The 55962-nt window shown below is 66.3% G+C and carries 56 protein-coding genes (1 of these 56 cut by a window edge); 29 read left to right on the forward strand and 27 right to left on the reverse strand.

Annotation, left to right across the window (positions count from 1 at the left end):
- On the reverse strand, positions 1 to 1290 hold the start of the coding sequence (locus F7O44_RS23325; RefSeq protein WP_162452707.1) for an FAD-binding and (Fe-S)-binding domain-containing protein. Its footprint begins 1548 nt before the window's first position; 1290 of the gene's 2838 nt are visible here — the first part of the coding sequence; the start codon lies at positions 1288 to 1290; its stop codon lies beyond the left edge, outside the window.
- A 357-nt stretch (positions 1291 to 1647) separates the two neighbouring features.
- Between F7O44_RS23325 and F7O44_RS23330 the strand changes: the two genes are divergently transcribed.
- Both F7O44_RS23330 and F7O44_RS23335 read left to right on the forward strand, forming a co-directional pair.
- Entirely contained in the window at positions 1648 to 2730 is a 1083-nt protein-coding gene (locus F7O44_RS23330; protein ID WP_162452708.1) for a trans-sulfuration enzyme family protein, read from the forward strand.
- Between the two features lie 2 nt (positions 2731 to 2732).
- Positions 2733 to 3482, forward strand: a complete 750-nt coding sequence (locus F7O44_RS23335; RefSeq protein WP_162452709.1) for a GNAT family N-acetyltransferase — start codon at positions 2733 to 2735, stop codon at positions 3480 to 3482.
- A gap of 124 nt (positions 3483 to 3606) precedes the next feature.
- Here the strand turns inward: F7O44_RS23335 and F7O44_RS23340 are convergent, their stop codons facing one another.
- The 5 genes from F7O44_RS23340 to cydD are packed head-to-tail and all read right to left on the reverse strand — an operon-like array spanning position 3607 to position 10352.
- Positions 3607 to 4767, reverse strand: coding sequence for an ABC transporter permease (locus tag F7O44_RS23340; protein ID WP_162452710.1), 1161 nt, complete (start codon positions 4765 to 4767; stop codon positions 3607 to 3609).
- A complete protein-coding gene (locus F7O44_RS23345) occupies positions 4764 to 5918 on the reverse strand; it encodes an ABC transporter permease (RefSeq protein WP_162452711.1) in 1155 nt (384 codons plus the stop codon). Before F7O44_RS23345 ends, F7O44_RS23340 begins: the two co-directional genes overlap by 4 nt.
- The gene (locus F7O44_RS23350) at positions 5915 to 6874 is read right to left on the reverse strand and encodes an ABC transporter ATP-binding protein (protein ID WP_222851626.1); all 960 of its coding nucleotides are present in this window, start codon (positions 6872 to 6874) and stop codon (positions 5915 to 5917) included. Before F7O44_RS23350 ends, F7O44_RS23345 begins: the two co-directional genes overlap by 4 nt.
- An 11-nt stretch (positions 6875 to 6885) precedes the next feature.
- The gene (gene cydC, locus F7O44_RS23355) at positions 6886 to 8643 is read right to left on the reverse strand and encodes a thiol reductant ABC exporter subunit CydC (protein ID WP_162452712.1); all 1758 of its coding nucleotides are present in this window, start codon (positions 8641 to 8643) and stop codon (positions 6886 to 6888) included.
- Positions 8643 to 10352 carry a thiol reductant ABC exporter subunit CydD gene (cydD, locus tag F7O44_RS23360; RefSeq protein ID WP_162452793.1) on the reverse strand — a complete coding sequence of 570 codons (1710 nt, stop codon included), beginning with the start codon at positions 10350 to 10352 and terminating at the stop codon, positions 8643 to 8645. Before cydD ends, cydC begins: the two co-directional genes overlap by 1 nt.
- Positions 10353 to 10808: 456 nt before the next feature.
- On the opposite strand from cydD, the gene F7O44_RS23365 reads away from it, so the two are divergent.
- The 3 genes from F7O44_RS23365 (at position 10809) to F7O44_RS23375 (ending at position 15534) form a co-directional block, all read left to right on the forward strand.
- Positions 10809 to 14525: a multifunctional oxoglutarate decarboxylase/oxoglutarate dehydrogenase thiamine pyrophosphate-binding subunit/dihydrolipoyllysine-residue succinyltransferase subunit gene (locus F7O44_RS23365; protein ID WP_222851628.1), complete on the forward strand. Its 3717-nt coding sequence runs from the start codon at positions 10809 to 10811 to the stop codon at positions 14523 to 14525.
- 21 nt (positions 14526 to 14546) lie between these two features.
- Positions 14547 to 14732, forward strand: a complete 186-nt coding sequence (locus F7O44_RS23370) for a DUF6104 family protein (protein ID WP_162452713.1) — start codon at positions 14547 to 14549, stop codon at positions 14730 to 14732.
- A gap of 190 nt (positions 14733 to 14922) precedes the next feature.
- On the forward strand, positions 14923 to 15534 hold the full coding sequence (locus F7O44_RS23375) for a GDSL-type esterase/lipase family protein (protein WP_162452714.1): 612 nt from the start codon (positions 14923 to 14925) through the stop codon (positions 15532 to 15534).
- A gap of 106 nt (positions 15535 to 15640) precedes the next feature.
- Here the strand turns inward: F7O44_RS23375 and F7O44_RS23380 are convergent, their stop codons facing one another.
- Both F7O44_RS23380 and F7O44_RS23385 read right to left on the reverse strand, forming a co-directional pair.
- Entirely contained in the window at positions 15641 to 16606 is a 966-nt protein-coding gene (locus F7O44_RS23380; protein ID WP_162452715.1) for a zinc-binding dehydrogenase, read from the reverse strand.
- A gap of 98 nt (positions 16607 to 16704) precedes the next feature.
- Complete coding sequence (locus F7O44_RS23385; RefSeq protein WP_162452716.1) at positions 16705 to 17928, reverse strand: NAD(P)-dependent malic enzyme; 1224 nt, start codon at positions 17926 to 17928, stop codon at positions 16705 to 16707.
- Positions 17929 to 18202: 274 nt separating this feature from the next.
- Here F7O44_RS23385 and F7O44_RS23390 point away from each other — a divergent pair, with 274 nt between their 5' ends.
- The 8 genes from F7O44_RS23390 to F7O44_RS23425 all read left to right on the forward strand — a co-directional run bounded on the left by F7O44_RS23390 (position 18203) and on the right by F7O44_RS23425 (position 24547).
- Entirely contained in the window at positions 18203 to 18997 is a 795-nt protein-coding gene (locus tag F7O44_RS23390) for an ABC transporter substrate-binding protein (RefSeq protein WP_162452717.1), read from the forward strand.
- Positions 18998 to 19201: 204 nt separating this feature from the next.
- Positions 19202 to 20011: a transporter substrate-binding domain-containing protein gene (locus F7O44_RS23395; RefSeq protein WP_162452718.1), complete on the forward strand. Its 810-nt coding sequence runs from the start codon at positions 19202 to 19204 to the stop codon at positions 20009 to 20011.
- An 18-nt stretch (positions 20012 to 20029) separates the two neighbouring features.
- Positions 20030 to 20815, forward strand: a complete 786-nt coding sequence (locus F7O44_RS23400; protein ID WP_162452719.1) for an ABC transporter permease subunit — start codon at positions 20030 to 20032, stop codon at positions 20813 to 20815.
- Positions 20812 to 21570 (forward strand): amino acid ABC transporter ATP-binding protein, encoded by a 759-nt coding sequence (locus F7O44_RS23405; protein ID WP_162452720.1) that lies wholly within the window; start codon positions 20812 to 20814, stop codon positions 21568 to 21570. The genes F7O44_RS23400 and F7O44_RS23405 overlap by 4 nt, the downstream gene beginning before the upstream one ends.
- A gap of 135 nt (positions 21571 to 21705) precedes the next feature.
- Entirely contained in the window at positions 21706 to 22092 is a 387-nt protein-coding gene (locus F7O44_RS23410; protein ID WP_162452721.1) for an ATP-binding protein, read from the forward strand.
- Positions 22058 to 22885 (forward strand): RNA polymerase sigma factor SigF, encoded by an 828-nt coding sequence (locus tag F7O44_RS23415; RefSeq protein ID WP_425501421.1) that lies wholly within the window; start codon positions 22058 to 22060, stop codon positions 22883 to 22885. The genes F7O44_RS23410 and F7O44_RS23415 overlap by 35 nt, the downstream gene beginning before the upstream one ends.
- A 62-nt stretch (positions 22886 to 22947) precedes the next feature.
- Positions 22948 to 23874, forward strand: a complete 927-nt coding sequence (locus tag F7O44_RS23420) for a diacylglycerol/lipid kinase family protein (protein WP_162452722.1) — start codon at positions 22948 to 22950, stop codon at positions 23872 to 23874.
- A 421-nt stretch (positions 23875 to 24295) separates the two neighbouring features.
- Positions 24296 to 24547, forward strand: coding sequence for a WhiB family transcriptional regulator (locus tag F7O44_RS23425; RefSeq protein WP_162452723.1), 252 nt, complete (start codon positions 24296 to 24298; stop codon positions 24545 to 24547).
- 80 nt (positions 24548 to 24627) lie between these two features.
- Here the strand turns inward: F7O44_RS23425 and F7O44_RS23430 are convergent, their stop codons facing one another.
- A complete protein-coding gene (locus F7O44_RS23430; RefSeq protein ID WP_174255976.1) occupies positions 24628 to 26091 on the reverse strand; it encodes a histidine kinase N-terminal domain-containing protein in 1464 nt (487 codons plus the stop codon).
- 122 nt (positions 26092 to 26213) lie between these two features.
- Between F7O44_RS23430 and F7O44_RS23435 the strand changes: the two genes are divergently transcribed.
- On the forward strand, positions 26214 to 27125 hold the full coding sequence (locus tag F7O44_RS23435; protein ID WP_222851630.1) for a DUF2785 domain-containing protein: 912 nt from the start codon (positions 26214 to 26216) through the stop codon (positions 27123 to 27125).
- Positions 27126 to 27176: 51 nt separating this feature from the next.
- Here F7O44_RS23435 and F7O44_RS23440 read toward each other — a convergent pair whose 3' ends face one another.
- Complete coding sequence (locus tag F7O44_RS23440; RefSeq protein WP_162452725.1) at positions 27177 to 28148, reverse strand: GlxA family transcriptional regulator; 972 nt, start codon at positions 28146 to 28148, stop codon at positions 27177 to 27179.
- 93 nt (positions 28149 to 28241) lie between these two features.
- Here F7O44_RS23440 and F7O44_RS23445 point away from each other — a divergent pair, with 93 nt between their 5' ends.
- Entirely contained in the window at positions 28242 to 28412 is a 171-nt protein-coding gene (locus F7O44_RS23445; RefSeq protein WP_162452726.1) for a hypothetical protein, read from the forward strand.
- Positions 28413 to 28429: 17 nt separating this feature from the next.
- On the opposite strand, the gene F7O44_RS23450 is transcribed toward F7O44_RS23445, so the two are convergent.
- Positions 28430 to 28645 carry a biotin/lipoyl-binding carrier protein gene (locus tag F7O44_RS23450; RefSeq protein WP_162452727.1) on the reverse strand — a complete coding sequence of 72 codons (216 nt, stop codon included), beginning with the start codon at positions 28643 to 28645 and terminating at the stop codon, positions 28430 to 28432.
- 150 nt (positions 28646 to 28795) lie between these two features.
- Here F7O44_RS23450 and F7O44_RS23455 point away from each other — a divergent pair, with 150 nt between their 5' ends.
- The gene (locus F7O44_RS23455; RefSeq protein WP_162452728.1) at positions 28796 to 29590 is read left to right on the forward strand and encodes a DUF5317 family protein; all 795 of its coding nucleotides are present in this window, start codon (positions 28796 to 28798) and stop codon (positions 29588 to 29590) included.
- 20 nt (positions 29591 to 29610) lie between these two features.
- Positions 29611 to 29688, forward strand: coding sequence for a 50S ribosomal protein bL37 (locus F7O44_RS32360; RefSeq protein ID WP_369299114.1), 78 nt, complete (start codon positions 29611 to 29613; stop codon positions 29686 to 29688).
- Between the two features lie 58 nt (positions 29689 to 29746).
- Here the strand turns inward: F7O44_RS32360 and F7O44_RS23460 are convergent, their stop codons facing one another.
- Genes F7O44_RS23460 through F7O44_RS23470 form a run of 3 tightly spaced genes read right to left on the reverse strand, consistent with a single transcriptional unit; the run spans position 29747 to position 31132 of the window.
- The gene (locus tag F7O44_RS23460; RefSeq protein ID WP_162452729.1) at positions 29747 to 30298 is read right to left on the reverse strand and encodes a dihydrofolate reductase family protein; all 552 of its coding nucleotides are present in this window, start codon (positions 30296 to 30298) and stop codon (positions 29747 to 29749) included.
- Between the two features lie 5 nt (positions 30299 to 30303).
- Positions 30304 to 30780: an SRPBCC family protein gene (locus tag F7O44_RS23465; RefSeq protein WP_162452730.1), complete on the reverse strand. Its 477-nt coding sequence runs from the start codon at positions 30778 to 30780 to the stop codon at positions 30304 to 30306.
- Between the two features lie 10 nt (positions 30781 to 30790).
- Positions 30791 to 31132, reverse strand: a complete 342-nt coding sequence (locus tag F7O44_RS23470; RefSeq protein WP_162452731.1) for an ArsR/SmtB family transcription factor — start codon at positions 31130 to 31132, stop codon at positions 30791 to 30793.
- A gap of 156 nt (positions 31133 to 31288) precedes the next feature.
- Between F7O44_RS23470 and F7O44_RS23475 the strand changes: the two genes are divergently transcribed.
- Both F7O44_RS23475 and F7O44_RS23480 read left to right on the forward strand, forming a co-directional pair.
- Complete coding sequence (locus tag F7O44_RS23475; protein ID WP_162452732.1) at positions 31289 to 33511, forward strand: MMPL family transporter; 2223 nt, start codon at positions 31289 to 31291, stop codon at positions 33509 to 33511.
- Between the two features lie 15 nt (positions 33512 to 33526).
- On the forward strand, positions 33527 to 34168 hold the full coding sequence (locus F7O44_RS23480; RefSeq protein WP_162452733.1) for a TetR/AcrR family transcriptional regulator: 642 nt from the start codon (positions 33527 to 33529) through the stop codon (positions 34166 to 34168).
- Between the two features lie 65 nt (positions 34169 to 34233).
- Here the strand turns inward: F7O44_RS23480 and F7O44_RS23485 are convergent, their stop codons facing one another.
- The gene (locus F7O44_RS23485; protein WP_162452734.1) at positions 34234 to 35883 is read right to left on the reverse strand and encodes an ABC transporter permease; all 1650 of its coding nucleotides are present in this window, start codon (positions 35881 to 35883) and stop codon (positions 34234 to 34236) included.
- Positions 35880 to 36800, reverse strand: a complete 921-nt coding sequence (locus tag F7O44_RS23490) for an ABC transporter ATP-binding protein (protein ID WP_162452735.1) — start codon at positions 36798 to 36800, stop codon at positions 35880 to 35882. Before F7O44_RS23490 ends, F7O44_RS23485 begins: the two co-directional genes overlap by 4 nt.
- Before the next feature lie 174 nt (positions 36801 to 36974).
- On the opposite strand from F7O44_RS23490, the gene F7O44_RS23495 reads away from it, so the two are divergent.
- The gene (locus F7O44_RS23495) at positions 36975 to 37571 is read left to right on the forward strand and encodes a TetR family transcriptional regulator (RefSeq protein ID WP_162452736.1); all 597 of its coding nucleotides are present in this window, start codon (positions 36975 to 36977) and stop codon (positions 37569 to 37571) included.
- A 177-nt stretch (positions 37572 to 37748) separates the two neighbouring features.
- Here F7O44_RS23495 and F7O44_RS23500 read toward each other — a convergent pair whose 3' ends face one another.
- Positions 37749 to 38345 (reverse strand): DUF1707 SHOCT-like domain-containing protein, encoded by a 597-nt coding sequence (locus F7O44_RS23500; RefSeq protein ID WP_187361581.1) that lies wholly within the window; start codon positions 38343 to 38345, stop codon positions 37749 to 37751.
- A gap of 97 nt (positions 38346 to 38442) precedes the next feature.
- Positions 38443 to 38667: a WhiB family transcriptional regulator gene (locus tag F7O44_RS23505; RefSeq protein ID WP_162452737.1), complete on the reverse strand. Its 225-nt coding sequence runs from the start codon at positions 38665 to 38667 to the stop codon at positions 38443 to 38445.
- Between the two features lie 266 nt (positions 38668 to 38933).
- On the opposite strand from F7O44_RS23505, the gene F7O44_RS23510 reads away from it, so the two are divergent.
- Complete coding sequence (locus F7O44_RS23510) at positions 38934 to 39542, forward strand: MarC family protein (protein ID WP_162452738.1); 609 nt, start codon at positions 38934 to 38936, stop codon at positions 39540 to 39542.
- Positions 39543 to 39614: 72 nt separating this feature from the next.
- Here F7O44_RS23510 and F7O44_RS23515 read toward each other — a convergent pair whose 3' ends face one another.
- The 6 genes from F7O44_RS23515 to F7O44_RS23540 all read right to left on the reverse strand — a co-directional run bounded on the left by F7O44_RS23515 (position 39615) and on the right by F7O44_RS23540 (position 42757).
- Positions 39615 to 39977: a hypothetical protein gene (locus tag F7O44_RS23515; RefSeq protein ID WP_162452739.1), complete on the reverse strand. Its 363-nt coding sequence runs from the start codon at positions 39975 to 39977 to the stop codon at positions 39615 to 39617.
- Positions 39978 to 40098: 121 nt separating this feature from the next.
- Positions 40099 to 40251, reverse strand: coding sequence for a hypothetical protein (locus F7O44_RS23520; protein ID WP_162452740.1), 153 nt, complete (start codon positions 40249 to 40251; stop codon positions 40099 to 40101).
- Between the two features lie 96 nt (positions 40252 to 40347).
- Entirely contained in the window at positions 40348 to 40944 is a 597-nt protein-coding gene (locus F7O44_RS23525; protein WP_162452741.1) for a hypothetical protein, read from the reverse strand.
- 92 nt (positions 40945 to 41036) lie between these two features.
- The gene (gene rsrA, locus F7O44_RS23530; protein ID WP_162452742.1) at positions 41037 to 41327 is read right to left on the reverse strand and encodes a mycothiol system anti-sigma-R factor; all 291 of its coding nucleotides are present in this window, start codon (positions 41325 to 41327) and stop codon (positions 41037 to 41039) included.
- The gene (locus F7O44_RS23535; protein WP_162452743.1) at positions 41324 to 41935 is read right to left on the reverse strand and encodes a sigma-70 family RNA polymerase sigma factor; all 612 of its coding nucleotides are present in this window, start codon (positions 41933 to 41935) and stop codon (positions 41324 to 41326) included. Before F7O44_RS23535 ends, rsrA begins: the two co-directional genes overlap by 4 nt.
- 195 nt (positions 41936 to 42130) lie before the next feature.
- Positions 42131 to 42757 (reverse strand): alpha/beta hydrolase family protein, encoded by a 627-nt coding sequence (locus F7O44_RS23540; protein ID WP_162452744.1) that lies wholly within the window; start codon positions 42755 to 42757, stop codon positions 42131 to 42133.
- Between the two features lie 95 nt (positions 42758 to 42852).
- Between F7O44_RS23540 and F7O44_RS23545 the strand changes: the two genes are divergently transcribed.
- Positions 42853 to 43596 (forward strand): SOS response-associated peptidase, encoded by a 744-nt coding sequence (locus F7O44_RS23545; RefSeq protein ID WP_162452745.1) that lies wholly within the window; start codon positions 42853 to 42855, stop codon positions 43594 to 43596.
- A 90-nt stretch (positions 43597 to 43686) separates the two neighbouring features.
- Positions 43687 to 44202 carry a DoxX family protein gene (locus tag F7O44_RS23550; RefSeq protein WP_162452746.1) on the forward strand — a complete coding sequence of 172 codons (516 nt, stop codon included), beginning with the start codon at positions 43687 to 43689 and terminating at the stop codon, positions 44200 to 44202.
- A gap of 24 nt (positions 44203 to 44226) precedes the next feature.
- On the opposite strand, the gene F7O44_RS23555 is transcribed toward F7O44_RS23550, so the two are convergent.
- On the reverse strand, positions 44227 to 44901 hold the full coding sequence (locus F7O44_RS23555; protein WP_162452747.1) for a TetR/AcrR family transcriptional regulator: 675 nt from the start codon (positions 44899 to 44901) through the stop codon (positions 44227 to 44229).
- Positions 44902 to 45054: 153 nt separating this feature from the next.
- Positions 45055 to 46833 carry a glycerol-3-phosphate dehydrogenase/oxidase gene (locus F7O44_RS23560; protein WP_162452748.1) on the reverse strand — a complete coding sequence of 593 codons (1779 nt, stop codon included), beginning with the start codon at positions 46831 to 46833 and terminating at the stop codon, positions 45055 to 45057.
- A 170-nt stretch (positions 46834 to 47003) separates the two neighbouring features.
- Between F7O44_RS23560 and F7O44_RS23565 the strand changes: the two genes are divergently transcribed.
- The 5 genes from F7O44_RS23565 to hisN all read left to right on the forward strand — a co-directional run bounded on the left by F7O44_RS23565 (position 47004) and on the right by hisN (position 52545).
- The gene (locus tag F7O44_RS23565) at positions 47004 to 47732 is read left to right on the forward strand and encodes an MIP/aquaporin family protein (protein WP_162452749.1); all 729 of its coding nucleotides are present in this window, start codon (positions 47004 to 47006) and stop codon (positions 47730 to 47732) included.
- 55 nt (positions 47733 to 47787) lie between these two features.
- Positions 47788 to 49305 carry a glycerol kinase GlpK gene (gene glpK, locus F7O44_RS23570; RefSeq protein WP_162452750.1) on the forward strand — a complete coding sequence of 506 codons (1518 nt, stop codon included), beginning with the start codon at positions 47788 to 47790 and terminating at the stop codon, positions 49303 to 49305.
- 108 nt (positions 49306 to 49413) lie between these two features.
- Positions 49414 to 50694: a 3-phosphoshikimate 1-carboxyvinyltransferase gene (aroA, locus tag F7O44_RS23575; protein ID WP_162452798.1), complete on the forward strand. Its 1281-nt coding sequence runs from the start codon at positions 49414 to 49416 to the stop codon at positions 50692 to 50694.
- Complete coding sequence (gene rsgA, locus F7O44_RS23580) at positions 50691 to 51701, forward strand: ribosome small subunit-dependent GTPase A (protein WP_162452751.1); 1011 nt, start codon at positions 50691 to 50693, stop codon at positions 51699 to 51701. Before aroA ends, rsgA begins: the two co-directional genes overlap by 4 nt.
- A 61-nt stretch (positions 51702 to 51762) precedes the next feature.
- Positions 51763 to 52545 carry a histidinol-phosphatase gene (hisN, locus tag F7O44_RS23585; RefSeq protein ID WP_162452752.1) on the forward strand — a complete coding sequence of 261 codons (783 nt, stop codon included), beginning with the start codon at positions 51763 to 51765 and terminating at the stop codon, positions 52543 to 52545.
- Positions 52546 to 52600: 55 nt separating this feature from the next.
- On the opposite strand, the gene F7O44_RS23590 is transcribed toward hisN, so the two are convergent.
- The gene (locus tag F7O44_RS23590; protein ID WP_162452753.1) at positions 52601 to 54148 is read right to left on the reverse strand and encodes an MFS transporter; all 1548 of its coding nucleotides are present in this window, start codon (positions 54146 to 54148) and stop codon (positions 52601 to 52603) included.
- A 66-nt stretch (positions 54149 to 54214) separates the two neighbouring features.
- On the opposite strand from F7O44_RS23590, the gene F7O44_RS23595 reads away from it, so the two are divergent.
- The gene (locus F7O44_RS23595) at positions 54215 to 54841 is read left to right on the forward strand and encodes a TetR/AcrR family transcriptional regulator (protein ID WP_162452754.1); all 627 of its coding nucleotides are present in this window, start codon (positions 54215 to 54217) and stop codon (positions 54839 to 54841) included.
- The last annotated feature ends 1121 nt before the right edge of the window (positions 54842 to 55962 follow it).

Genomic DNA, 55962 nt, shown 5'->3' on the forward strand with positions numbered 1-55962 from the left:
GACGGCGTCGTCGTACCCATACTGGCCGAACAACCCGATCAGCTCACTCACCGTAGCCGTGAGGACCGGGACCGGAACGACGACGTCCTCCAGCAGCGCGGTCGAGCCGACTGGCCGGGCCCCGGCCACCGCCGCATACAAACCCTTGCGCACCCGCCACAGCTGGTTACGCACCGCGGCGTCCTTGGTCAACGTTGCCGGCGCGGCCAAACTCAACGCGTCGAGGGTGCCGCCCGCGGCGGCCACCAGGTCACTCAGCTCGGCCGCGTTCTCCGCCTGATACTCGACCAGCAAGGCGGTGTGGGCGACGACGTCGACACCGGCGATCGACTCCGGCACCGCCGGATCGGACTGGGCCACCCGCAACGACGCCGCGTCCAGCAGCTCGATGGCACGGGCGCCGGAGGCGATCAACGGCTCCAGCGCGTCGGTGGCGCCTGGCAGAGAATCGAAAACGAGCAGCGTGGTGGCCGCATGGGCCAGCAGCGGGACCGTGCGCAGCGTCACCTCCGCGACGAAGCCCAGCGTGCCCTCGCTCCCCACCAGCAGATGGGCGAGGATGTCCACCGGGTCGTCGAAGTCCAGCAGGGCGTTGACGCCGTAGCCCATCGTGTTCTTCATCGAGAACTGATGCTCGATGACGGCGCGCATCGCGGTGCTGCCGCGAACATGATCACGTAGCCGGAGCAGACCTGCGTGCAGCTCTGGCTCAAGTGCCCGCAGGCGTTCCGTCGCGTCCGCAGCGCCGGTGTCGAGGATGGTGCCGCTGGCCAGAACCAGCACCATCGACTCGACCGTGCGATAGGCGGTGTCAACCGTGCCGCAGGACATTCCGCTGGAGTTGTTCGCGACGACCCCGCCGATGGTGCAGGCGGACTCGCTGGCCGGGTCGGGCCCCAACCTCCGTCCGTACGGGGCCAGCCGGGCGTTGACCTGGCGCAGCGTCAGCCCTGGTTGGACCCGCACGCGGGCGCCGCCGTCGAGAATCTCGATGTCGCTGAACTGCCGCCTGGTGTCTACCAGCAAACCGGCCGAGGACGCCTGACCGGACAGGCTGGTGCCGGCCGAGCGGAACGTGACCGGCAGCTGATGCCTCCGCGCGGTATGCATCGCTTCGGCGACGTCCGAAGCACCGCGTGCGACCAGAACGGCGCGCGGGTGCAGCAGGTAGTGCGAGGCGTCGTGCGCCATCGCGGCCAGGTCCGAGACCGAGGTGCGGACCGCCTCGGCACCCGCGATATGGCGAAGATCGGCGAGGACAGCATCTTCTCGGGCGAGGGCACCGGTCATGGTCCAACCGTATCGCCCGCCGCCGGGGCAACCCCGCCCCGATCAGCCCCGCCGGCCCTGCCCCGTTCAGCCCCGCCGGCCCTGCCCCGTTCAGCCCCGCCGGCCCTGCCCCGTGATCGACAGTACGTTGTGGTTGCTAACCCGCAGCCACGACGTACTGTCGATCACCTCTGCGCGACCACAACCCACTGACGATCACCCGGAGGTGTGGTGGGTGTATCGGTCGTGGCCCGTGGTTCCGTGACCCGTGGTTCCGTGACCCGTGGTTCCGTGACCCGTGGTTCCGGTTCCGTGGGCCGTGGTCGCGCCCGCGGACCCTCCTCGGAGCATCGCGCCGCCGGGTCAGATACTGGTTTCATGGCAGTTTCGCGCTCTTCGTCTCTCAGCCCGCATACCCGCCTCGTCACCGGCGGGCGCCCCGATGCCGAGGCCGACGCACCGCTGAACCACCCGGTCACATTCGCCTCGACCTACCATGCCGGCGGTGAGCGCGGGTACGGCCGCTACGGAAACCCCACGTGGGAAGCGTTCGAAGACGTGCTCGGCGAGCTCGAAGGCGGGCAGGCGCTGGCCTTCGCCTCCGGCCTGGCCGCTTCGAGTGCGGTGCTGTCCCTGCTGCCGGAGGGCGCGGTGGTCGTCGCCCCCGAAACTGCCTATCTGGGCGTGCTCGACCAATTGCGCGAACGGCTCAGCACCGAACGCATACAACTACGGCAGGTAGACATCTCGGACACCGCAGCGCTCGAAGCGGCGACCGACGGCGCCACGATGGTGTGGCTGGAGACCCCGGCCAATCCGAAGCTCGACGTGGCCGATATCGCGGCCGCGGCGTCCGCTGCCCGCAGAGCCGGAGCCGTCAGCGTCGTCGACAACACTTTCGCCACGCCCCTGCTGCAGCGGCCGCTTGAGCTCGGCGCCGACGTGGTGATCCACAGCGCGACCAAGCTGATCGCGGGACATTCCGACGTCCTCCTCGGCGCCACGGTGTCCAACGACGACGACCTCGTGTCCAGACTCGAGCGCCACCGCAAACTCCACGGCGCGATCCCCGGTCCGATGGACGTCTTCCTCGCCCTGCGCGGCATGCGCACCCTGGGCGTACGTCTGGACCGGGCCCAGGCCAGCGCGGCCGAACTGGTCGGCCGCCTGGGCACGCATCCAGCGGTGGACGTGGTTCGCTACCCCGGGTTCGGGACCATGTGCTCCATCGAGGTGACCGGCGGCGCCGCCGGCGCGGACCGCGTCGTCCAGGCGGTCGAGCTCTGGGTCAACACCACAAGTCTGGGCGGTGTCGAATCCACCCTGGAACGCCGCCGGCGCTGGCCGTCGGAGAGCGAACTGGTAGACCCGTCACTGATCCGGCTCTCCGTCGGCATCGAGGACGTGGAAGATCTGTGGGCCGACCTCGCGCGCGCTCTCGATGCCGCGGTCATGGGCTGACCATGCGAGAACTCACGACCCTCGCCGATGACGCGGCCGCGAGCGGCGACGACGCACTGATGTGCTGGGCTGCTCAGCGGCTGGGCCGGTCCGGCGCCGCGTTCGCGCACGGTGACGCCGTGGCCGTGACCGTTCCAGCCTTGAACCGCCACGACCGGTTCGTGTTCCGTGGTGCGGTAGCTGACGCCGAAGTGCTCATCCGGCAGCTGTTACCCGCGTTGCCGGATTCATACCGGGCACTCACCGGCGCCGAACTGGCGCACCCGGTTCTGGATCGGGTGCCCGAACTCCAACTCGTCGCCGAGTTCGGCTGGATGGAGACGAAGTCGATCAATGCGACGGCGTCCGAGACGGTCAGCTGGCTCGGCCCGGATGCCCTGCCGGAGGCGACCGCCCTCATCGAACGCGTCTATCCGGGTGCCTACGTCCACCCCGGGGAATCACCGGAACATCGCTGGGCCGGCATGCGCGATGAGACAGGCCGGCTGGTGGCAGTTGTCTCCGACGCCTGCACTGGCGGTGGTGTCGGATTTATCTCCGGCCTGGTCACCGATCCGGAATTCCGCGGCCGCGGATATGGCCGTGCGGTGACGTCGTTCGTCGCGAATGAGCTGCTCAACACCTACGGCCGAGTGGCATTGATGGTCGACAACAACAACGACGACGCACTCCGGCTCTACCGGGCCATGGGATTCGTGGGTGAGACCGTCGCCGCCACGATGTGGGCTCCTGACCCGGCCACTGGCCGCTGATCCACACGACTTCAATACCGCCAGGTAGCCCTGACCGTCGAGTGAATCGGTTCACTGCCACCTGGCGGTATCGAAGTCACCGTCACTCGGACATCCCGTCTACCACCGCACGACGACGCTCCGGTCAGGCGCGCGTCAGCGTCAGCCGGAGGCGCCACGACGCGAGCCCGATGAGGACCACCGCGAAGGCGGCCAGCACCCCGAGCTGCGGCAAGATGTCCAACAGCGTGCCGTCCCGCCGGCTCAGCTCGGCGAATGCATCGTTCGCCCAGGCGTGCGGCGTGACGTGCGCGACAGTTCGCATCGTCGCGCCGAACAGGTCCAGCGGCAGCATGCTGCCACCCAGCGCGCCCAGCCCGAGCCCGACCATCACCGTCACGCCGGAGGCTTGCTCGTCGTTGTGCATGACGGCACCGACGAGCATCGCGGCGCCAGCGGCGACGGCCGCGAACAGCGCCAGCACCACGATCGCGCCAGGGATGTTCCCCCAGGACACACCGAAGATCACCGCCGTGGCGACCATGATGTAGACGGCCTGGAACATGCCGACGCTCCATCGGCCGGCCCCCTCGCCCACCACGATGGCCCGCAGGCTCGTCGGCGTCGAGAGCATTCGCCTGCTGATCCCGTACTTGCGACTCTGGATCAGCGCCGCCGCACCGGTGAGGGAGTTCAGGAAGGTCATCAACAGGAGCATGCCGACGGCGATCTGGTCGATGCCGAAGGGCTCGTCGTCCGGATCTCCGCCGCCGGCAACCGCCCGGTTGATCTCCACCGAGGGCATCTCCGCGGCCACCTGCGCGACGATGCTCATCACCTCGTCAGCCGGCGCTTCCACCTCCGGCACCAGCCGGCCCGCGACGTCGGGAACCACCGCTTCGGCCTCGAAAGCCCGGACGACGACCCCTTCCAGCTGCGCCGCGGCATCGCCCGCGCCCAGCAGCACAGTCAACTCCAAGGGCTCTCCCGTGCCGAGCACCGCCCCGGCGTCGTCCGGAACCACGACGCCCAACGACACCGTGCCGTCCTCGACCAGGTCACGGAGCTGCGATGCGGTGTCCACCCGGCGAACATCGGCGGCCCCGGTGTCTTCCAGCCGTTCGATGCTCTGGTCGACGAGCTCGCCGGTGCCGCTGACACCGACGTCGGGTGTGTCGTCACCGGCGAACTGTGTACCGATGACGAAGATGATCAGCAGCGGGAAAACGAGCACGAAGAAGAGGTTCGCTCGTTCGCGGAACATCCGGACCAGGTTGTACCTGGCGATCGACAGCACCTTCGTCACGGCCGCAACCTCCCGCGCAACAGAATCGCCGCGGGCACACCCGCCACCACCGCGATGATCACCATCGCCGCGGCCGGGCCGCCGACGACGGTCCACGTCGTCGCGTCGGTCAGATCCTCCAAGCCGTTGATGAACCAGTAGTGCGGCGTCATTCTGGCCAGCACGCCCATCGCGCCCTCACCGGACACCGGGAACCACGAACCGCCCAGCATCGCCAGGCCCACAGCGATGATCGCCTGGGCAGCGCTGGCCCCTTCGGACGTCTTCGCGATTCCGGCGACAATGGCCATCAACGCGACGGCGGTCAGCACAGCGCACCCCACCAGAACGGACACGCCCAGCCAGGAACCCCATTCCGCGCCCATTAGCAGGGCCCCGGTGACCATCAAGATCATGGTGGCGATCACGCCGAGCAGAAAGCTCACCGTCCCCTTGGCAGCCGTGATCGCATCACGGGGAATCGGGGCGGCCAAGAGTCTGGTCAGCGTCCCAGTCTCCTTCTCGCTGAGCAGTGTTGTCACGCCGAACTGCACGGTGAAGAAGACGAACATGACGGCCATCCCGGCCAGCATCCGGGCGCCGGTGTCGAGTCCCTCGCCGCCCGGCCACTCACGAGTCACCTCGATGCTGGATTCCAGCGCGACCGGTGGCGTCTCGACACCGAGCTGGCCGCCGGCACCGGCCAGCAACCGGGAGCGCTCGATGTTGGTCACGAACCCGTCCGCGATCGACTCGGCGACGCCGGCCTGGACTGGACGATCCGGGTTCTCGATCAGGTCGAGCTGGGTCGCGCCTCCTCCTTGACCCGCGACGCTCGGGCCGAAACCTTCCGGAATGATAATCACGGCGTCGTGCCCGTCAGCGTCGATCGCCGCCTCTGGGTCAGCGCCGGTCTCCAGAGCCGTCACCTCGATGCCGCCCTGGCCGTCCAGCGCCAGGATGCCCTGCTGCAGCTGGCCCGACATCTCGGACTGGTCGACGTCCACCACAGCGATGTCGACCTCGAGCTGGCCCTCGCCCAGGTCTCCCATGACAAGATCGAGCACGAACGCGAGGACCAGCGGGGTGAGGACGCCGAGCAGGAAGAACGACTTGTCCCGCAGCCGCTCTTTGAGGTCCTTGGCCGTGATGGTGCGAACGGCGGAAATCACTCGCGCAGCGCCTTCCCGGTCAGATGGAGGAACACCGCTTCCAGGTCCGGGCGCGCCAGGTCAATGGAGCCGATCTGGATGCCGGCGCGGGCGAGCTCGGCGAGGATCGAAGGCAGCCGGGCCGACCCCGAGTCGACGAGTACGACCACCGCGTGGTCCTCCACAGCGACGTCGGTGACGCCTTCGACGCCGCCGAGGCGATCAGCAGCGTTCTGAGCTGGGCCCGTCACCTCGATCCGGACCCGTTCCTGCTCACCGATTCCGGCGGTGAGTTCGGCCGGTGTTCCTTCCGCGATGACCCGGCCAGAGTCGATGATGCCGATCCGGTCACACAGCCGCTCGGCTTCCTCCATGTAGTGGGTCGTATAGAGCACGGCCATGCCTTCACCCGAGAGCGACTCCACGGATTCGAGGATGGCGTTACGCGACTGCGGATCCACGCCCACTGTCGGCTCGTCGAGGATCAACAGGCGAGGCGAGTGCAGCAGCCCGATCCCGATGTTCAACCGGCGCTTCATCCCACCGGAGTACTTGCTGCTCCGGTCTTTCCGGCGCTCTGTCAGCCCGATCACTTCGAGGATCTCGTCCACCCGGGCCGCAGTGTCTCGCTTGGACATCCCGTAGAGCGCGGCGAAGAACTTGAGGTTCTCCTCCCCCGTCAGGTCCGGGTAGATGGCCAGGTCCTGGGGCACCAGGCCGATCGCTTCCCGGCCCTGAGTCGACCGCGGGCGAATCCGCGACCCGGCCACGGCGACCGAACCTTCGTCGGCTTCCAGCAGTCCAGCGAGGATCGAGATGGTGGTGGTCTTGCCCGCACCGTTCGGGCCCAGAAGTCCGTAGGTCTCCCCGGCGTCTATGTGCAACGAGACGTCGTTGACGGCATGGATCGACCCGAAACTCTTGTGCAGCCCTTCGGCCTCGGCAACGCGAGAATCAGCAGTGGTGGCGACGGTCACGGACGACAACCCTAACGTCCGGAAACCGAGTCAAGACCATCCGGAAGTCGTAGCTCGGTAGCCCACCACAAGTCGTAATACGGCCCTGAGGCGGCGACGAGGTCCTGGTGCCGCCCCCGCTGCACTACTCGCCCCGCGTCGAGCACAACGATCTCGTCCACCTCGTCCAATCCGGTCAGCCGGTGAGTGATGAGCAATGTGGTGCGCCCGCGGGTGGATGCCACGAGATCGGCGACGAGCTCGTCCGCGGTCTCGGGGTCAAGTCCTTCGGTCGGCTCGTCGAGCACCAGGACGGGCGGATCGGCCAGGAGCGCACGCGCGAGCGCCAGCCGCTGCCGCTGCCCGCCCGAGACCTGCCCTCCGGACTCCCCGACCATGGTGTCCAGTCCGTCCGGCAACGTGTCGATCCAGGTCAGGAGCCGAGCTTCGGCCAAAGCCGCGCGTATCTGCTCGTCGTCGGCCGAGGGCGCGGCGAGCCGGAGGTTCTCCCTGATGGTGGTGTGGAACAGGTGCGAGTCCTGGGTGACGCCGGTGATCAGGGCACGGATGTCGTCACCGCTGTACTCGGTGATGGGATGCCCGTCGACGACGATTTCACCGGACTCGGGCTCGACGAATCGCATCATGGCGGCGAGCAGTGTGCTCTTGCCGGATCCGCTGGCCCCCACAACGGCCACCCGGCGTCCCGGCTCCAGGCGGAGGTTCACGCCCGCGAGTGCGGGTTCCCGATCGCTGGCATGGCGCACAGTCAGGTCCCGGACCGCGATCACGGCGTCACGGCGCGGTGCCGGCAACGGCGTCGGCGGCTCAGCGACCGGCGCCGCGGTGTCCAGGACCGCAATCACCCGGGCCGCCGCCGCCCTGGACTCGAGGAAGTGCCGGACGACGCTGACGAGGGGCAACACCGGCTCGAAGGAGATCAGCGCGACCAATGCCAGCACCGGGACCATGACCGGGGCCAGCGACCCGTCGGCCGCCGCGGCCAGCGCTATCAGCGTGACACCAACGGTGGTCGCCCCCTGCACCAGCATCGCGGCGGCACCGGCGCTCGCCGTGGTCAAGGCGGTCCGCCGCTCGATGCGTGCGAGATCCGTGCCCGCGCGCTCCGCATCGGCCAGGGCTTGGCGAGTGGCGCCGAAGACGGCGAGGTCGGCACTGCCCCGGAGGAGATCGACAGTGCGTGCGGCCAGTTCAGCGCGGGCCGGGGCGAGCCGCTTCGCATGGCGGCGGCTGGCCGCCGCGGTGAGCATCGGAACGACGAGCCCCGCGACCAGCAGTCCCGCTGCCAAGGCCAGCCCCGCGGTGGGTAGGACGGCGAAGCCGAAGCCAACGGCTAGTGCGGCGACGACGGCGGCCGTCGCCGCCGGAACCAGCACCCGGACGATGAAGTCCTGGACCGCCTCAACGTCGGCCACCATCCGGCTGAGCAAGTCTGAGCTGCGAAACGACGGCAGTCCGGCCGGCGCCAGCGGGACCAGCGCGTCGTACACCCGCCCGCGCAACGTGGCCAGGGCGCGCAGGGCGGCGTCGTGACTGGCCAATCGCTCGGCGTAACGGAACAGGCCACGTGAGGTGGCGAAGGCGCGCACCCCGACGATCGCCAGGCTGAGCGCCGCCAGCGGCGGCTGCTGAGCCGCTCGCGCGATCATCCATGCCGCAGTAGCCATCAGGGCGAGAGTCGCGAGTTCGGCGACGACGCTCGCCGCCACCGCGAGGCCGAGCCGGCCCGAGTGGGGCCGCATCAACGCCAGCAGCCGCCGGGTCACCATCAGCCCAGCACCTCCTGAGGCGAAATAGATACCGGACCGGCAACCCTGCCGTGCTCGACGCGCACGACCCGATGAGCGTCGGCGAGCATCGCCGGACGATGCGCCACCACCAGCACCGTGCGCCCCGCCATCAGCTGCCTGGTCGCATCGATCACGGCGGCCTCGCTGCCCGCGTCCAGGCCGGCGGTCGGTTCGTCGAGAATCAGCAGCGGCGCCTCCCGCAGAAATGCCCGCGCCAGGGCGATACGCTGCCGCTGCCCGGCGGAGAGCCCGAATCCGCGCTCGCCGAGTTCGGTGTCGTAGCCACGCGGCAGTTCAGTGATGAACCCGTGTGCGTATGCCAGTCCGGCCGCGCGACGCACATCGTCATCGCTGGCCGAGGGGCGCCCAAGGCGAATATTGTCCGCGACCGTACGGGCGAACAGGTGTGGGCTCTGCGGTACCCAGGCAAGCTGCTCCCGCCATGCCTCGACATCCACCTCCGCCATGTCCACCGTGCCGTCCTCACCTGTGACGAGAACCCGCCCCGACGTCGGCCGCACCAGCCCGAGCAGCACGTTCAGCAACGTGCTCTTTCCCGCCCCGCTCGGACCTATCAACGCCACTCGCTCCCCAGCAGCGATGCTCAGCGACACGTGATCCAGCGCCGGTTCCTGCCTACCCTCGTACTGGACCGTGACGTCCTCAAAGCGCAACCCCCGCATCGAGAGGAGGTTGGTCCGGCGGATGCCGGCCTCGGTGCGGATGGGCATCGACGAGCGAGGCACGAGCGAGCCGCGGGCGTGGCCGGCATTAGCCGGCCCGGCCTTCTCCCCGGCGCTCCCCTCGTCCAGGATGGCGAACGCCCGACCTGCGACCTCAAGCCCTTCCGTACTCGAGTGGAACTGAGAGCCGAGAGCCCGCAAGGGGAGGTATGCCTCAGGGGCCAGCAGCAGCACGAGCAGCGCGGTGTGCAGGTCAAGGCCGCCGTCGAGCAACCGGAGCCCGACGGGCACGGCGACGAGCGCCACGGAGAGCGTCGCCACGAGTTCCAGAACAAGAGCGGACAGGAAGGCAATCCGCAGTGTGCGCATGGTGGCTTGGCGGTGCTGGTCGGCGCTGTCGCGCACCGCCTGGGCCTGCGCTTTGGCCCGGCCGAACGCCCGTAGTGTCGGCAGCCCGGCGACGAGGTCGAGGAAGCGCCCGCCTAGTCGCTCGAGTGCCCGCCACTGCCGCGCAGTCGCCTTCTTGGTCTGCAGCCCGACAAGGACACCGAAGATCGGGATCAGCGGCAGTGTCACACAGATAATCAGCGCCGAGGCGAGGTCGGCGACGGCGAGGCGGATCACCACGGCGATGGGCACGACGGCCGCGATGAACAGCTGGGGGAAGTAGCCGGTGAAATAGGGGTCCAGCGCGTCCAGCCCGCGGCCGAGCGTGGTGGTGATGCGGCCGGTGTGCTGCCCGGACACCCAGGCCGGACCTAGTTCCTGGATGTGGTCGTGGACCTGTTTGCGCAGCGACGCCTTGACCGCCGCGGCGGCGCGCTGAGCGGTTGCCTGCTGGATCCACGACAGTCCGGCCCGGACGGCGAGTACCCCGCCCAGCAGGCCGATGACCCCGGCTACCTCCGCGATCGCTGGCTGGCCCAGAACGCCGTCGGCGAGCACCCGCGCTAATAGTTCCGCCTGCAGAATGATCAGCACCGCGCCCGCCGCGGCCATCAGCATGAACGCGGCGGTGAAGACACGGGCGGCGGGAAGGCTGCCGCTCAGGCGGCGGGCGAGTTGATTCAGGGGAATACCGCCGATCTGGTGCTCACTCGGTGCGGGGACGTCCGCCACGCCCGCGAACCCGGCGACTCCCTGCTCGCGCGGGCTCTGAGGCGATGACAAAGCGTCCGCAGGGCGGTGGACACCGCACCGTGCGTCCTGGGCAAGGCGGCCACGGTGACTCCCCAAAGCAAAGCGAACAGGGTCTAAGCAGTGTCCCAAATCGGAGGTCGCCTGCGCACAGCGGCCCCCTTGGGAAACCGTCTGCAAGATCCCTTTAACAGTGGTCTCACCTCATTGTTGAGACCAAGCGTGACCTAGACCACAATGGCTGCCATGCGAGCACTTCAAGAGGGCGGCTAACCTGTAATGGAGCAGCGGCGGACTCTGACTCGAAAGTAGGCGATCGACACCGTGGCCCCCACCGGCCCGCCAGCGGGTTTCGGACCAAACGACTGGCTTGTCGAAGAACTTTACGCAAGCTGGCTCGAAGACCCCTCAAGCGTTGATCCGCAATGGGCTGACTACTTCGCGGCACATGCGAAGCAGCCGAGCGCGAGTTCCGCTACCACGTCCAAGACTTCTTCCACGCCTTCCAACTCCACCAGTCCGTCCAGCACGAGGACCACCGTGACATCTCAGGCTGCGCCAGCGTCCACTGCCACGTCCCGGCCATCCGGTTCTGCCCCCGTCGAGGGCTCCGGCGGCAGAGAGCCAGAAGCCCCTGCGCGCAAGTCCGCGGCAGCTTCGCCGGACAAGTCTGCTGAGGCTCCCGAGCCCACCGAGGAGAAGGTCCAGCTGCGCGGAGCTCCGGCGCGCACCGCGACCAACATGGAGTCCAGCCTCGAGGTTCCCACCGCCACCAGTGTGCGAGCGGTGCCGGCCAAGCTGCTGGTAGACAACCGCATCGTCATCAACAATCATCTGGCGCGCTCGCGCGGCGGCAAGGTCTCGTTCACCCACATCATCGGCTTCGCCCTGATCAAGGCACTCGGCCGGATGCCCGACATGAACTACTCGTACGGCGAGACCGAGAACGGCAAGCCCGCGCTGGTCAAGCCGGCCCATGTCAACCTCGGCCTGGCCATTGACATGAAGAAGTCCGACGGCACCCGCCAGCTGCTGGTTCCCAGCATCAAGAAGGCCGAGACACTCGACTTCGCCGAGTTCTGGTCGGCGTACGAGGACCTGGTGCGCCGGGCCCGCGACGGCAAACTGGCCGTCGAGGACTTCGTCGGCACCACCATCAGCCTCACCAACCCGGGCACCATCGGCACAGTGCATTCAGTGCCGCGCCTGATGAAGGGCCAGGGCACCATCGTCGGCGTCGGCGCCATGGAGTACCCGGCCGAATACCAGGGCGCGGCGCCGGAGACGCTGGCCCGTATAGGCGTCTCCAAGACCATGACGCTGACCAGCACCTACGACCACCGGATCATCCAGGGGGCGCAGAGCGGGGAGTTCCTCCGCATTGTGCATCAGCTGCTCCTCGGTGAGCACGAGTTCTACGACGAGATCTTCCGTGCGCTGCGAATCCCGTACGAGCCGATCCGCTGGGCCACCGACGTCACCACTGACCATGCCGACGAGGTCAGCAAACAAGCCCGGGTGCTGGAACTCATCCATGCCTACCGGGTGCGTGGCCATCTCATGGCCGACACCGATCCGCTCGAATACCAGCAGCGCACGCACCCAGACCTCGACGTCACCACGCACGGCCTCACCCTCTGGGACCTCGACCGCGAGTTCGCCACCGGCTCGTTCGGCGGCAGCAAACGATTCATGCTCCTACGCGACATCCTCGGGGTGCTGCGCAACGCTTACTGCCGCACCGTCGGCATCGAGTACATGCACATCCAGGAGCCCGACCAACGGCGCTGGATCCAGGAGCGGGTCGAGAAACCCGTCGACCTCACCGCCCGTGAAGACCAGCTGCGCATCCTGCTCAAGCTCAACCAGGCCGAGGCTTTCGAGTCCTTCTTGCAGACCAAGTACGTCGGGCAGAAGCGTTTCTCCCTCGAGGGAGGCGAATCACTCATCCCGCTGCTGGACGAAGTCGTCGCCTCCGCCGCCGAGGAGGGCCTCGTCGAGGTCACGGTCGGTATGGCGCACCGCGGAAGACTCAACGTGCTGGCCAACATCGCCGGGAAGAGCTACTCCCAGATTTTCGGCGAGTTTCAGGGCAACATCGACCCCCGCACCGTGCAGGGCTCGGGTGACGTCAAGTACCACCTGGGTGCCGAAGGCGAGTACACGACGCTCGACGGTTCGAAGATCAAAGTGTCACTCAGCGCCAACCCAAGCCACCTCGAGGCGGTGAACCCCGTACTCGAAGGCATCGCGCGAGCCAAGCAAGACATCTTGGACCGCGGTCAGGACTTCCCTGTGCTGCCCATCCTGGTGCACGGTGACGCCGCCTTCGCCGGGCAGGGCGTCGTCGCCGAGACGCTCAATCTCTCGCAGCTTCGCGGGTATCGCACAGGTGGCACCGTGCACGTCGTCGTCAACAACCAGGTCGGCTACACCACCTCGCCGGAACAGTCGCGCTCGTCGATGTACAGCACCGACGTCGCCCGGATGGTGCAGGCGCCGATCTTCCACGTCAACGGCGACGACCCCGAGGCATGCGCACGAGTAGCCCGGATGGCCTTCGAATTCCGGCAGGCGTTCAACAAAGACGTCGTCATCGACATGATCTGTTACCGCCTGCGCGGTCACAACGAAGGCGACGACCCCAGCTACACCCAGCCGCTGATGTACGACCTCATCCGCGCCAAGCGTCCGGTCCGCAAGCTCTACACCGAGGCGCTGATCGGCCGCGGCGACATCACCATCGAAGAAGCCGAACAGGTGATGGCCGACTACCAGCAACAGCTGGAGCGGGTGTTCGCCGAGACCAGGCAGGCCGAGATCGCCGCCGCGGCCAGCGTGCCGCGCTACCCGGACAAGCCCGAGCCCGAGGGCGAGGTCACAACCGCCGTCAGCCAGGAGATCCTGAAGCGGATCGCCGACGCACACGTCAACGTTCCGGACGGCTTCACGGTTCATCCCAAGGTGCTACCTCAGCTGCAACGCCGCGCGGCGATGTTGGCCGACGGCGGCATCGACTGGGCCACGGCCGAGATCACCGCCTTCGGTTCACTGCTGATCGACGGCCGTCCCGTGCGGCTGGCCGGGCAGGACAGCCGCCGTGGAACATTCGTGCAGCGCTTCGCCGCCGTCGTCGACCGCCACAACGGCGACGCCTGGGTTCCGCTACAGCACCTCGACGAGAACCAGGCCAAGTTCTACGTACATGACTCGCTGCTGTCGGAGTTCGCGGCGATGGGCTTCGAGTACGGCTACTCAGTGGCCAGGCCGGAGGCTTTGGTGCTCTGGGAGGCGCAGTTCGGCGACTTCGTCAACGGCGCCCAGACCATCATCGACGAGTTCCTGACAGCGGGCGAGACCAAGTGGGGTCAGCGCTCGGGCCTGGTGCTGCTGCTCCCGCACGGCTACGAAGGCCAGGGCCCGGACCACTCGTCGGCGCGGATCGAACGGTTCCTGCTCATGGGGGCCGAGGAAGCCTTCCGGGTGGCCCAGCCGTCCACGCCGGCCTCGTACTTCCACCTGTTGCGTCTGCACGCGCTGAGCCCGCACCACCGGCCGCTCATCGTGTTCACCCCGAAGTCGATGCTGCGCAACAAGCGCGCGGTCTCTGAACCTGAGGACTTCACCGGAACCACCACGTTCCAGGCGGTTCTGGGCGACCCGGGCGGCATAGACCCCGCCAAAGTGGAACGCGTGCTGCTCTGCAGTGGGAAGATCACCTGGGATCTGCTCAACAGCCGCGAGAAGAGGTCGGATGAGCGCACGGCCATCATCCGCCTCGAACAGCTCTACCCGCTGGCTGCCGAGCAGATCAGGAACGAGCTCGCCGCATTCCCGGCGTTGCGCGAGGTCCGCTGGGTACAGGACGAACCGGAGAACATGGGCCCGTGGCCCTTCCTTGCCATGCATCTGCCCTCGAAGCTGCCCGATGGCGTGTCGTTGACGCATATCACCCGTCCGGCCAGCACGTCGCCAGCGGTCGGTTCCCCGGCTCGGCACATCGAGGAGCAGAACGAGCTACACGACACCGCCTTCGCCTGAGCCACATTTTCGGGAGTTGATTTGTACTTCACCGACCGAGGAATCGAGGAACTCGAGCATCGCCGCGGCGATGACCAAATCAGTCTCGGCTGGCTGGCCGAACAACTACGCGAGTTCGTCGACGAGAACCCGGAGTTCGAGACCGCCATCGAACGCCTGGCCACGCACCTTGCCCGGCTCGACGACGAAGACGAGGACGACGAGTAACTGCGGCGTTCCGGTGGAGGGAGGCGCAGGGGAGGACCCGTCTCGCCCGCGGACTCGCTCGTACCTCGCTCCCCGCTGCCCGGCCCCACCCCGCCCGGGCCACCCCGGCCCCTCCCACCACCTCGGCGTATCTGCAGCACTGCCGGCCGGCCTTGTCGCCTCGCGAGGCTGGTGATGCGAGGATGGGGCGGTGCGTGACGTCAGAGTATGTGTGTTCGGGGACTCCTTCGTGGCCGGCGTCGGCGATCCCAAAGCGCTCGGCTGGGTCGGGCGGGTGGCCGCGCGGACACCGCCGTCCACCGGAGTTGATCTGACGGCCTATCCGCTGGGTGTGCGCGGTGAAACCACCGAGCAGACCGTCGTTCGGATGCCGATGGAGTGCGCGCCGCGCTTCAGCGGTGGTGACGAGCAGCGCATCGTCGTCGCCACTGGTGTCGCCGACGCCTACCACCATGTCGATCCGGCCCGTTCCGCGGCGGCGCTGGAGTTCGGGCTCGGGTCGTTAGACGTCCCCACGCTGGTCATCGGCCCGCCACCGGTCGGCGACGACGCCATGCTCGGACGTGTGCATGAGCTCGACGCAGCCTTCGGTGAGCTGTGCCGGCGTCGCGGTGTTCCATACATATGCACGTTCCAGCCGCTCTCCAGGCGCAAGCCTTGGCACGACGCCCGCGCCGACGACGGTATCCATCCCAACCAGTCCGGGTACGGCATGCTCGCCTACGTGATCCTGCACGAGGGCTGGTACCAGTGGCTCGACGTGCCGCCACCGGCTGCTCCGGTCAAGGGACGGCATTCGTGAGTACCGTCCTTGCCCGCGGCTCGCTCGTTCCTCGCTCGCCGATGCCCACCGCACCATGGACGGCACTCGCGAATGCCGCCTCACGGGTCAACCTGGCCGGCTTGTTTTAAAGCATGAGGACGATCTTGCCGAAGACGTCGCCTTCTGTCATCGCGGCGAATCCATCGCGTGCCTCGGCCAACGGCAATGTGCGATCGACCACGGGCCGCACCCCCGTATGCTCGCAGAAGGCGAGCAGACGGCGCAGCTCTTCACGAGTACCCATGGTCGAGCCGAGAATGCGCAACTGAAGGAAGAAGACCCGGTTCAGTTCCGTCTCCGCTGCCCAGCCTGACGTGGCACCCGAGGCCACCACTACCCCGCCGGGGCGCAGGGACCGCAGCGAGTGTTTCCAGGTGGCCGCGCCGACGGTCTCCATCACCGCGTCGACTCGTCCGGGTAGCCGGGCGCCGGTCTCGAAGACGTCGGCCGCTCCCAAGGACCGGGTTCGCTCGGCCTTGTCCGGGTCGCGCGAGGTGACCCAGACCTGCACCCCGGCCGCGGCGGCCAAGGTGATCAGCGCTGTCGCCACACCGCCGCCGGCGCCTTGGACCAGCACTGTCTGTCCGGGCGCCACCTGTGCCTGGGTGAAAAGCATGCGATACGCCGTCAGCCAGGCAGTGGGCAGGCATGCCGCGTCGGTGAAAGAGATTCCGGCCGGCTTCGGGAGCAGGTTGCGCCGGGGAACAGCCACCCGCTCGGCGAACGTGCCCGGGTAACGCTCGGACAGCAGCGAACGGCCCGGGTCGAGGGTCTCGTCACCCATCCAGAACGGGTCGGAGATCACGGAGTGCACGACGACCTCGTTGCCATCTTGGTCGATGCCTGCGGCGTCGCCGCCGAGGATCATCGGCAATTGCTCCTCCTTCAGGCCCACTCCACGTAGCGACCACACGTCGTGATGGTTCAGCGATGCCGCCTTGACATCGACCACGGTCCATCCATCGGGGACCTCGGGTTCCGGCCGCTCACCCGTGGCCAGTGCGTTCAGCGGCTCGTCAGCGTCGAAGCTCTCTGCGTAAACGGCGAACATTCCCCGACCCTATCCCGTGATCGTGAGCGGATCCGCTCACGATCACCGGGAAAGGTGGCACGCCAAAACGCCGACGGGGCCGGAGGTGCCGGATGCGGCTACAGGCGGGCGATGCCCTCGCTCCTGGCGGCGTCCGCGACGGCAGCAGCCACGGCAGGAGCCACCCGCGGGTCAAACGGTCCCGGAACGATGTAGTCGGCGGCCAGGTCTTCGCCCACGATTCCGGCCAGCGCCTCGGCAGCAGCGCGCTTCATGCCTTCGGACACGTTCGTCGCCCGTACGTCGAGCGCGCCCCGGAATATGCCCGGAAAAGCCAGGACGTTGTTGATCTGATTCGGGAAGTCGCTTCGGCCGGTAGCGACGACGGCCGCGTGCCGGTGCGCGACGTCGGGATGCACCTCGGGGTCGGGATTGGCGAGCGCGAAGATCACCGCATCCGGCGCCATTGTGGCCACCGCGCTCTCCGGTATCACCCCGCCGGAGACGCCGATCAGGACGTCAGCATCCGGGAGGATGTCGTGCGCTCCACCACGCCGGAGGTCCTGATTAGTGGTGGCGGCCAGCTCGCTCTTGACCGGCGTCAAGCCGTCCCTGCCGGCGTGGATGGCGCCGTGCCGGTCCATGACGACGATGTGCCGGACCCCCATCGACTGCAGGATCTTCGTGACCGCCACACCAGCGGCGCCGGCGCCGGAGACGACGACCCGCACCTCATCGAGCCGGCGCCCGGTGAGGCGCAGAGCGTTGACAAGCGAAGCGGCGACCACAACGGCCGTGCCGTGCTGATCGTCGTGGAACACCGGGATGTCCAGGCGTTCCTGCAGCCGTCGTTCCACTTCGAAGCATCGGGGCGCGGAGATGTCCTCAAGATTGATGCCGCCGAACGTCGGTGCCATCCGGGCGACGGTTTCCACAAGGTCATCGACGTCACGGCAATCAAGGCAGACGGGCACGGCATCCACCCCCGCGAACTCCTTGAACAGCAGCGCTTTGCCTTCCATGACCGGCAACGAGGCCTCCGGGCCGATGTCGCCGAGACCGAGGACGGCCGATCCGTCGGTGACGACGGCGACGGTGTTGCCCTTCCACGTCAGGTCATGGACCCGGGCCGGGGTGTCGGCAATGGTGGTGCACACCCGCGCCACGCCGGGTGTGTATGCGAGCGAGAGATCGTTCGCGTTGCGCACCGGCACTGTGGAACGGACCTCGAGCTTGCCCCCACGGTGCAGGCGGACTGCCCGATCGGTGAGCGTTTCAGCCGCCGAGGCCTCAGCGGCGGGTGCCTCGGCAAGCGGTTCAGAAGGGACGATTTCGGCAACCATGTGGTGACCCCTGACAACACGAAATGAGGCGGCAAAGTAGGCAAAATAGCCGGTGACATCTGCTCCACGTGATGCCGTGGCGGCAGGAACCGGAGACGGGGGTCACCCGTGAGCTGTCATTGTGCCACGCCGCGACAGGGCTCGAAACCGGTTTTCGGAGAACTTCTTTATTCGATCGTGGCCGGATGATGACCCGAATGCGTCTCGGCGCTGGCAGGATTCAGCGCACCGAGAGCATCAACTGGCAGACCACCCGAACCCGGGAGAGCCGCGCATGATCGTAACACGCCGCATACGAACAATCACTCTCGCGTTCGCCGGTTTCTTTCTGCTCGCCGCGTGCGGAGATGACAACAGAGAGCACGAGGCATATCTCCTCGTCGAAGAAGGCCAGCTCACGGTCTGTTCAGAGGTTCCGTATCCGCCGTTCGAGTTCGAGGATCCCGAGGCTCCCAGTGGCTACAGCGGGTTCGACATGGACTTGATGCAGGAGATCGCCGACCGCCTAGAACTGCCCATGGAGGTCAAGGTGGTCGGATTCGATCCGCTCGTCGACGGCACGGTGTTCCACTACCGGCAATGCGACGCCGGCGCTTCCGCGATCACCATCCGGGAGGATCGCGAGCAGGACCTCGACTTCTCCGACCCGTACTTCGACTCACTTCAGTCCCTGCTGGTTCCCGTCGACTCCGGCATCTCCTCGATCGACGACCTCAACGGCAAATCGGTCGGCATCCAGGCGAGCAGCACCGGCCAGGAGTTCGCCATGGAGAACCTCCCCGACGGCGCCGTTCCTCAGGCCTATCCCGGCGACGCCGAACTCCTGCCGGCCCTCCAGTCCGGTCACATCGACGCGATCCTGCAGGACTATCCCGTGAACGACGAGCACGCGCAGGCCAACGACGACTACGAGGTCGTCGAGACGTTCGAGACCGACGAGCAGTACGGATTCGCCTTCGGCAAAGGCGAGAAAACCGAGCTACTCAACGCCGTTAACGAACACCTGGCTCAGATGCGCGAGGACGGCACCTACGAGGAGATCTATCAGAGGTACTTCAACGTCGACTAAATGGTCGTGCGCGCTCTGGCCGGCCGACTCCACGCCTTCCGGCGCGCGACGAGCACTCATGCCTCATGAAGCACGTGGCCAGACCGGACATATGCTTCTTTACTGGATCGTGGCCTGAACATGACCCGATCGCGTCATATCAGTGGCAGGATTCCCACCACCACAAGTGAAATCGCACAACGCCCCAACCGGGAGAGAACAGTCATGACCTTGCTCCACATATCGCGCTCGATCGCCGTCGCCGCCGCCGGCGTCCTGCTGCTGTCCGCCTGCGGCGACGACGGCGACGACGCCTCCGCCGAGGCCAACGGCGACTTCAATCTCGTCCAGGACGGCGTGCTGACGGTCTGCTCGGACGTTCCGTACCCACCGTTCGAGTTCGAAGACTCGGACGCACCAAGCGGGTACAGCGGCTTCGACATGGATCTCATGCAGGAGATCGCCGACAATCTCGGCCTCGAAATGTCCGTACAGGCCGTGGGGTTCGACCCCCTTCAAAGCGGCACGGTCTTCGCCGCCAACCAATGTGACGTCGGTGCCTCGGCGATGACCATCACCGAGGAGCGCCAGGAGAACATCGACTTCTCCGACCCGTACTACGACTCTCTGCAATCGCTCTTGACCAGCGTGGACTCCGGGATCTCCTCGATCGAGGACCTCGACGGACGCAACGTCGGAGTCCAGCAAGGCACCACGGGCCAATCGTTCGCCGAGGAGAACCTCCCGGAAGGCGCCTCTCCTCAGGCGTTCCCGAGCGACGGGGAACTGTGGCCCGCCCTGCAAGCAGGCAACATCGACGCGATCCTGCAGGACTTCCCGGTCAACTATGAGCACGAACAGGACGACGAAGGCTACGCGATCGTCGAGACGTACGAGACCGACGAGCAGTACGGCTTCGCGTTCGGCAAGGACGACCGCCCCGAATTACTGGCCGCCGTCAATGAGCAACTGGCTGAGCTGCGCGAAGACGGGACGTACGACGAGATCTACGCCGAGTACTTCGAAGTCGACTAAGCGCCGAACAGGACAAGCGTGCGAAAAGTCACCAGAAGGCGCCTCAATCGCGGCGCCTTGTACGTGGTGTTCGTCGCGGCGGTCGGGGCTATCGTTGTCGCTGCCGACTGGGAACGACTACAGCGGACCTTCTTCAGAGTCGAGATCGCCCGCGATCAGCTTCCCGAGATCATCACGATCGCCGCGCGGAACACCATACTTTTCACCCTCATCGCGTTCGGTGGTGGCCTGGTATTAGGCGTCACGCTGGCTTTGATGAAGCTTTCGCCGGTACTGCCTTATCGGTGGTTCGCGATCGCCTACATCGAGGTCTTCCGTGGTCTACCCGCACTGCTGACCATCTTCGGGATGGCCTACGTGCTGCCGATAGCCTTCGGCATCCGGGTGCCTGGAGGAAATGTCGGCGCGGGCCTACTCGCGTTGGTCATGGTCGCCGGCGCCTACATCGCGGAGATCGTTCGAGCCGGCATCGAAGGTGTGCCCAAAGGGCAGACCGAGGCCGCCCGTTCCCTGGGCATGTCTCCTACCCGAACGATGTTCTCGATTATCCTGCCGCAGGCTTTCCGGATCGTGATCCCGCCGATCACCAACGAATTCGTCCTTCTGATCAAGGACACATCGCTGTTGTTCATCGTCGGCACAACACTGACGACGAAGGAGATCACGACGTTCTCCCGGGACGCCGTGGTCAACACCGGGAATGCCACGCCGCTCATTATGGGAGGCATGTTGTATCTGCTGATCACCATTCCGCTGACGCGCCTGGTGGCCGTGCTGGAACGCCGGATGGCGAGGACCCGATGACGCGGACCGGTCAGCTGTCCCCTGACGTCCCGGCGATCGAGGTCGCCGATTTACACAAGAGTTTTGGCGAGCTAGCTGTTCTGAAAGGTATCGACTTGACGGTCGACGCCGGTCAGGTCGTGTGCGTCGTCGGCCCCAGCGGGTCGGGCAAATCCACTCTGCTGCGGTGTGTCAACCGCCTCGAAGAGCCGACCTCCGGAAAGATCCGGGTCGAGGGAATCGACATTCTCGATCCGGAGGTCGACCTCGACCGCGTCCGGGCCCGTATAGGCATGGTGTTTCAGCAGTTCAACTTGTTTCCGCACCTGACGGTGCTGCGCAATCTCACGCTCGCTCAGCAACGAGTGCTCGGGCGTGGAAAGCAAGACGCCCAGAGAATCGCCATCGAGAACCTCGAGCGGGTCGGTCTCATCGACAAGAAGGACGCCTACCCAGCGCACCTTTCCGGCGGCCAGCAGCAGCGGGCTGCCATCGCCCGCTCCCTGTCGATGGAGCCGGACATGATGCTCTTCGACGAGCCGACCTCGGCACTGGACCCCGAACTCGTCGGAGATGTGCTGGACGTGATGCGCGGCTTGGCAACCAGCGGAATGACGATGATGGTCGTCACCCATGAGATGGGCTTCGCTCGTGAGGTGGGCGACGAGCTGATCTTCATGGACGAGGGCGTCATCGTGGAATCAGGCAACCCCAGGGACGTGCTGAGCAATCCGCGGCATCAGAGAACACAGGCTTTTCTCTCCAAAGTTCTCTGAAGACCGGCCCCGCTGGCACGAAGTGCTAGTGGCGCGGACCCAGGAGTCCGCGCCACTAGTCCCGACCACTCGGCTTGCATGGCGGCCGGGATGTGACAGGCTATCGACGAGTGATCTCTCTCGTCAGGAGGCCCGGTGAGCGATCCCCGCACGACGAACGCTGATCTCGTCGAGCTGAGCGTGCCCGCGTCCAGCGCATATCTGGCTGTGCTGCGCACCACTTCAGCAGGGTTGGGAGCCCGCCTAGGCCTCACTCTGGACGACATCGAAGATCTCCGGATCGCCGTCGACGAAGCCTGTGCCATGCTGCTCCCGGTGGCACAGCCCGGCGCGAACCTCCAGTGCCGTTTCGAACTCCACGACGACGTCCTGGAGGTCCTGGTATCAGTGGCCGCCACGCACACCACGCTCCCGGGCCCGGACAGCTTCGCGTGGACTGTCCTGTCCGCCTTGGCGGGCGACGTGCGTTCGTCGGTCCGGGACGGGCGTGTCGCCATCACGCTGCGCAAGAAGCGCGGGTGAACCACGGGTGGAGCAAACTACCGTCGACCGCACTGAAAGCCGCGAGCTACTTCTCGAACTCGCGGCTCTCGATCCAGCCGACCCCCGGCGGCTGGCCATGCGGAACCGGCTGGCCACCCTCCATCTGCCGCTGGCCGAGCATCTGGCTCGGCGTTTCGCCGGCCGCGGTGAGCCGTACGAAGACCTCGTACAGGTCGCCACCATCGGGCTGATCAAGTCCCTTGACCGATACGATCCCCGCCGTGGCGTCGAGTTCTCTACCTACGCCACACCCACCATCCTCGGCGAGATCAAGCGGTGGTTCCGCGACAAGGGCTGGGCCGTGCGGGTTCCCCGGCGGCTCCAGGAGCTCCGGTTGTCCATCGGCACGGCCACGACGGAACTCACGCACCAGCTCGGCCGCTCGCCCACCATCAACGAGCTGGCCACGGCAGTGGGGGTCGGCGAGGATGCCGTGCTGGAGGCGCTCGAATCCGCGACGGCCTATAGCGCGGTCTCGCTGGACGCCCCGGAGACGAGCGCCGAGACCGGTGCCGCGCCGCTCGAGGTCATCGGCCATGACGACGAGGCGCTTGAAGGAGTGGAGAACCGGGAAGCGATCGCTCGGATCCTGAGTACGTTGCCCGAGCGGGAGCGGCGGATCATCGTCCTGCGCTTCTTCCGCAACATGACACAGTCCCAAATCGCCGACGAGGTCGGCATCTCCCAGATGCACGTTTCCCGGCTGTTGTCGCGTACGCTGGCCAACCTCCGCGAGTCGCTGCTGACCGACCCCCACGACGAGACGCTGTAGAGCGCCCCAATCCGCGCCCCGACTGCCGCGGCCTCGTAGGGCCGGCACTAGGGTGTCCTGATATGCGTGCCCTTGTCGTGGTCAATCCACATGCAACGACCACGTCCGAGCGGACCCGTGACGTCCTCATCTCCGCTCTGCGGCACGATCTCGAGCTTCACGTGGTTGAGACGACACATCGCGCCCACGCCGTAGAGCTTGGCCGCCAAGCCCGGACACAGAAGCTCGACCTCGTGATCGCCGTCGGCGGTGACGGCACGGTCAATGAACTGATCAACGGCATGCTCGACGGTGAACATGGCAGCGACGTCCCCGCCATCGGCATAGTTCCCGGCGGCAGCACCAACGTCCTGGCCCGCAACCTCGGCATTCCCGAGGATCCTGTCGAGGCCACCGGCCTGCTGCTGGACGCATTGCGTGAGGGACGGCGCCAGCCGCTCGGCCTGGGCCGGCTCGACCAGCGGTATTTCACCTTCGCCGCTGGCGTGGGGCTCGACGCCGATGTGGTCCGGACGGTCGAAGAACTGCGTGCGGCCGGTCGCAAGTCGACTCACGCGCTGTACGTCCGCACAGCGGTTCGCCGCCTTTTCGCGCAGCCGGACCGCCGTCACAGCAGGATCACCATCACCGCCGCCGGTCACGAAGGTGAGGCGTTGCCACCTGTCGCCGTCGCCGTCATCAGCAACTGCTCGCCATGGACGTACCTGGGCAGCCGGCCGCTGCGGCCGACGCCGCGGGCGAGCTTCGATTCGGGCCTCGACCTGTTCGGACTCAGCGGCCTAGGGCTGATCCCCACCGTGAAGTCCGTAGCCCAGATGACTACCCGTCGCGGCCCACGTGGGCGCCGGGTGGTATCGCTCCACGACCAGCACGAACTCACCTTGCACTCGGAGCAGCCGATGCCGGTTCAGCTCGACGGCGACTACATCGGGGAACGGACCAGCGTTACCGTCTCATCCGTCCCGAACGCCATAGGCGTCGCATACTGACCGGCCCATCCGAACCCGGCTGCCTGCCGCAAAAGAGCACACCGACCCACTTGTTGATCTTCAAAGATCCCGCACTCGACGACGTCGGCTCGCGACAGATCTAGACCACATCACCTGACCTGAATGTCTGTTTTGGGGTACTTCCTACCCTTATTGTGATGGAGGCTACATGAAGATTGATGAGACGGAACGCACAAAGCCCTTGTACACGGGTCACGAACTTGTCACTCTTGTACTGCCACGTGGTTAACGGTGCGCTGTTATGCGCGCCGGAGGCCACCACGGTGGGACTGGTGGCAACCCCGTTTCGGGCAGTGGGACCGGAATGAGGCTGTCGACAGTTCGTGAACGAATTCACGTAATGCCGCGCGCCGGACAGAAACCCTGTACGGCGCCATAATACCGAGGAGCTGTGAGACCCATGGACTGGCGCCACCGTGCCGCCTGTCGCGACGAGGACCCCGAGCTGTTCTTCCCCATCGGGAACACTGGTCCTGCGTTGCTCCAGATCGAAGAAGCCAAGGCGGTCTGCCGACGGTGTGACGTTCGCGAGGAGTGCCTACGCTGGGCACTTGAGAGCGGACAGGACGCAGGCGTCTGGGGCGGGCTGTCCGAGGACGAGCGCAGGGCTCTCAAGCGTCGCAACGCCCGCGCCCGCGCCCGCGCATACTGAGGACCTGCACACCAAGCAGACATTCAGCTGCGCCGGGCATCGCACTGGACACGCTTCAGAGCTAATTCAGCAACAGGCTCTTAACCGTCAATCGGCAGGTCCAGCACCACTCGCGCCCCGCTAGCCGGTCGCGAGGCAACATCGATTGTGCCCCCGAGCTCGCCTATCACCAAGGTCCGCACTATTTGCAGACCGAGGTTGCCGGAGAGCTCGGGGTCGAACCCTGGCGGAAGCCCAACACCGTCGTCTTCGATGACGATCCGCAACCGACCGTCGTGGCGGGTCGCCTCCAGCGTCACCGTTCCCTCATGGTCGCCCAGGCCGTGCTCAACGGCATTCTGCAAAATCTCGGTCAGCGCCATCGCCAGCGGCGTCGCCACGCTCGCGGACAAGACGCCGAATGTCCCCGACCGCCGTCCATGGACCCGCGGCTCCGTAGCCGCCACCTCAGCGACCATCGCCAGCAGCCGGTCGGCTACGCCGTCGAAGTCGACAGTGTCATCCACGGTTTGCGCCAGCGTCTCATGAACTACGGCGATTGCCCCGACTCTGCGAACGGCTTCCTCCAACGCGGCGCGCCCTTCAGGCGCCCGCATCCGGCGTGCCTGCAAACGCAGCAGCGCCGCCACCGTCTGAAGATTGTTCTTCACCCGATGGTGAATCTCGCGGATGGTCGCGTCCTTGGTCAGTAGCTCGCGTTCCCTACGCCGAACCTCAGTCACATCACGGCAGAGCACCAGCGCGCCCGAGTACTCCCCGCCGGGGTCGAGCGGAATGGTGCGCAATGTCACCACTGTCCCGTTGCCCTCGATCTCCGTCCGGACGTGCTGCCGCCCGGCCACCAGCACGTCGAGGGACTCGTCCATGGCTCCGCCGCGGGGCGCGAGAGTGGCGGTGGCTTGACCGAAGTGCTGACCCACGAGATCCGCTGACAATCCAAGCCTCCGGTAGGCGGACATCGCGTTGGGGCTCGCATAACGGACCATGCCGTCCGGATCCAGGCGCACCAGGCCGTCACCGACTCGAGGAGCTCCACGTCTGCCCATATCAGTGCGTCGTGCGTGGGGGAAACGGCCGTCGACGACGAGCTTGGCAAGATCGCTCGCACACTCGAGGTAGGCGAGTTCCAGCCGGCTCGGCGTCCGAACGGAGACGAGATTCGTGTGCCGCCCGATCACCGCGATGAATCGGTGGTCGTGTCGAACGGGGATCGCCTCGACGCGCACCGGCACGTCGTCCCACCATTCGGGATCGCCCTCCCGTTTGATCACACCGTCTGTGTACGCGGAGTCGACCAGCGGCCGCCGCCCCTTCGCGAGGAAGGTGCCGACCAGATCCTCGACGTACGCCGTGGGCCCCGTTGTGGGGCGCATCTGGGCCGCAGCCCAGAAGCCTGCGCCATCGCGATCGGGCACCCACAACACGAGATCGGCGAACGACAAGTCAGCCATCAACTGCCAGTCGGCGACCAGGCTATGCAGCCAATCGAGATCAGCTTCGGTGAGATCGGTACGGCGGCGGACAACATCGTTCAACGACGGCACCAGACGAGATTACCCGTATATTGGTCATGGGCTCCGCCGATGGATGGCCGGACCCTTAGACTGTCTTTCGATTTGATCACCTCTCTCGTCAAATGGCGGGGGAATCTGTCAGGATTCTGTCTGTGCAAAGGTCGTCGTACTGGGAGCGTGTCGTCGCGCAGGGCTACCCCGTACCCCAGGGCGAGGCCCTTGACGAGCTCACCACTGAACTGGCCGCCATGCTGGGCGAGCCCGATCCGCATGTGCGCGACGACATCGCCTACTCGGTGCTGCACACCTGGATCTCCGAAGGCGTCTACGACCACCTGCTGTCCGGGCTCGGCGACGGCCTCGCGTACGGGCTACGCCAGGGCCTGGGCGAGCGCGAGACGAACTCAGTCCTGCGCCGCTCCTACTCGGCGATCACCTTGGCCGGCGTCGTCGCTCGCGACAACCTGATTCACACCTTGCCACCCGCTGTTGTGCTCACCTGGGCCGATTACGCCGTCGCCTGGATCCTCGCCGAGAAGGATCTACGCGGTTGGGTACCCGAACTCGGTTGGGTGCACGCCATCACCCACGGTGCCGACCTCCTTGCCACCCTCACCGCATCCCGCCACCTCGGCACTGACGAGCTCGCCGTGCTGCTCGATGTGGTTGCCGAGCGGCTGCTCACGCAGACCGATCAGCGCTTCAGCGGTCACGAGACCGAGCGGCTCGCCTATGCCACGATGTCGCTACTGCACCGCAACCTCGTGCCTACCGACGTCTTGGAGACGTGGCTGGAACGGCTCGCGCCCATGGCCGGCGACGTCAACGCCCCAAACACTCCTGAACCGGCGAACAAGGTCAATGCCATGGAGTACCTCAAAGCGCTGCACCTACAGTTGCTGCTCGGGGTACGCGGCACACCGGCGCAGGAGGCGTCAGCTTCACCGCAGGCCGCTCCGAAGGCCCGCACCGACCTCTTGATCGCGCTACAGAACGCGCTGCGCTCTGGGTCACCCTGGCTGTACCGCCAGACCGCCCGGCCATCGGCGCCACCGGCCCGCTGAAGGCGGCCTCCCGGCTTAGAGACAATGCTGGCGCGTGCCTGCCCTCGGTGGTCAGGACGCCCGGTGCCGGAATGTGGCTCGGTAGCCTTGTGGCGTGGTGCCCAGCCGTCGGCTGAAATGGTGCCTCAGCGCGGCGCCGGTGCCGAACCCGGTGGCTGCCGCGATCGCGTCGATGGTGTCGTCGCCTTGCTCGAGCATCTGCTGAGCGGCCGCGACCCGGCGTCCGAGTAGCCATCCGTACGGCGTGGCCCCGGTCTCGGCACGAAACCGTCGCGCAAAGGTCCTCGGGGACATCGAGGCCAACGCGGCCAGGCTCTCGACCGTGAGGTCCTCGTCGAGATGGCCCTCCATGTAGTCGATGACGCCGGCCATGGTCTGCAACGGCATGGCCCGGATCGGCGCCTCGACGAACTGCGCCTGGCCGCCGTCCCTGTGTGGGGGCACCACCATCCGGCGGGCGATGGCCACAGCGGCGTCGGCGCCATACTCCTTGCGCCACAAGTGCAAGCACGCGTCGATGCCCGCGGCTGTCCCAGCGCTGGTGATCACCGGATCCTCGTCGACATATAGCACATCGGGGTCGACCTTGGCCGCCGGGAAAGTGCGCGCGAGCTCGTCGCTGTGCATCCAGTGCGTGGTACAGCGTCGCCCATCCAGCAGTCCGGCCGCGCCCAGCAAGAACGCGCCGGTACATACCGAGAGCACGCGAGCACCACGCTCCACCGCGTCGCGTAAAAGCGCGAACAATTCTTCGGTGTAGGGCTCACGCTGCTCGAGCACGCGCTGCCTGGGGACGGCCGGGATGCCGATCAGGTCGGCCTCAGCCAGCTTCTCCAGTCCGTGCGACACCACGAGATCAAATCCCACAGATGTCTTCACCGGGCCAGGCCGGATCCCACACACGTTGAAATCAAGGACGGGAAGACCCTGCTCGGAACGGTCGATGCCGAAAGCCTCGGTGAGCACACCCAGCTCGAACGGCGCAACGCCGTCGAGCGCCAGTACCGCCACATTCCGGAGCATTCAGGCAGTCTGGCAGAGAAATGGCAGAAAGTCGATGGCAGACGGCAGTCCTGCCACTAGTGGCAGGACTACGATAGGCGCAGACTTTCTGCCATGACCATCGCGCTCGCACTCATTCTCCTCGCAACGCTCGTCCTGGCCGTACACCTTGCCAGGTTGATCCGCGCCGATGGTGGATCACGCCAGAGCCCGCCCCCGAACACCCGGGAGTCCTGGAGCACTGATCCCCCCGTCCGCCCGTACAGCGAGCGCATGCACCCGTGACCGCCACCACGGCCCGGCTAGTCGATGACGACCAGAATGTCGCCTTCCTGGACGACGTCGCCGGCGCCCACCCTGATGTCGGCCACCACGCCTCCCCCCTCGGCCAGCACGGGGATCTCCATCTTCATCGACTCCAGCACCAGTAGCATCGCGCCAGGCTCGACCCGCTGCCCCTTGGACACGGTCACGGAATGGACATTGGCCACCATCTCGGCGGATACCTGCTCTGCCACGCGCACGCTCTCCTCATTCGAAATGGCCCTGGAACCGCAGTGGCACCCTAATACGCGGGACCGGCTCCGTCGTCTGTGACGTTCGTTGCGCGGTCAGGAACGGGCTTCATGGGCGTGGCTTCCACAAGATCGCGCCCAAAGGGGGCCACCATGAGTATTGTGGTGCTCGTTGTGCTCGCGCTGATAGCCGGCCTGGCCGTCGGCTATGCGAGGCACGGCCGGCTACGGCGGCTGGCCCAACCACCACCGGTTCGCAATAGGTTGTTGCTCACCGCACTCGGCCTTTACATCCTCGCCGTCTTCGCCAGCTGGGCGTGGGAATCCGCGCTAGGGATACTGTCAGCTCTCAGCTGGTTCGTCGTGGCTTTCTACGCCTGGCTCAACCGCTGGATGCCCGGGGCACGGCTGATCGCGCTCGGGTTGTGCGCGAACGCCCTGGTACTCCTACTCAACGGATCCGTGCCGGTTTCGGCCGACGCCGCGGCTCGGGCCGGCGTGGAACGCTCGACGCTCACAGAGGGCAACACCCAGCCGGCCGATGATTCGACCCGGCTGGCCCTGCTCGCCAAGAACGTGCCCGTGGCCTTCCCCAATCGCCCCGAGGTGGTCAGCCCGGGAGACATCGCCGTGGCCGCCGGCCTGGCAGCGGTTCTGGCCACCGGCATGACCGGCCGGCGACCGGCCACCAACGTCATCCCGGCGACGAGGCGGCGAGACCGATATGCCGAAGCCGAGATCCACGACGCCAACTCACCGCCGGATGACGAAACCGCCCCGGCTGACCACGACGCCGCCGACGATGCGTCCGCCGACGACACACCCACAGCGCCAGGCCATGCAGCGTCCGCACATGCCGGGCGAAGCGGAAACGACCACCCTCGTGCGAGAATGAACCGCCAGCGCCGAACGGACACCACGCCGGTCCGGCGCCATGCCAACGCATGAACCAACCGAGGAGCATCCAGATGGGCAAGCGCGCACGCAAGCGTCGCGGACGCAAGAACAGCAAGGCCAACCACGGCAAGCGGCCCAACGCCGGCTGACGACTCCAAGCTGTCGGTGGGTGGTGGACCTTGGGTTCACCACCCCCTTGGCTGAGTCTCACCGAGCCTGCGGAGCCGGCTGGTAGTGCAAGATAACCACCCCGGACGCCAGCGGCCTCGTCTCCGTCAGCCGCAGCTCATGCCGTTCCAGGTTGCCCTTGAAGAACGGCACGCCTGCGCCGAGAATCACCGGATTGATCCCCAACCGATACTCGTCCACCAGGCTGTTCTCCATCAGCGCCGACGTCAGTTGGGCACTGCCGAACACGAAGATGTCACCTCCCGGCTGCCGTTTGAGGGCTGATACCTCCTCGGCGATGTCGCCACCAAGCACCGTGGTGTTGCTCCAATCGGACTTCTGCAGGCTGCGCGAGAAGACCACCTTCGGAACCCGATTCATGAACTCGGCAATCTTTCCCTCCGCGGAAGGCCAATGCGCCGCCATGCCTTCGTAGGTGCCACGCCCGAATAGCACCGCCCCTGCAGACAGCTGCGTGTCCAGGATGTACTGCTCTAATTCGGAGTCGAAAACGAACCAGTCGATCTCCCCTCGTGGCCCGCAGAAGAAGCCGTCCAGGGTGACCATGTCCCAGGCGATCAGCTTGCGCACTGGCCTCACTTCCCTTCATCCAGCTGGTGCGTGAGCTCAACACCGAGGGCATCGAGCAGCTCCGCGGTGCCCTGCTCGCGGCCGCCCACATTGTCGTGGCCGTCGAGAAACGCGCCCTGCTCGGTGAAGACCAGCATCGTGCCGCTGCCCTGCGGCCGTAGCTCGACTGTGGCCAAGGACACCGAGATGCGGGTGTCGTCGAGGTGCATGTCGTAGGAATAGACAATGCGTTCCTCCGGGATGATCTCCCAGTAACGAGCCTCGAAGGTGTGCATCGGCCCCTCCTTCGGGCCACCCCGGCGGTACTCCCGTCCGCCGACCCGGAAATCGAACTCGACCTCGGGGAGCCCGACATCGTCAGGAGCGGCGAACCAGCGAAGTTTGATCTCCGGATCGGCGAAGGCTTCGAAGACCCGCGCGGGCGAGGCGTCATAAGTTCTCGTGACCACGAACGTGGCGTGCTCGACTGACCGTACGGGCATATTCGTCTCCTCATTCCTCGGATTGCGCCGGCTGTTCGGCGAGAACCTCACCGAGCCGGTCAAAGCGGTCTTCCCAACCGGCGCGGCGTTCCGCGATCCACTGATCGACCAGCCGAAGCGCGGGCCGTTCGACGCGGCACGTGCGCACCCGCCCGACCTTCTCCGAGCGCACCAGACCACACGTCTCCAGCACACGAAGATGCTGAACGACACCCGACAGCGACATGTCGAACGGTTCCGCGAGCTCACTGACCGTCGCCGATCCACGACACAATCGCTCGATCATGACCCGCCTGGTCGGGTCGGCGAGCGCATGGAAGACCCGGTCAACCGGCGCAAGTTGGTTAAGCATGCACTTCAGTATCTCCAGCTACTCGGACATAGTCAAGCAACTACTTAACCATTGCCCTGAACATCTGGATCGGAGTGCTCTATAAAATGAGAGTAGACTCTTATTTAGTTGTCCACTACTGTTTTCGCGACTGTTCAACTCAACCAGGGAGTCCCCATGGCCACCCTTCTCTACCGTCTTGGTCGCCTGTGCTTCCGCCGCCGCAAGCTCGTCCTTGTCCTCTGGATCGGTGCGCTGGTCGTCGTCGGCGTAGGCGGCGCCACACTCGCCGGTGACCGTGCCGACCGATTCGAAATCCCCGGCACTGAGGCTCAGGAAGCCATCGACCTTCTCGAACAGCGTTTTCCGGAGGCAGCGGCAGGCGGTGCCTCCGCGAGGGTGGTGTTCGCCGCGTCGTCCGGTGAGGTGCTCACCGACCCGGGAAACGCCGAAACCATCCGGCGTGTAGTCGACGTCCTCGGCGATGGTCCGCAGGTGGCCGGCGTCTCGGATCCGATCGCGACCGGCGCCCTGTCACCGGATGCGACGATCGGTTACGCCGAGATCCACTACGCCGTGTCTGAGGACGAGCTCACCGACGCTGCCCGAGACACGCTCGCGCACGCAGCCGAGGTCGGGCGGGATGCCGGCGTGATCGTGGAGATGGGCGGCAGCGCCGTCGAGTCTGACGAAGAGGTCGGCCACACCGAGATCATCGGCCTGGCCGTTGCCGCGATGGTGCTGATCGTGACCTTGGGCTCACTGCTGGCCGCCGGCCTGCCACTGGTCAACGCCATTCTCGGCGTGGCCGTCGGCCTGTCCGCTATCGCCGTGGTCAGCCGGTTCGTCGATCTTGGCACCGATACCCCGATGCTGGCGATGATGCTCGGGCTCGCCGTCGGGATCGACTATTCCCTGTTCATCGTCGTCCGTTATCGCCACGAGCTCGCCAGCACCAACAACCGGGCACTGGCCGCCGGCCGCGCCATCGGCACCGCCGGCTCAGCCGTGGTCTTCGCCGGTCTGACCGTCGTCGTCGCGCTGGTCGCGCTGACCGTGCTGGGGCTGCCTGTCCTCACTGAGATAGGCCTGGCCGCCGCCGGGACCGTCACCATCGCGGTGCTGGTGGCGCTGACTCTGCTGCCGGCCTGGTTCGGATTCGCCGGCGAGCGGTTGACGTCGACGCGCAACGTGCGCCGGATGCTGCTGCGCCGCCCCGCCCCCGTGACCCCACGACGCCGGCTGGGTGAGCGGTGGGCCACCTTCGTCATCGGCCGTCCCGTGGCGGTCCTGACAGTGGCGGTCCTCGGCTTGGGCGTCGTCGCGATTCCCACCCTGGACCTGCGCCTGGGCTGGCCCCACGACGGTTACGCCGCCGAGGGCAGCACGCAGCGCCAGGCGTACGACCTGATCAGTACTGGGTTCGGAGCAGGTTTCAACGCGCCGCTCACGGTCGTCGTCGACGGTAGCGGCAGCACCGATCCGGAGAGGGCGGTCGACCACGCGGCCGACGCGATCGCGCGGCTTCCCAACACGGAAAGCGTCAGCCCTCCCGCGTTCAACGAGGCCGGCTACACCGCACTGCTCGAGGTCATTCCTGGAACAGATGCCGACGACGAAGCGACGGAAGACCTCGTCCACGCGATCCGGGAGACCGGTGCCGAGTTGTCCGAAGAGACCGGCGCGAAGATCCTCGTCACCGGCCAGACCGCCCTCGACATCGATTCCTCGGCAAAGATGGCCGACGCTTTGCTGCCCTATTTGGCCCTTGCCGTCGGCCTGTCGCTGATCTTGCTGATGATCGTGTTCCGGTCGGTCCTAGTGCCGATCAAGGCGGCCGCCGGCTATCTGCTGACCATCGCCGCTACCTTCGGGGCCGTGGTCGCAGTCTTCCAGTGGGGCTGGCTCGCGAACCTCCTCGGGCTGGACACCACCGGCCCGATCATCAATCTGATGCCGGTGGTCCTCGTCGGGCTCACCTTCGGCCTGGCCATCGATTACGAGGTCTTTCTGGTCAGCCGGATCCGCGAAGAGCACGTCCGGGGCCGGGCACCGGCGTCAGCCATTGTGGCTGGTTTCGACCACAGCGCGCGTGTGGTCACCGCTGCCGCCTTGATCATGATCAGTGTGTTCTTCGGTTTCGTGTTGTCCGACAACCCGTTGATCAAGCTGTTCGGGTTCACTCTCGGCGTTGGCATCCTGATCGACGCGTTCGTGGTGCGCATGACGATCGTGCCAGCCGTGATGCGGTTGCTCGGCAACGCCGCGTGGTGGCTGCCACCCTGGCTGGACCGGATTCTGCCGAACGTCGACGTCGAGGGTGCGGGCCTGCGGGCGAACGCCGACGGTACTCCGCCGGTCGATACAGTGCTGTCGAAAGCCGAAAGCACCCGGCGCTGAACGGAGGTCGCGTTGATGTCGTCATCGCAGCCGGATCGTGCCGACGTGGCTGCCGCTGGCCAGCGGCAGCCACCGGGCCTTCGGGAACGCAAGAAGGCGCGCACGCGAGCTGCCATCCAACGCGAGGCCGTACACCTTTTCCGCGCGCAAGGGTTCAGTGCGACAACGATCGAGCAGATCGCCGAGGCCGCTGAGGTGGCGCCGAGCACCGTCTTCCGATACTTCCCCACCAAGGAAGACCTGGTCGTCCTGGAAAACGACCTGCAGCCGATGATCGCCGAGTTCCATGCACAGCCACCTGAGTTGACGCCGCTGCAAGCCATGCACCGCGCCATCCTCGCCACCTTCGGCACACTGACACCGAACGAGCTCGACGAACGCCGCGAACGTGAACACCGGGAACTCCTGGTCCTGTCCATCCCGGAACTCTGGGCCAGCAACCTGGACAACATCACCAGCAGCCTGGACACGGTGGCCGAGGCGGTAGCCGAGCGCTGCGGCAGGAGCGCCGACGACCCCCGGGTGCGCAGCTTCGTCGGCGCCTTCTTCGGTGCCATCCTTCCCGTCTGGTTCGCCTGGGCCCATGACCCAGAAGTCGATCTGCTGGCCGGCATGGACGACGCGTTGACCCATCTGAGCGACGGCCTCCACCTCTGACCCCGCTCCCCATGATCATGAACACTTATCGACCAATATGGTCGACAAGTGTTCATGATCATCGGTCAGGTGGTGTGGACGTCGCGGCGGCGGAAGCCGGCCAGACCGGCGGACAACAGCGCGGCAGCCAGCACCATGAGGATCAGCATCGGCGTGGCGGTGAACGCGTCGCCGGGAATCCGCGGCACATGTCCGAACGGCGAAAGGTTGTGCGCCACATCCGGCATTCCGAGCGCAGGCCCCATCAGGTCGACAACCACCCCGTAGGCGAGCAGGAGCCATGCCGCCTGCGCAAGGCGCGGCGCTAGCCCGAAGAGTGCGAACGCCACGCCTATGACGACCCACATGGCGGGCACCTGCACCAAGCCACCGGCGAACAGCTCCAACCACAAGGATGTGTCTGCCTGCGTAACGGAGGCGGTAACGCCAAGGGCCAGCGAGCCGGTCAGCATCACCATGGCGCTGCCCGCCATCGCGACCACCAGATAACCTGCGCCCCATCGGGTCCGGGTCAACGCGGTGGTCAGCAACGGCTCGGCGCGTCCGGAGATCTCCTCCGCGCGCACCCGTAGCGCCGACTGGATCGCGAAGCCGGTCGCGATCAGCGCCATCATGGCCGTCACGGTGCTCAAGAACGATTCCACGAACGTCGTGTCGCCCGCTCGGACGAAGATCTCCTGCACCTGTTCGTTGTCTGCGGCGAACTCCTCCACATCCTCGACCATCGGCCCGAACGCCGCGCCCAGCACGGCTAGCCCGACGGCCCACGCCACCAGCCCGGCCCGCTGCAACCGGAACGCCAGCCCCAACGGGTGCACCAGCCAGTTGGACGCAAGCGGCGGTCCCGGGCGCGGAGGCACCAGACCTGCCCCGACGTCGCGCCGCACGCTGAGCGCCATGGCTCCGGTCACCAGGACGATGGTCAGGGCGAGCGACAGCAGCAACGGCCACCACCGCTCGTCGACGAAGGCGCGGGTCTCCAGCGACCACGCGAACGGCGACACCCACGACAAGCCGGTCTCACTGACGTCACCGACAGCCCGCACCAGGTACGTCGCACCCAGCACCGCCACACCGACGCCGACGGCGCCCCGGGCGTACTCGGTGACCTGCGCCGCCATCGTCGCGACCGCCATGAAGACCAGGCCGGCAGCCGCCATTGACATGGCATAGGTCAAAGAACCGGCTCCGTCGAGCCGATCGAGACTGGACAGGGCTGCCGCGGTCAGCAACCCGACGACGAGATTCAGCGCCGCTACCACCAGCAGCGTCGAGGCGGTAGCGGCATGCCGGCCCACGACACCCGACCGGACCAGCTCCGCGCGCCCGCTTTCCTCTTCGGCCCGCGTGTGCCGGATGACCAGGAACGTGCTCATGAGCGCGACCAGGATCACCGCGATGTAGAGCGACTCGTTCGCGACCATCGCACCGAACGTGTAGTTGTCCAGTCCGTATCCCGGCCCGTTGAAGGCGATGAAGATCGGGTTGTCCGCCAGCTCACTGCGGCTGTCGAGGTCGGCCTGCGTCGGATAGGTGTCCGAGTAGCTCTGCGCGACGCCGGCCAGAGACCCGACGATCGCCGCGATCCAGACCGGAATCCGCACCCGGTCCCGCCGCAGGATGAATCGGACGAGCGTGCCCGTGCCCGCAAATGCCTCGGCGCCGCAGCTGGAGCCGCGTTCCGGGCGCGACGTCATCATAGTTGTGGTGCTCATCGCCGGTCTCCGTTTCGGGCGCCGGTGGTGGCGAGGTCGTCGCCGTAGTGCCGCATGAACAGCTGCTCGAGAGTGGGCGGCTGGCTGGTCAGGCTGCGGATGCCGAGGCTGTGTAGATGACCCACGACGTCGCCGAGGTGTTCGGTGTCGACGTCGAACCGCACCCGCCCGTTGTCTGCATCGAGGTCGTGTACACCGTCGAGCCGGACCAACGAGTCCGCGGGACGGCTTGTCACCGCCTCGATCGAGGTGCGCGTCAGATGGCGTAGATCCTGCAACGTGCCGGACTCGACGATGCGGCCCTGCCGGATGATGGAGACTCGATCGGCCAGCGCCTCGACTTGGCCGAGAATGTGACTGGAGAGCAGCACCGTTCGCCCCTCTGCGCTGGCCTCCCGGATGCACTCCTGGAAGACAGCTTCCATCAAGGGGTCCAGCCCGGCAGTCGGCTCGTCGAGAATCAGCAGCTCGACATCGCTGGCCAACGCGGCCACGATGGCCACCTTCTGCCGATTTCCCTTCGAATACGTGCGCCCCTTCTTGGTGGGGTCGAGGCTGAACCGCTCACACAGCTGGTCGCGGCGGCGCCGGTCGAAGCCGTTGCGCAGCCTCGCCTGGAGGTCGATGGCCTCCCCGCCGGTCAGGTTCGGCCAGAGCTCCACGTCTCCCGGCACGTAGGCGAGCTGCCGGTGCAGTTCCACGGTGTGGTGCCAGGGGTCGCGGTCAAGCACCCGGGATTCACCGCCGTCGGCACGCAGCAGGCCCAGCAGGATACGGATGGCGGTGGATTTGCCTGCTCCGTTCGGGCCGAGGAATCCGTGCACCTCACCGGATTCGACATCAAGGTCGACGCCGTCGAGAGCTTGTGTCTTGCCGAACCGCTTGACCAGTCCTTTCACCGAGATCGCGCGTGTCATTGGCGGCCTCCTCCGATTTCTCACGTAGTACGACCCGGCGGCCGGCGTCCGGCATCGCTGAACCACGAAGATACCTTACTGTCGAGTCAGTAATCTACCGCCGGGATGGTAATTTACCCACCAGATAAGCTTGTGCACCGTTGCGGTCCGGCAGAACCACCTCGAGGAGGACGCGTGGAGATCGAAGACCCACCACGGCGGCGGGACGGACGCACCAGGGACACCCGGCAACGCATCCACGGCGTGGCTCTCGAACTGTTCCTGGAGAGGGGCTTCGCGCAGACCACCATGCAGGACATCGCCGACCGGCTAGGGCTGACAAAGGCCGCGCTGTACTACCACTTCCCGACCAAAAGCGATCTGATCCGCGCGGTGATCCAGCCCAGCATCGACGACGTCGAGCGCTTCCTGACAGAGGCCCGGGAACAGACCCTGCCTACGCGGGAGGTGCTGGAGCGCTTCTTCGACATCAACTACGCCAACCGCACGGTCTTCCTCGCCCTGACCCTCGACCCGTCCGGGCTCGCCGACGCCGATGCGGACAATTGGATACCTCGGCTGGCGGAGACCTTCCAGCAATTGCTGGCCGGGCCCGAAGCCACCACTGACCAGCGGATCCGGATCGTCATGGTGGCCAACGGCCTCAGCCGGGCCGCAACTCTGCTCACCGACATCCCGCATGACGAGCTTCGGGCCACCGCCGTCGGTATCGCGCTGCAGAGCCTCGAGGCGCCGCCCGTTCACGCGTCGAGCAAACCACCGACGGCGTAGCTGGCCGCCTCTTCAATACGCTGTGAAGGCGGTCCGGCCCAGGCAACCCTGCCGTTGAAGACCCGTGGCCATCCGAGACCATCGCGGGAATCGTCGAGGGCCACATCGGCCAGCATCGGCCGGAGACCGTAAGTACCCGCCGGTGATTCCCCTCCAGGATGCGTAGCCGTTCTCACGTCAGGCCGGTGGCCGGCGAAGCAGCCAGTCCCAGAATCTCCGGCGCGGATGACGCGCTCTGATAGTGCCGGACTTCACCTTGCCGTTGACCCTCAGGGTCGTTGAGCCGGGCTCTGGGCGCCCCGCGACGCGGTTGACCAGGCTTCCGCTCGAGCTGGTGACGTTGTCCATATCCACGCTCCAGCCACGCGGCACGGTCAGGATCACCGAGCCGGAGGTCGCAACCGCTTCAACCGTCACCTCTCGATGTGTGCACACGGCTTGGGTGAAATCGATCCTGATGGTGCCAGAGGTGCATTCCGCCACGATCGTGGGCGGGACCGTCCAATAGCCGTCTTTTCGTAGCGAGCCGCTCTGGGTCTTGAGGCTCAGCGAGCGAGTGTCCGGAACGACGGGGGCGGCAGAGAGGTCAGCGGTGACTACCTCGAGTTCGGCGTGGGTCTTAGCCGCGTAAGTCGCGGCCAGCCGCTCGTCCAGCTCGCTGAGATCGAGCCGGCCGTCTGCCACAGCGGATCGCAGCTGCTCAGCCACGTCCTCACGATCTCCGTCGGATGCCCGCACGGCACGTGGCGGCAGGAAATCGGGCGCATCCGTCATCGTCGCTCCAGTGATCCGTTCCGTCAGCTATCAACGAGCATAAACGCCGGCTGATCTACAACGGTTCGCCACCACACCACGTAATGAAGACCCGAGCCTACCTACCGGGCAACACTCGCATGGCCCGCCGCTCCTCCGGTGTAGTGCCACCCCACACGCCGTGGTCCTGCCCGGTCTCGAGCGCGTAGGCCAGGCACTCGGCATCGACCCGGCATTGCGCACAGATCCTCTTCGCCGCATCGATCTGGTCCAAGGCCGGGCCGACGGATCCGATCGGGAAGAAGACCTCCGGGTCGGTCTTGCGGCATCTGGCCCAGCTCATCCATTCAGGGCGCTCTGTCAACGCAGCGGCACTTCGGTCAGCCGCGGTCCTCTGGATGTGGATCACCCCCTTGCCTTTCTGTCGCCGAGCGGTTCAACCGGTCCGCGGCGGGCCAGCCACGGCCGGGCAAATTGACACCAAACTACGACAGACCGTAGCACTACGCGACGTAGTAGTGCTACGGGAAGGTCGGCCCACTGGGCAGCCGCCCAGTTCAGGGCCAGCTAGCATGCCCAGGCCACTAGAATGACCCGCGTGATGGCGCGATGAATTGGCAGATGTTCGGCGAGGCTTTCGTCACGCTGTTCGTCATCATGGATCCGCCCGGCACCGTACCCATCTTCCTCGCCCTGACCGGCGCGCAGCAGGCCTCCGCCACGCGCAACCGGGCAGCCTGGGTCGCCGTCGCCGTAGCCCTCGGCGTCATCGTCACCTTCGCGCTGTTCGGCCAGGCCATCCTCGACTATCTCGGCATCAGCCTGCCGGCTCTGCAGACCGCGGGCGGGCTGCTGCTGTTGCTGGTGGCGTTACAGCTGCTCACTGGCGCCTTGGACGACCCCGACGCACCGGCCAGCGGCAACGTAGCGATGGTTCCACTAGGAACCCCGCTGCTGGCCGGGCCCGGCGCTATCGTCGCCACCATGGTGTTCGTCCAGCGCTCCGACGAACCAGCCGACTACCTCGCCGTCGCGGCCGCTATCCTCGCGGTTCATCTATTGCTATGGATCTTCATGCGATACAGCACGGTCGTCATCCGCGTACTCCGGGAATCCGGGATCCTGCTGGTGAGCCGGATAGCCGGACTGCTCCTCGCGGCGATCGCCGTCCAGCTGGTCGCGGACGCCGTCCGAGCCTTCATCGACGGTGCCGGCTGAGCCGCCCCGGCCGCAAGACGAGCACACCGGCCAGGTGCGGACGCGAGCTCAGCCGGGGCTCGGAATGGCGTCTCAGCGCTCCGGATCCAGGCGCGGCGCGTTGCGCTTGAGCTGCCAGCACACGGCGCCGCCCACGAGCGCACCAGTCACCATCATCATGCCGAGGAATGACAGCACCATTCCCCACCACATCACGATCACGTCTTCGGCATCCGTCACTCCTCGGATGAAGAGCAGCATTCCCACGACGAAGGCGACCACTCCGAAGATGCCCGCACTCCACAGCCACGGGTTCGGCGACTTGCCAGGATCCCGCGAATTGCCGGTGTCCCGCGATCTGGTGAATTTGAGGTCCCGCAGCAGCGGTGTGTGCGGCTCTTCAGCGGATCGGAGACCGGGCTCCTCGGGCGCCGCCGATTCGTCAGCATTGGTCATCGTCGCTGCCTGCTTTCCTGGTAGTGGCGAAGGTGGTGAGCGGAAGACCGAAAGCGCCGAACAGTGCAGGATCGCCGAAGTTGACGACGTGCCGCACTGCTTCCTTTGACAGCTCGAGTAGCTACAGCGCGACTGCCTCGAACGTGCCCTGGTGATCACGATGATAGACGCCGAAAGCAGCCTGGCCGTTCGCTGCTGTCGGGATCATCAGCAGGTCTCCCGGCCCGGCCTGGCATTGGGTGGCAAGCAGCCGGCCGATGTCCTCATGGATCAACCACTCGACTAGTGGCTGACGTGTTACGCGGTTCCGCGGCGACATTCCGCGCACACGACCTGATCGACGAGTACCGGCTCATGATCTACCCGGTGACTACGCGGACAGTAGCATGGCGGCCCCGACGATCCCGGCCGCCATGAACAGGCCGACGGCGGCGTTCGCGGCGAACGGGTACCGCTCCGCCAGCGGCACTGCCCTGGGGAATCTACGGCCGAGCTGCTTGGCGGTCACCGTCCGCTCCAGTTCGTGCGGCGAGACACCGAGCCACCGGACCAACTGCCGCATGTCGTCGGGCGTCCAGTGCGGCGTCTTCAGCCGGGCTATCAGCCGCTCACGGCCATCGAGCAAGAGCAGATTCCGGTGTGCCTGACTGCCCGACGGCGCCGCCACCCGCACGCTCACGACGGTGGAGATATCGCTTCGCGCTCGCTTGCGGGGCCAGCCGATCGGCCGGACCGCACGGATGTGGGTCGGGCTCACGACGATGCGCTCGCGGTGCAGAAACTGGGCTACTGCTGCCAACGCCAGGGCAGCGACGCTGGCCGCCATGACACCGACGACACCGTTACGGACCACCAGCAATGCGCCAAGTGCCCCGAAGAGCACCGGAGTGCTCTTCACCAGCCTCCGGTAACTCTGCCCCGACGGAACGAGCACCCGCTCGGAGGGCGCAATCGCTCGTTCGGACATATGGCCGATCATAGAAGGAGCAAGGCGGGGCTGGCTACGGCGAGAATCCGCGAGCGCACCACGGGGTCGGCCCGGGTTGGGCGGCGCTGAGTTCAGCCGGCGCTTTCGCTGCGGTATTCAGAGACCTGCACCCTGACCTCGCGGATCTGGGCCAAGACCTTTGTGCGCAACTCTTCTGGCGCGTGCTCGCACGCACATGAACGCGCCAGCACGGCTCGCACCGCACGCTCGAGATCGTACATCGACAAACAACCTCCACAATCGTGCAGATGAGCTTCGATCTCCTCGTAGCTCAACGCACGATCGTCCAGCTCACGATCGAGAAACGCATACACCCGGTCGAGCACTTCGGTGCAGTCGACATCGTCGTCGTCGCAACTCATGACACTCCAGCACCCCCTGGTCCGGAATCGCCCACCGGCACGAGTCCCCGGTCTCGCGCATAGTCTTCCAACAACTCCCGAAGCTGACGGCGTCCCCGGTGCAGCCTCGACATCACCGTCCCGATCGGGGTACCCATGATGTCGGCGATTTCCTTGTACGGGAAGCCTTCGACGTCAGCCAGGTACACCGCGATGCGGAATTCTTCCGGAATCTGCTGCAGCGCGTCCTTGACATCCGAATCCGGTAGATGTGCCAAAGCTTCGGCTTCGGCGGAAAGCAAGCCGGTCGAGGTGTGTGCCTCGGCCCGGGCCATCTGCCAGTCCTCGATCTCTTCGGTGGCGCTCTGCTGCGGTTCGCGCTGCTTCTTCCGGTACGAGTTGATGAATGTGTTAGTCAGGATCCTGTACAGCCATGCCTTGAGGTTGGTGCCCTCTTTGAACTGGTGGAACGACGCATACGCTTTGGTGAACGTCTCCTGAACCAGATCTTCGGCATCGCTGGCGTTGCGGGTCATCCGCAATGCTGCCGAGTAAAGTTGATCAAGGAAGGGCAGTGCGTCACGCTCGAAGCGTTCCGCACGCTGCTCGGCAGTCTCTATCGCGGCCATCGTGTTCGATGGTATCGGCGTGACCGCAGGCGCCGCCTTCCAGTCCCTCCACTCCTTGGTGGTGGCCACTTTCGGTCCAGGCGCTTGCAGGCAAGCCGTGCCAGATGCACTCACGAGGTCAGACCCTCCCTGACTCGTTGGCTACGTCGGTTTTGCGACGGCGGCACCATCGGGGAGATGTGCCCGTCAGCAGCATCAACCAAGCAACGGCTCGATGAATTCCCGCACCGCGGCCACGACCGATTCGGTCGCCGCGGCCTGGCTGTGCGCCTTGGGCACGCTGAGGCCGTGGTCGGCATGGGCAACGGTACGCAGGGAGAACGGACCGTCGGGAAACTCGTCGGGCCGGCCGAAGGTGTCGCGCTCCCCTTGCACTACCAACGTGGGCACGCCGGCATCGAGGAGTTCAGGAAGCCGTGATCTTTCCGGCTTGCCGGGTGGGTGCAGAGGGAAAGACAGCGCCACGACGGCCGCCGCTCCCACTGCTTGAGCTGTTCTGCAGGCTACTCGCGCGCCGGAGCTGCGTCCTCCGACGACCACCGGGAGGTCTCGAGGCACCGCCTCGAGGACGGCCGCCCAAGCCCGGTCGAGAACAGGCGGCCGGGGCGGGAGTCGCTTTCCCGCAACCCGATAAGGCTGTTCGACGCGGACCACCGTGATTCCTTGTTCCGGCAGCCGATCAGCCAGCGCAGCGAGATCACGTGCCGCGATGCCGCCACCAGCACCGTGCCCAAGCACCAGTCGCAGCCGCGCGCCTGGCGCGTCGTCGATCCAGAGGCGGGCCACACCCTCCGGAGTCTGCACCGTCTGCTCCGTACTCATGCGGATATCTCACCACGGTTATGGCAAGAGGCGGCATCTGGTCACCGACCCGGCGCTCGGCCTGGATGTCAGCGCCATCTGGCAAGCTGAAGAGTATGTGCGGACGCTACGTAGTCAGCCAGAGCGCCGATGATCTGGCCGAGGAGTTCGGGGTCGACCGAATCGATGTCCACGAGCGGGTCGAACCTGACTACAACGTCGCCCCCACCAAGAACTCACCGACGGTGCTGGCGCGCCCACCGCGAGACGCCAAGGACGCCGATCCGGTCCGGCAACTGCGAAACCTGAAGTGGGGCCTGGTTCCATCCTGGGCAAAGGATCCGAAGATCGGCAATCGGATGATCAACGCCCGCGCCGAGACCGTTCACGAGAAGCCGGCCTTCCGTCGCGCGTTCGCGACCAGACGCCTGATCATCCCCGTTTCCGGGTTTTACGAATGGTTCCCCACCCAGGATCTCACCACTGCCGGCAAGCCCGTCAAACAACCGTTTTACCTACGCCCGAAGGCTGGACAAGCGCTCGCGCTCGCGGGAATCTACGAGTTCTGGCGTGACCGCGAGAAGCCGGACGACCCCGATGCGTGGCTCACCACGTTCACGATCATCACGACGAACGCCACTGACGATATCGGGCACATTCATGACCGCATGCCCATGACCGTGCACCGAGACAACTGGCAGAACTGGCTCGACCCACGGATCAACGATCCCGCCAACATCCGCGACCTCATGGCTCCCCCGCCCCCGGGCAGCTTGGACGTGTACCCCGTCTCCAAAGCGGTGAACAACGTCAAGAACAACGGCCCCCAGCTCATCGACCCGCTGCCGCCGACGCACTGACGACAAGGACGCCACGGCCGCACATGACTGTTTTCTATCGCGCGCCCCTGACAGCACCCATTCGGCGCTGTTTCGTGGTAGGCAGGAAGTATGAGTCTCGTCCGCCTGATTGCGCGTCCCATGCTGGCGTCGATCTTCATCGTGCAAGGGTTCAAGAACTTCCGAGATCCCGAGCCGCTGGTCCCACAGACCAAGTCGCTCGTCGACAAGTTCGGCCCGTTGCTTGAAGAGAATGCTCCCAGCGTGCCGACCGACCCGAAGCAACTCGTCCGGATCAACGCCGCTACCCAGTTCGGTGCCGGCCTCGCGCTCGCCACCGGGAAGTTCCCCCGGCTGGCCGCTGCCGTCCTCGCCAGTTCGCTGGTGCCGACCACGGCCGCCCGCTATCCGTTCTGGGAGACCGAGGACCCGGAGGTGCGCAGCGAGCAACGTCTGCATGCGCTCAAGAACGCCGGACTCGTCGGTGGGCTGATGCTGGCCAGCGTCGACACCGAGGGCAAACCTGGCCTGAGCTGGCGGGCCAAACGTGCTGCGGACAAAGCCAAACACGCCACCAAGTCCACCAAGCGCAAGGCCCAGAAGGCAGCGTCGAAGGCCAAGCCCTGAGCCTCGGCTAGCGCACCAAACGCGTCAGCTCGGCACGGTCGACAACAACTGGCGGGCGGCAGCTCGGGCGTGACCTATCGCGTCTGGCACGCCGCCCGCGGTCCACATCGTCAGGGCGCCCTCTTGCAGGATCGCCAGCTGTGTCCCGAGCTCAGCGGAGATGCCGTCGGCGAAGCCTGCCTCGCGCAGCAATCGGGCGTAGAGTTCGCACGTCCACTTCTTCTCCGCCCTGATCACCGCTTCCCCCGGGTGGTCAGCTCCGCCGATCTCCGCGAAGGCGTTGATGAAGGCACAGCCCCGGTTGAGCGTCGCGTTCCATTCCGCCAGCGCGTCGAGCACAGCGAGCACACTCCGGGTCGCGGCCGCGCTGACTCCGTCTTCGCCGTCATTCGCGTCCGCTCGCCCGGCGAGGTAATCCAGGACGAACCGCTGCCACCGGTCGGCACGTCGCTGCAGATAGAGGGCGACCAGGACGTTCTTGGAGCCGAACCTGTCGTAGAGCGTCTTCTTCGTGGTCCCGGCCGCCTCCGCGATCGCGTCGACGCCGACCGCGTGAATGCCGTACTCATAGAAGAGCTGGCTGGCCGCGTCGAGCAGTCGCTGCCCGGCCGGGGTCAACCGAGTGTGGTCCAGCTGTGAGCGTTTCTCCGCGGGCCGCCGACGGACTCCCGCGATCGGCACATAGGACGTATCCGCCATTGCCTGCTCCTCTGTTACCCGGGGCCACTCTCGACTACGAAATAGACCGACCGGTGTGGTTACACACCAGTATGACTCCTGCCGTCAAGTGCCAACGAACCCGTGCTCTAAGCGGTACCGCGTGGCCGGGCCAAGTTGCTGGCGGGCAACAACCTAGGTGACCGGCTCACTGATCAGCGTGCGTGCCTCCGTGGCGGCCGACCGGATCTCATCGGCGGCTTGGTCGTCCGGCTTCGTCTGTGAGTCGCGCTCCGCCGTGACCCGCTCGTTGTAGATATCCACCTCGCGAGCGATCTGTGCGGCGTCCCACCCCAGGGTCTCCGCCATCAGCTCCGCGACCGGCTCCGCGGCATCGAGCCCGCGGTGCGGGTACTCGATAGAGATCCGGGTGCGCCGGGTCAGGACGTCCTCGAGGTGCAGTGCCCCTTCCTCGCGCACCCCGTAGACGACCTCGACCTTCAGATAATCCGCCGCGCCCGGCAGCGGCTCGAGAAGGTCGGGCCGGTCCACCGCGAGCGCCAGGACGTCGTGCACCATCGAGCCGTAGCGATCCAGCAGGTGCCGCATCCGGTAGGGGTGCAGGCCGTGCTCGGATGCGAGTTGGTCGGCTTGGTTGACCAGTGCGTGGTAACCGTCCGCACCGAGCAACGGCACCTTGTCCGTGATAGACGGCGCGATGCGACCACGGAGGTCGGCGGCCGCGGCATCGATGGCATCGGCGGCCATGACCCGGTAGGTCGTGTACTTACCACCCGCGATGGACACCATGCCGGGCGCCGGGCGGGCCACGGCGTGCTCGCGAGAGAGCTTGGAGGACTCGTCGCTCTCGCCGGCCAGCAGCGGGCGCAGGCCGGCGTAGACGCCCTCGATGTCGTCATGGGTCAGCGGGGTGGCCAGCACGGCGTTGACGTGATCGAGGATGTAGTCGATGTCAGCGCGAGTAGCCGCCGGGTGAGCGAGATCGAAGTTCCAGTCGGTGTCGGTGGTGCCGATGATCCAATGCCCCCGCCACGGGATGATGAACAGCACCGACTTCTCGGTGCGCAGGATCACTCCGGACTCCGAGGCGATCCGGTCTCGGGGCACCACGATGTGCACGCCCTTGCTGGAACGCACCCGGAACCGCCCCCGCGTGCCCGCGAGCCGTTGCATCTCATCGGTCCAGACCCCGGTGCAGTTGACCACCACGTCACATGTGACATCGAGTTCGTCGCCACTCTCGATGTCGCGGACCCGCACTCCGCTGATCCGGTCCGCCTCGCGCAGGAAACCGACCACCTGGGTAGATGTGCGCACGACGGCCCCGTAATGGGCAGCGGTGCGGGCGACAGTCAGGGTGTGCCGGGCGTCGTCGGCCCACGCGTCGTAATACCGGATTCCACCGATCAATGCGTCTCTGCGCAACCCCGGCACCAGCCGGAGCGCGCCGGAGCGTGTCAGGTGTTTCTGGCCCGGAACCGACCGCGAGCCACCCATGGAGTCATACAGGAAGAGTCCGCTGGCCGTGTACGGACGCTCCCAAAGCCGGCGCGTCAGCGGATAGAGAAAGCTCACGGGCTTCACCAGGTGCGGCGCCAGCCGGTTGAGCATGAGCTCACGCTCGCGCAGCGCCTCCCGGACCAGACCGAACTCGAACTGCTCCAGGTAACGCAGACCGCCGTGGAAAAGCTTGCTCGACCGGCTGGACGTACCAGCGGCCAGGTCGCGGGCTTCCACGAGGGCCACGCGGAGACCTCGGGTAGCGGCGTCGAGCGCGGCCCCGGAGCCAACCACGCCACCGCCGATGACAACGACGTCGAACTGTTCTTCAGCCAGGCGTTGCCAATTCCGGATCCGCTGCTGCGGGCTGAGCCGGCCAGCCCGCTCACTCTGACGTCCATCTGTACTGTGCGCGGCCACGTCGACCTCGCCTCCTCGCGAGTCCGTTGTCATCCGGTCCAACCTACCCGTTGATTCGGTTGATCACGTAGACAGTCAAACATTCCGAGAGTAAGTTGCCAGATAGCTCGGAGGACTACTCAGACCCACGGCAACGACGCCGGGGCACCCCCGGTGGCCGAACGTGTTCGGACGCGTTGCCACGCCATGGAGGGGGACGTCACATGGAGCATCTGGACTTCTTCGAAATCGTCTACTGGGAAATCCTCGGCACCGGCATGCTCGTCCTGCTGGGCTGCGGTGTCGTCGCCAACGTCGTGCTACCTAAGAACAAAGGCAACATGGACGGGCCGTTGCGGGGCAACTGGCTACTCATCAACTTCGGATGGGGGCTGGGTGTCTTCTCCGGTGTCTACGTCGCCGCGCAATCCGGCGCCCACATCAACCCCGCGGTCACTTTCGGGCTCGCCGTCGAGGGCACGACGGAATGGTCCGACGTCCCGGCGTACTTTCTCGGCCAGTTGACCGGGGCGATCCTCGGCGCCGTGGTGATGTTCCTCGCTTACAAGCTGCAATTCGATGCCGGCGAAGACCCAGGGTTGAAGCTCGCGGTGTTCTCCACCGGCCCGGAGGTCCGCAACTACGGCTGGAACTTCATCACCGAGGTTGTCGGCACCTTCGTTCTCGTCTTCGTCGTGCTGTCCTTCGGACCGCACCCGATCGACATCGGACCGCTGGCCGTGGCTCTTCTGGTGGTCGGTATCGGCGCTTCCCTCGGTGGCCCCACGGGCTACGCCATCAACCCGGCCCGTGACCTCGGACCACGTATTGCGCACGCGTTCCTGCCGATCAAGGGCAAAGGGGCGAGTGACTGGGGGTATTCCTGGGTACCCATTGCCGGACCCCTCGTCGGCGGTGCTCTCGCCGGTCTTCTCGGTGCCGCCGTGTTCTGATGGGCATGCGCAGGCTCACGCACGTAATCGCATATCCGCAACATGAGGAGCACCCATGGCTCAGTACGTAGCCGCAATCGACCAAGGCACTACATCCACACGGTGCATGATCTTCGATCACTCCGGCAACGTGGTGGCGGCAGATCAACGCGAACACCAGCAGATTTTCCCGCGAGCCGGCTGGGTCGAGCACGATCCCGAGGAGATCTGGCGTAACACTCGTGAGGTCTGCGCCGGAGCGCTTGCCACCGCTGACCTGGTCACCGAAGACGTCGTGGCCGTCGGCATCACCAACCAGCGCGAGACCGCGGTGGTGTGGGACCGCACCACCGGCAAGCCCGTCTACAACGCCATCGTCTGGCAGGACACCCGGACCGACAAGATCGTCGACGAGCTCGGCCAGCTCGGTGGCGGCCAGACGAGGTACCACGCTTCCACCGGCCTGCCCCTGGCCACGTACTTCTCCGGGCCGAAGGTCAAGTGGATTCTCGACAACGTCGAAGGCGCCAGGGACAAGGCTGAGGCCGGTGATCTGCTATTCGGCAACATCGACACGTGGGTGCTGTGGAACGCCACCGGCGGACCCGACGGCGGGGTGCACGTGACCGACCCCACAAATGCATCCCGGACCCTGCTGATGGATCTCGACACGCTGACGTGGAACGAGCAGAACGCAGCCGACATGGGCATCCCGATGTCGATGCTGCCGGAAATCCGTTCCTCCTCCGAGGTCTACGGCCATGTCCGGGCGCGCGGCGCCTTCGCCGGACTGCCGCTGGCGGGCATCCTCGGTGACCAGCAGGCTGCCACGTTCGGCCAGGCCTGCCTCGAGGTGGGCGAAGCCAAGAACACGTACGGCACGGGGAACTTCGTCCTGCTGAACACCGGCACCGAGAAGGTGATGAGCGAGAACGGACTGCTCACTACCGTCTGTTACAAGATCGGCGACAACGACACCGTATACGCCCTCGAAGGATCCATCGCGGTCACCGGCTCGCTGGTGCAATGGCTACGCGACAACCTCGGTCTCATCGGCAGCGCCGCGGAGATCGAGCAGCTCGCCGACAGCGTCGAGGACAACGGCGGGGTGTACTTCGTGCCGGCCTTCTCGGGTCTGTTCGCGCCCTATTGGCGATCCGATGCCCGCGGCGCCATCGTCGGGCTCACCCGCTACGTCAACAAGGGCCACCTAGCCCACGCCGTGCTCCAGGCAACGGCCTTCCAGTCCCTCGAAGTCATCGATGCGATGAACGCCGACTCCGGTGTCCCGCTGAAATCGCTGAAGGTCGACGGCGGCATGGTCGGCAACGAACTGCTCATGCAGTTCCAGGCCGACATCCTCGGCGTGCCGGTGATCCGTCCCGTCGTGGCCGAGACGACTGCCCTGGGCGCCGCCTACGCCGCCGGCCTGGCGGTGGGGTTCTGGGAGACAGAGGAGGACATCCGCACCAACTGGGCCCAGGACAAGCAGTGGGATCCGCAGATGGACCAGAACGAACGCGACAAGCAGTACCGCAGATGGAAGAAGGCTGTGACCAAGACCTTCGACTGGGTCGACGAAGAAACCGACTGAGAAGCCGCGACATATCCACCTCGCCGGCCCCGGCGGCGGTGGTGGTCATCTGATCGTTATCGGTCCATATACCGGACACCGGTAAGCTGAGAACCGATGACTGACACGATCGCGCCCTTGTGGCCTGCACCAACCGTCTCCGAGCCGGTGCGGGCCACTGTTCGCCTGCCAGGCTCTAAGTCCGTGACCAACCGCGCGCTGATTCTCGCTGCGCTAGCCGATTCGCCGTCGGTGCTCCACAAACCGCTTGTGGCCCGAGACACTCGGTTGATGGCCACGGCCCTGCGCGTGCTCGGAACCGGCATCGACGCGCAGGAGGATCGCTGGCTGGTCACTCCCGCCGCCCTGGATGGCGGTTCGCATGTGGACTGCGGACTGGCCGGGACCGTGATGCGTTTCGTACCGCCGGTAGCGGCTCTCGCAAATGGTGATGTCAGTTTCGACGGGGACCCCCATGCGCGAGAGCGCCCGATGGACGCGGTGATCAACGCGATGCGTGCCCTTGGCATCGGCATCTCCGCCACCGGATCCCGCGGCCGGCTGCCGTTCACGGTGCACGGCACCGGCAGCGTTCCAGGCGGCGAAGTCACCATGGACGCCTCCGCCTCGTCGCAGTTCGTCACCGCTCTGCTGCTCGCTGGGGCGCGCTATGAGCAAGGCGTCGTCGTGAAGCACACCGGAAAGCCGATCCCGTCCACCCCGCACATCGAAATGACACTCACCATGCTCAGGGAGCGCGGCGTGCGGGTCGACAGCTCCGTCCCGAACGTCTGGCGGGTCCGTCCCGGGACGCTCCACGGCCTCGAGACGGTCATCGAGCCCGACCTCTCCAACGCTGCTCCGTTCCTCGCCGCGGCGCTCGTCACCGGCGGGAGCGTCCGGGTGCCGGACTGGCCGGAATCCACGAATCAGCCGGGCGACACGCTGCGGGACCTACTCACCCGCATGGGTGCTACCTGCGTGCTCGACGACGGGCTCACCGTAGACGGCGGCTCCGTCGTGCACGGCATCGACGCGGATCTCCACGACGTCGGAGAGCTCACCCCTGTGCTCGCGGCCGTCGCCGCGCTGGCCCAGGACACATCTCACCTGCGTGGCATCGCCCATTTGCGCGGTCATGAGACCGACCGGCTGAAGGCGCTGGCCACCGAGATCAACGGCTTGGGCGGTGACGTGGTCCAGACCAGCGACGGCCTCACGATCCATCCGCGCCCGCTCCACGGCGGTGTCTTCCACAGCTATGACGACCACCGGATGGCCCAGGCCGGTGCGGTGCTGGGCCTGGCGGTTCCCGGCGTCCAGGTGGAGAACATCGCCACCACTGCCAAGACCTTGCCCGCCTTCCCTGAGATGTGGGCCGCCATGCTCGAGATGGAGCGGGCAGCGTGAGCCGTCGGCGGTCTCCGGCGTCGTACGACGAGAGCGACGTCAGAGTCCGCCCGGGTCGCGGTTCGCGGCCGCGCAGCAAGATCCGGCCGGCTCATCGCAATGCCGTTCCAGGCACGGTCGTCGCGGTCGACCGAGGCCGATACACCTGCGTGACCCAAGACGACGAACGCACCGTGATCGCCATGACCGCGCGTGAACTCGGCCGCAAGGCGGTGGTGGTCGGAGACCGGGTGGGCCTCGTTGGCGATGTCTCGGGGCGGGACGACACCCTCGCGCGCATCGTCCGGGTCCACGCTCGGACCACCACGTTACGTCGCTCGGCCGATGATGAGGACCCTGTCGAGCGGGTGATCGTCGCCAACGCCGAACAGTTGATGATCGTCACCTCGGTCACCGACCCGGAGCCGCGGCCCCGGCTGATCGATCGCTGCCTGGTCGCCGCCTACGATTCCGGCATGACGCCCTTTCTGTGCGTCACGAAGTCCGACCTCGAAGACCCTGCGAAGCTCCGCGATGCCTACGCGCCACTGGATGTGCCGATCATCGTCACAGGCTGGGATGACGACACCGGGCTCGACCGGCTTCGGGAGGCTCTGCACGACCGGACCAGCGTGCTGGTAGGTCATTCCGGTGTCGGAAAGTCGACGCTCGTCAACACGATAGTGCCGGGTGCGGGTCGCGCGATCGGCAATGTCAACATCGTGACGGGACGCGGGCGGCACACCTCCACCAGCGCGGTTGCCCTGCGGGTCCCCGAGGGCGGCTGGGTGATCGACACCCCCGGCATCCGCTCGTTCGGGCTTGCACACGTCGATCCCGCCGAACTCATCGAAGCGTTCTCCGACTTGGCAGCGGCCACGGATGAGTGTCCCCGAGGATGCACCCACGGCGAGTCGGAGCCCGAATGCGCGCTCGACGACGCCGTACGTGCCGGCGGCCTCGACCCGGCACGCGTCGATTCGTTCCGGCGGCTGCTGGCCAGCCGTGAGCGGCAGAGCGGCGACTGAGAGTGCGGTTTGTCGGCCGTGGTAGGGGCGCGGGCCCGCCCCGAGGCGCTAAGGTCTGGACGTGGCCCATGATGATGATCTCCGGTTCGCCCATGTCCTCGCCGACGACGCCGACGCCCAGACCCTGGGCCGGTTCCGCGCCGCGGATCTGAAGGTCGACACCAAAGCCGACCACACCCCCGTATCCGACGCCGACCGCGCCACGGAGGAGGCGATCCGCCGTACCCTGTCCCGCGCCCGGCCCCGGGACGGCATCGTCGGCGAGGAGTTCGGCAACGAGGGTTACGGCGCGCGCCGGTGGGTCATCGATCCGATCGACGGCACCAAGAACTACGTCCGCGGCGTTCCCGTGTGGGCCACGCTGATCGGCCTCATGGTCGAGGACGAGGTTGTGGCCGGCGTCGTGTCCGCGCCGGCGCTGAACCGTCGTTGGTGGGCCGCTAAAGGCACCGGCGCCTGGACCGGCCGTTCCCTGTCGTCGGCCAGCCGCTGCAGGGTCTCCGACGTCGACAAGCTGGGCAACGCTTCGCTCTCCTATTCAGACCTCGCGGAGTGGGAAGAGCACGGACGGCTGGACGAGTTCCTGGATCTCACCAGAGCATGCTGGCGCACCAGAGCGTACGGCGACTTCTGGTCCTACATGCTGCTCGCCGACGGCGCGGTCGACATCGCGGCCGAGCCAGAGCTCGAGCTGTACGACATGGCTGCGCTGGTGCCCATCGTGCAAGAGGCCGGCGGACGATTCACCGGGCTGGACGGCGTCCCTGGCCCACACAGTGGTGATGCCCTGGCCACCAACGGCCCCTTGCACGATGAAGTGCTGGCCCGCCTCCAGGTGCACTAGGGTCACGGACCGGAAGTCCGGCGCCTAGCTGTGTTCCGGGTCGTCGGGCGACCGTTCACCGATGGACGGATTCAGCTTCATCCGGATCGCCGAGGCGGGCTCTACGCAGCAGTATCGTCACGACAACGGCGGTGACCGCGAGCGCGGCGGCGCCTACGCCGGCTGTGACGTTGAAACCGCGCACGAACGCATCGCCGGCTCCCCGGCTGACTTCCGCGGCCAAGTCCGGTGGGAGGTGCTCCGCCGCCGCGAAGGCAGCCCCGAGTGTCCCCTGGGCCGCCTGTGCCACCGACTCAGGCACCGCGGATGGCATGGTGTCGCTGATCCTGCTGGTGTAGACGGCGCCGGCGATACTGCCGAGGGTTGCGATACCGAGCGCGCCGCCGAACTCCGAGCCGGTTTCGTTCATTGCGGCAGCGGTACCCGCGTTCTCCGGGGGCGCGGTAGCGACGACGAGATTGATGGCCAACGGCAACGCCAGTCCCATGCCAAAGTTCAGGGTGCCGTACCCGAGGAGCAGCGACGCCACGCCGTCATCCAGGTCCAGCTGAGTGAGCAGGGCGAATCCGGCACCGGCGACAGCCAGGCCAGTTCCCACGACGTAGCCGGGCCGGATCCAGCGCACTATGGCAGTACCAATCGCGACGCCGGCGATGAGCAGCCCGACCAGCGGAAGCATCCACAACGCGGCGGTGAACGGCCGGTAGCCGAGGATGAGCTGAAGGTACTGGACCGCGAGCATTCCGACGCCGGCACTAGCCAGCACCAGCATCATGTTCGCCCCGATCGACGCGGAGAAGGCACGGTGGCCGAACAGCCGTACGTCGATCAGCGGCTCGGCCAGTGTCCGCTGGCGGCGGACGAACATGTAGCCGATGCCCAGCCCGGCGACGATGGCCCCGGCCGCCCAGGGATCCCAGCCGTCTGCAGCGAGCTTCTTCAAACCCCAGATCATCGCCAGCACCGCACTCACCGACAGCGCCACGCTGACGAGGTCGAACCGGCTGGGTCCCGGCTCCTTGAACTCCGGGAGCAGCAGCGGCGCCAGCACCAGGAGTAATGCCATCACGGGAAGATTGACGAGGAAGACAGATCCCCACCAGAAGTGCTCGACGAGCATCCCGCCGAAGATGGATCCGAGCGGAAATCCGGCGCTGAAGGCACCCGTCCACACGCCGATGGCGGTGCGCCGCTGATCCGCATCGAGAAACATGTTGCGGATCAGCGCCAGCGTCGAGGGGGCTAGCGTCGCTCCCCCGAGGCCCAGCAAGGCGCGTGCGACGATGAGCATCTCGGCGCTCGTGGAATACGCCGCCATGACCGATGCCGCGCCGAAGGCCACTGCCCCGATCATCAGTAACCTTCGCCGACCGATCCGGTCGCCGAGCGTGCCCATGGTCAGCAAGAGACCTGACATGAAGAACCCGTAGATATCCATGATCCACAGCTGCTGGGTGGCTGTGGGCTCCAGGTCGGCGCTCATCCATGGCACGGCCATGAACAGCACCGACAGATCCATGGCGGCCAGCAGCGCGGGAAGCGTAAGCACTGCCAGGCCGACCCATTCCTTTGGCCCGGCTCGAGAGATGGATGTGTTCGCCATGGCTCGAACTATACAAACGTCTTATACGTGTGCCTAATACGAGCGTATAGGCTAGAGTTGGTCCCCATGGGGCACCGTGAAGATCTACTCGAAGGAGCCAAGCGCTGCCTGCACGAGAAGGGGTACGCACGCACTACCGCCCGCGACATCGTGGCGGCCTCCGGCACCAATCTCGCGTCGATCGGCTACCACTTCGGGTCCAAGGAAGCCCTGCTCAACGCTGCCTTGATCGAGGCCATCACCGACATGGGCAATGAGCTGATCAGGACCAGCACCAAGGACATGGCCGGGCCGCGTGCGGCCGACCTGGCCCGCGGCTGGGACAAGGTCATCGCCAGATTCGCCGAGTATCGCCCATTGCTGGTCGCTCAGCTCGAGGCGTGGGCTCAGCTTGAACGTTCACCAGAGCTTCGAGAAGAGCTGGCCAACCGGTACGAACAAGACCGAGCGATGGGAGTAGAGGTCGCACAGCAGGCGGTCCCCTCCCTCGACGAGCGCACCGCGCGAGCATTGGCAGCCGTCACCAGCGCTATCGCCGACGGACTCGTTGTTCAGTGGCTACTCGACCCGGAACGGGCACCCGACGGATCGGAACTGGTTCTCGGACTTCAGGCACTGACGAGCGTGCTCACCGGCACACCCTCGACGGACACCCCCGCGCCGGGCGATAGCGTCGAAAGTAGCGGCACGTAGGCCGGCACACCCTCTTCTGACGTGCCGGACGACCCTCCACCGGAAGGCACGTGCGGCGCGGGCCACTGATAGCCGCGGGCCGGGTACGAGTATCCCTTCATGCGAATTGGATCGACATCCGCAAAAACGGACTAGATTCCTTTACGCACCATTTCGGCCGCCAATATTCGCTAATCAAACGGAACCCCGTCGCCACCGGGTCGACGGGAATTCTCCGGGAAGCCGCTCGCTTCGAGAACTTCGCTGCCCCACCGGCACCCGAAGCCATTTCAGCCTTAATGTGTGATGTGTCACATTCATCGTCCCGCCTTCTGGCCACAAAGAGGCCATTGTGCGCATAAGCACATTCACCATTGCCTCCGGGCCGCAAGGCGACATGCTTCACGCCGCACCCGCGGCAGTCGCCAACTGGGCTTCCGTCAGCCGATTGCTCATGCGCCGCAGGCATCGGCACGGCTTGCCCGGCAGCGGATGATCTAGGACACTCACGCACATGCGTGATCACGACAAATATTCCACGATCGCGTCATAGCGCGCATTCTCTGCCGTCCTGGTTGATGACCGGGGAATGTGGACGAGCCACTGGAGGGAGCCTGAGTGCACCACGCATCGGGGTGCCGGCGAACGGACGCGCCGGCCACGACGCTTGTCTCGGCATGGCTGGCATATCTCCACGAGGACTATTCGAACGGAGCAGACCCAGTACCACCGCCTGGCGTCGAGGCGGTGATCAACGCCCTATCCCGCCCCACACCCTCGCAGTCCGAAATCGCCGATGCGCTGGTAATACTTGGCTGGGAACGCGTAACGAGCTCCTGGGATCTCACGTGCACCATCGCCGATGTCGATGCGCTGTGGGACAAACTGGAGTCAGCTGGGATCGCGCCGATAACGCGTCATGAGGCAAGGCATTGCGTCACAGATGCGTGGGTCGATGCGGTGGCGGCCCAGCGCGGCGCCCCCGGAATCGATCCGCTGTCGGGACTGCACACGGCGAACTACCTCCTGGGCCGGGTCCGAGAACTCGACCGGCTCGCCACCGATGCCGCTGCCCACCTCGTGGTACTCGTCACAAGCTGGGACGAACCCGACAACCCTTGGTCCCGGATCTCGTGTGTACT

The sequence above is a fragment of the Phytoactinopolyspora mesophila genome (genome assembly GCF_010122465.1).
Lineage (GTDB): Bacteria > Actinomycetota > Actinomycetes > Jiangellales > Jiangellaceae > Phytoactinopolyspora > Phytoactinopolyspora mesophila.

What these genes read in the sequence shown, in the direction of transcription:
- F7O44_RS23330 (WP_162452708.1), top strand. Translation starts at nt 1,648, where the DNA reads ATGGCAGTTTCGCGCTCTTCGTCTCTCAGCCCGCATACCCGCCTCGTC.
- F7O44_RS23335 (WP_162452709.1), top strand. Translation starts at nt 2,733, where the DNA reads ATGCGAGAACTCACGACCCTCGCCGATGACGCGGCCGCGAGCGGCGAC.
- cydC (WP_162452712.1), bottom strand. Translation starts at nt 8,643, where the DNA reads ATGGTGACCCGGCGGCTGCTGGCGTTGATGCGGCCCCACTCGGGCCGG.
- cydD (WP_162452793.1), bottom strand. Translation starts at nt 10,352, where the DNA reads ATGCTGATGGCCGCGGCGGGCGCGGTGCTGATCATTCTGCAGGCGGAA.
- F7O44_RS23380 (WP_162452715.1), bottom strand. Translation starts at nt 16,606, where the DNA reads ATGTTCGCCGTTTACGCAGAGAGCTTCGACGCTGACGAGCCGCTGAAC.
- F7O44_RS23385 (WP_162452716.1), bottom strand. Translation starts at nt 17,928, where the DNA reads ATGGTTGCCGAAATCGTCCCTTCTGAACCGCTTGCCGAGGCACCCGCC.
- F7O44_RS23390 (WP_162452717.1), top strand. Translation starts at nt 18,203, where the DNA reads ATGATCGTAACACGCCGCATACGAACAATCACTCTCGCGTTCGCCGGT.
- F7O44_RS23395 (WP_162452718.1), top strand. Translation starts at nt 19,202, where the DNA reads ATGACCTTGCTCCACATATCGCGCTCGATCGCCGTCGCCGCCGCCGGC.
- F7O44_RS23405 (WP_162452720.1), top strand. Translation starts at nt 20,812, where the DNA reads ATGACGCGGACCGGTCAGCTGTCCCCTGACGTCCCGGCGATCGAGGTC.
- F7O44_RS23420 (WP_162452722.1), top strand. Translation starts at nt 22,948, where the DNA reads ATGCGTGCCCTTGTCGTGGTCAATCCACATGCAACGACCACGTCCGAG.
- F7O44_RS23425 (WP_162452723.1), top strand. Translation starts at nt 24,296, where the DNA reads ATGGACTGGCGCCACCGTGCCGCCTGTCGCGACGAGGACCCCGAGCTG.
- F7O44_RS23440 (WP_162452725.1), bottom strand. Translation starts at nt 28,148, where the DNA reads ATGCTCCGGAATGTGGCGGTACTGGCGCTCGACGGCGTTGCGCCGTTC.
- F7O44_RS23445 (WP_162452726.1), top strand. Translation starts at nt 28,242, where the DNA reads ATGACCATCGCGCTCGCACTCATTCTCCTCGCAACGCTCGTCCTGGCC.
- F7O44_RS23455 (WP_162452728.1), top strand. Translation starts at nt 28,796, where the DNA reads ATGAGTATTGTGGTGCTCGTTGTGCTCGCGCTGATAGCCGGCCTGGCC.
- F7O44_RS32360 (WP_369299114.1), top strand. Translation starts at nt 29,611, where the DNA reads ATGGGCAAGCGCGCACGCAAGCGTCGCGGACGCAAGAACAGCAAGGCC.
- F7O44_RS23465 (WP_162452730.1), bottom strand. Translation starts at nt 30,780, where the DNA reads ATGCCCGTACGGTCAGTCGAGCACGCCACGTTCGTGGTCACGAGAACT.
- F7O44_RS23470 (WP_162452731.1), bottom strand. Translation starts at nt 31,132, where the DNA reads ATGCTTAACCAACTTGCGCCGGTTGACCGGGTCTTCCATGCGCTCGCC.
- F7O44_RS23475 (WP_162452732.1), top strand. Translation starts at nt 31,289, where the DNA reads ATGGCCACCCTTCTCTACCGTCTTGGTCGCCTGTGCTTCCGCCGCCGC.
- F7O44_RS23480 (WP_162452733.1), top strand. Translation starts at nt 33,527, where the DNA reads ATGTCGTCATCGCAGCCGGATCGTGCCGACGTGGCTGCCGCTGGCCAG.
- F7O44_RS23485 (WP_162452734.1), bottom strand. Translation starts at nt 35,883, where the DNA reads ATGAGCACCACAACTATGATGACGTCGCGCCCGGAACGCGGCTCCAGC.
- F7O44_RS23490 (WP_162452735.1), bottom strand. Translation starts at nt 36,800, where the DNA reads ATGACACGCGCGATCTCGGTGAAAGGACTGGTCAAGCGGTTCGGCAAG.
- F7O44_RS23500 (WP_187361581.1), bottom strand. Translation starts at nt 38,345, where the DNA reads ATGACGGATGCGCCCGATTTCCTGCCGCCACGTGCCGTGCGGGCATCC.
- F7O44_RS23505 (WP_162452737.1), bottom strand. Translation starts at nt 38,667, where the DNA reads ATGAGCTGGGCCAGATGCCGCAAGACCGACCCGGAGGTCTTCTTCCCG.
- F7O44_RS23510 (WP_162452738.1), top strand. Translation starts at nt 38,934, where the DNA reads ATGAATTGGCAGATGTTCGGCGAGGCTTTCGTCACGCTGTTCGTCATC.
- F7O44_RS23515 (WP_162452739.1), bottom strand. Translation starts at nt 39,977, where the DNA reads ATGACCAATGCTGACGAATCGGCGGCGCCCGAGGAGCCCGGTCTCCGA.
- F7O44_RS23525 (WP_162452741.1), bottom strand. Translation starts at nt 40,944, where the DNA reads ATGTCCGAACGAGCGATTGCGCCCTCCGAGCGGGTGCTCGTTCCGTCG.
- rsrA (WP_162452742.1), bottom strand. Translation starts at nt 41,327, where the DNA reads ATGAGTTGCGACGACGACGATGTCGACTGCACCGAAGTGCTCGACCGG.
- F7O44_RS23535 (WP_162452743.1), bottom strand. Translation starts at nt 41,935, where the DNA reads ATGGCCGCGATAGAGACTGCCGAGCAGCGTGCGGAACGCTTCGAGCGT.
- F7O44_RS23540 (WP_162452744.1), bottom strand. Translation starts at nt 42,757, where the DNA reads ATGAGTACGGAGCAGACGGTGCAGACTCCGGAGGGTGTGGCCCGCCTC.
- F7O44_RS23545 (WP_162452745.1), top strand. Translation starts at nt 42,853, where the DNA reads ATGTGCGGACGCTACGTAGTCAGCCAGAGCGCCGATGATCTGGCCGAG.
- F7O44_RS23550 (WP_162452746.1), top strand. Translation starts at nt 43,687, where the DNA reads ATGAGTCTCGTCCGCCTGATTGCGCGTCCCATGCTGGCGTCGATCTTC.
- F7O44_RS23555 (WP_162452747.1), bottom strand. Translation starts at nt 44,901, where the DNA reads ATGGCGGATACGTCCTATGTGCCGATCGCGGGAGTCCGTCGGCGGCCC.
- F7O44_RS23560 (WP_162452748.1), bottom strand. Translation starts at nt 46,833, where the DNA reads ATGACAACGGACTCGCGAGGAGGCGAGGTCGACGTGGCCGCGCACAGT.
- F7O44_RS23565 (WP_162452749.1), top strand. Translation starts at nt 47,004, where the DNA reads ATGGAGCATCTGGACTTCTTCGAAATCGTCTACTGGGAAATCCTCGGC.
- glpK (WP_162452750.1), top strand. Translation starts at nt 47,788, where the DNA reads ATGGCTCAGTACGTAGCCGCAATCGACCAAGGCACTACATCCACACGG.
- F7O44_RS23590 (WP_162452753.1), bottom strand. Translation starts at nt 54,148, where the DNA reads ATGGCGAACACATCCATCTCTCGAGCCGGGCCAAAGGAATGGGTCGGC.
- F7O44_RS23595 (WP_162452754.1), top strand. Translation starts at nt 54,215, where the DNA reads ATGGGGCACCGTGAAGATCTACTCGAAGGAGCCAAGCGCTGCCTGCAC.